Consider the following 57,671-nt stretch of genomic DNA (forward strand, 5'->3'; position numbering starts at 1 on the left):
ACCAGAATCGCGCCGTCCATCTGCGCTGCACCAGTGATCATGTTTTTAACATAGTCAGCGTGTCCGGGGCAGTCTACATGAGCATAGTGGCGAGTTGGAGTGTCATATTCAACGTGCGAAGTATTAATTGTAATACCACGTTCACGTTCTTCTGGCGCGTTGTCGATTGATGCGAAGTCTTTCGCGCTACCGCCGTAAGTTTTCGCTAATACGGTTGTGATCGCCGCGGTTAATGTAGTTTTACCGTGGTCAACGTGACCAATGGTGCCAACGTTAACGTGCGGTTTCGAACGTTCAAATTTTTCTTTAGACATGATCGTCCCTCATACAAAGAGTCAACTGGTGTTCAAGCACCAAAGGTTGTTGAAACAAGCATAGCAAAACGATCTGAGGAAATATAATTTAAAGGACTGGTGCTGATAGGCAGATTTGAACTGCCGACCTCACCCTTACCAAGGGTGCGCTCTACCAACTGAGCTATATCAGCACTGGAGCGGGCAGCGGGAATCGAACCCGCATCATCAGCTTGGAAGGCTGAGGTAATAGCCATTATACGATGCCCGCTTTTAGTCTTTAAATCAGACTACCTCAAACCGAGAATAAGTGGTGGAGGGGGACGGATTCGAACCATCGAAGCTTACGCGGCAGATTTACAGTCTGCTCCCTTTGGCCGCTCGGGAACCCCTCCACATTAACCTAGCATGGTGCCGACTGCCGGAATCGAACTGGCGACCTACTGATTACAAGTCAGTTGCTCTACCTACTGAGCTAAGTCGGCTGCGTTGCTAAGTGCTGCGCATTCTAGGGAATCCATTTTTCAAATGCAACTGCTAAAATGAAAAAAATTGGTCTTTCTCGATTAAATGCATACTTTTCATGCAAAAATGGCATTATTGAGGTCGAAGAGAGACCTCTCCAGCCGCAAAAGACTGAATAATTCCTAATTGTTCCAGTAACAGATTTCCCTGTTCATCCACACCTTTCACCGCGCCAGATTCAATATGTCCGTTACTAAAAACAAGTTTGACCATTTCACCATGAAAAATATCCAACGAGTTCCAACGTTCGATAAATCCACTTAAACCTTGCTGACAAAACTGCTGATAAGCTTGTTCCAAAGCACGATAACAGTCAACCAACAGTTGATTGCGATCCACACTATGTTCTTGAAGGTGCTCCAAATCCGTCACGGGTTGATCAATGCTATCCAGTATTTTACCCAATCGAATATTAATGCCGATACCCGCCACCAGATGTAACTGTTGATGGGGTTGACCATTCATTTCGATTAAAATCCCGGCTAATTTCCGATGTCCGGCATAGATATCATTGGGCCATTTCAGCCCAACATTGCGATATCCTTGTTGGCGCAACGTCTCGGCAATAGCGACACCAACCACCAAACTTAAGCCTTGAATCGCATCCAACCCACCTTCATAACACCAATAAATTGAAAAAGGCAGCTGTCCGGCGACAGCCGACTGAAAACCTCGACCTCTGCGTCCTCGGCCAGCACTCTGATAGTCACAACTCACGAGTTGCCCATGACTCAATTCTCCTAAATGTTCCATAACCCAGGTATTAGTTGAGGCCATTTCTGGAAAAATATAAACGGGGATCTGCAGCTTTTCTCTTAACCATTGTTCATCAAGCAGCGATATTGCAGCAGCCAAACGATAGCCTCGGCCCTTAACCGAGTAAATATCAACCCCCATATCGATAAGCTGATGAACATAGCTCGCGATAGACGTTCGAGATACATTCAGGATATCCGCCAAACGCTGACCGGAATGAAAGTGACTGTCACTCAAATAATGGAGTAATTGAAATGCCTTCGCATGGTTTAACATAATGATTTGAATACCTCTTGGGGACATAGCAGCCCCTCTGCACCAATCAGTAATACTTCTGGTTCTAATTCGACCTGATATCGTGACCAGACTTGCTGGCGAATATGATCGGCCAAGCTCACGATCTGCCGCCCACTGGCCTGCCTCTGCGGATTTGTGAGGACTAATGCTTGCTGGTCATGAACGGCGGCCTGCTCCATCTGGTAGCCTTTTAAACCACATTGATCAATCAACCAGCCAGCGGCCACTTTATAACGACCATCGACCAGCGGATAAACGGGAATTTCAGGTGCAATCTGCTGCTGCCTGTCCACCCATTGCGCTGAAACGACTGGATTTTTGAAAAAACTACCCGCATTCCCCACTTTTTTAGGATCAGGTAATTTTTGTTCACGGAGTTTACAAATTTCATCAAATAACAGTTTGGGTGTTAAGGGTGACTTTGCCAGCCGGGCTAGAGGCCCATAACTCAGCTGCGGTTGCCAGTACTTCGATACTTTTAGTCCAATGCGGGTTATAACCCAACGATCCGTTACTCGCTTAAAATAACTATCGCGATATCCAAACTGGCATTCGGTCGCCGTTAAACGTCGCAAGCAGGCTTGCTCGACATCCCACACGTCAACCCACTGACAAAACTGGCTAAACTCAACCCCATAAGCCCCGATATTCTGCACCGGTGCGGCCCCAAGGGAACTGGGAATTAAAGCCAGATTTTCTAAACCCCCGATACCATGCTCAATCAACCAACAAACCAATTGGTGCCAATTCTCACCCGCAGCCGCTTCAATATACCAACCGTCAATTTTTTCGATCAGCTGTCGGCCTAAAAGACGATTGCAAACCAGCAGCCCCTGATAATCCTCCACAAAAAGAACGTTTGAGCCTTCACCAATCACAATCCAATCAGACTGCGGCTGTTGTTGATACAAGCTTAACTGTTGTAGATCTTTCTCGGACCGAATATACAAAATATCTTTGCAATAAGATTTTACTGCAAAGGTATGCAATGCCGTCACTTCTTTCATAAATTTTGGTCTATATCAAATCGATTATAGGTGGTGAATCAATGGCGTAATAGAACTTGCTCCATGCGGTGCTCATCCCCTTTACATAGAATTAAATCAGCCCGATTGCGTGTCTGTAAAATATTCTCTTGTAAATTGACCAAATTGATCGTTTCCCAGATCCGCCGAGCCGTTGCCGTCGCCTCATCATCTGAAAGCTTGGCATAATTATGAAAATAACTATCTGGGTCGCAAAAGGCACTTTTGCGAAATTCTAAAAAACGCTGGATATACCAACTTTCCAGCCGATCCGTTTCTGCGTCCACATAAATCGAAAAATCCAAATAATCAGAGACATAACGCCGGACCCCATCGTCATCCGCCGGGTTACTCTGAAGCACATTCAGCCCCTCTAGAATCAGAATATCCGGCTGATCGATCATGGTTTCTTGATCGGATAAAATATCATAGGTCACATGGGAATAGACCGGAGCGGTCACATACCGATGACCCGCCTTCACATCGGCCACAAATTGGATCAGCTTACGGACATCATAACTTTCAGGAAATCCCTTCCTATGCATAATCCCCCGCCGCTTTAATTCTGCATTGGGAAACAAAAAACCATCCGTAGTCACTAGTGCAACTTTCGGATGTTCCGACCATCGATCTAACAGCGCCTGAAGAATACGAGCGGTGGTACTTTTCCCAACCGCAACACTTCCGGCGACCCCGATCAGAAATGGAATTTTACTGCGGTGACTTAAAAACTCACCGATCACTTTTCGGCGATCCTGGCGAGATTTTACGTATAGATTCACTAATCGGGATAATGGTAAATAAATATCCCTCACTTCTTCCAGCGAAATAGCTTCATTAATACCACGTAATCCCTGGAGATCCGTTTCGGTTAATGTCAACGGAACAGACTGACGTAGCTGGGCCCATTCATCCCGGCCGAACTCCAAATAGGGTCGCATTTTTTGTTGTTTAAACATGCTCGGATTCCTCAACAGAGCGAAAACCTTACCTGAAAAATGACGAACTTGCTACTTGTGAAATAGCTTTCATCCGGTCAATTGATTTGTCGTAAAAATTGAAAAGGAAGAATACAGGAGGGGAAAATAAAAGAGCCTCAAAAAGAGGCTCTTAGGTCTTAGGCTTTTGCGACCACATCAACCAAAGTCCAAGATTTAGTCTTAGAAATTGGACGACATTCTTTGATGTTAACGATATCGCCGATTACAGCGCTATTGTTTTCATCATGAACGTGCAATTTAGTGGTACGAGTCATGAATTTCCCATAGATAGGGTGTCTTACACGACGTTCGATCAGGACAACAATAGATTTATCCATTTTGTCACTGACAACTTTACCTTGTAATGTACGGATCGTTTCGCTCATTACGCACCTGCCTTCTGATTCAGAATGGTTTTAACACGTGCGATGTTACGGCGCACATTTTTCAGCAAATGTGTCTGAGCCAACTGACCCGTGCTTGCTTGCATGCGCAGGTTGAATTGCTCACGCAACAGGCTTAACAGCTCTGCATTCAGCTCTTCAACACTTTTGTCTTTAAGTTCGCTAGCTTTCATCACATTACCGTCCGAGTTACGAAAGTAGTACTAATTGGCAATTTTGCTGCTGCCAATTCAAATGCTTCGCGTGCCAGAGATTCTGGTACACCATCCATTTCGTACAGGACTTTACCTGGTTGGATCTGAGCGACCCAGTATTCCACACTACCTTTACCTTTACCCATACGAACTTCGAGAGGTTTTTCAGTAATAGGTTTATCTGGGAAAATACGGATCCAGATTTTACCCTGACGTTTAATATGACGAGTCATCGCACGACGAGCTGCTTCGATTTGACGAGCAGTTAGACGACCACGACCGGTCGCTTTAAGACCAAAGTCACCGAAGCTTACTTGAGTACCTTTAGCAAGACCACGGTTACGGCCTTTTTGAACCTTACGGAACTTAGTACGTTTTGGTTGCAACATTACCGTGTCTCCTATTTACCGCGACGTTCTTTACGTTTTGGCTTAGCAGGAGCTTCAGGCTGTGCCACTGGCATGCCGCCCAGTACTTCACCTTTGAAGATCCAAACTTTAACGCCAATAATGCCGTAAGTTGTCGATGCTTCAGAAGTTGCGTAATCGATATCAGCACGCAGAGTATGCAAAGGCACACGACCTTCACGATACCATTCAGTACGTGCGATTTCAGCGCCGCCTAAACGACCACTTACTTCAACTTTGATCCCTTTAGCGCCCAGACGCATTGCATTTTGCACTGCGCGTTTCATCGCACGACGGAACATAACACGACGTTCCAACTGACTTGCGATTGAATCAGCAACTAACTGACCATCAAGTTCTGGCTTACGAACTTCTGAGATATTGATCTGAGCTGGAACACCAGCCAGAGTGGCAACGCGTTTGCGCAGCTTTTCAACATCTTCACCTTTTTTACCGATCACGACACCAGGACGAGCCGTATGAATAGTCACACGGATACTTTTCGCTGGACGTTCGATCACGATGCGAGACACAGAGGCGTTTTTCAATTCAGAAACTAAGAACTGACGCACTTTGTGGTCGCTATACAGATTATCTGCATATTCACCTTTATCAGCATACCAGGTAGAGTTCCATGGTTTGACGATACCTAGGCGAATACCATTAGGATGTACTTTCTGACCCATTGCTTATCTCCTAGTTATCAGATACAACCACAGTAATGTGGCTGGTACGCTTGATAATGCGGTCTGCGCGGCCTTTTGCACGTGGACGTACACGTTTCAGAGTCGGGCCAACATCAACAAAGACTTTGGCTACTTTCAACTCGTCAATATCCGCACCTTCGTTGTGCTCGGCGTTCGCAATGGCAGATTCCAGAACTTTCTTCACTAAAGCAGATGCTTTTTTGTTGTTGAAAGTTAACTCTGCCAGAGCTTTCTCAACATTCAGACCACGAATCAGGTCAGCGACCAGACGGGCTTTCTGAGGAGAAATACGGGCAAAACGGTGTTTAGCTAATGCTTCCATCACTTTCCCCTTAACGCTTTTTCGCTTTCTTATCAGCAGCATGGCCGCGATAAGTACGAGTTGGTGCAAATTCACCCAGTTTGTGACCAACCATTTCATCGGTAACAAAAACTGGAACGTGCTGACGACCATTATGGACAGCGATGGTCAAACCGATCATATTCGGGAAGACCGTTGAACGACGGGACCAAGTTTTAATTGGTTTTTTATCCCCGCTTTCCACCGCTTTCTCTACCTTCTTCAGCAAGTGCAGGTCAATAAATGGACCTTTCTTGAGAGAACGTGGCATGGTGAATCCTCTTATTTATTAGATGTACGACGACGTACAATATATTTATCGGTACGCTTGTTGCTACGTGTTTTCTTACCTTTAGTAGGTAAGCCCCAAGGTGATACTGGATGACGACCACCAGAAGTACGGCCTTCACCACCACCATGTGGGTGATCTACAGGGTTCATAGCAACACCACGAACAGTCGGACGAACACCACGCCACCGGCTGGCACCCGCTTTACCTAACTGACGCAACATGTGTTCAGCGTTACCTACTTCGCCTAAGGTTGCACGGCAGTCTGCCAACACCCGGCGCATTTCACCGCTACGCAGACGCAGAGTGACATATTCGCCTTCACGAGCTACAACCTGAGCATATGCACCAGCACTACGTGCTAACTGCGCGCCTTTACCAGGCTGTAATTCAATTGCATGTACAGTTGAACCAACTGGGATATTACGCAATGGCAGGGCATTACCTGCTTTAATTGGAGCGTGGATCCCATTGCTGATCTGGTCGCCAGCTTGCATGCCTTTAGCAGCCAAGATGTAACGACGTTCACCGTCTGCATACAAAACTAACGCAATGTTTGCACTACGGTTTGGATCATATTCAATACGTTCAACTTTTGCCGCGATATCGTCTTTGTTACGTTTAAAATCAACGATACGATAATGCTGTTTGTGACCACCGCCGATGTGACGAACAGTGATACGGCCGTTGTTGTTACGACCACCAGATTTGCTTTTGGTGTCCAACAGCGGAGCATACGGCTTGCCTTTATGCAGGTCTTTGTTAACCACTTTAACGACGTGGCGACGACCAGCAGATGTAGGCTTAGTTGTAACAATAGCCATTTTAAGAAACTCCTCTTACTCTGCGCCGCCAACGAAATCGATGTCCGCACCTTCAGCTAAAGTCACGTAAGCTTTTTTCCAGTCGCTGCGGCGACCGATACGCATACCGTGACGTTTAGTTTTACCCTTAACATTCAGGGTACGTACGCCAGTAACTTCGACTTCAAACATTTTTTCTACAGCAGCTTTGATTTCAGCTTTAGTAGCAGTTGTGGCAACTTTAAAAACGATTGTGTTGTCATTTTCAGCAGACCCAGTACTCTTTTCAGAGACATGTGGGGCTAAAAGAACTTTTAATAGACGCTCTTCACTGATCATTTCAGCCACTCCTCAATCTGCTTAACTGCTTCTGCAGTAACCAACACTTTATCGAAAGCGATGAGGCTTACTGGGTCAAGACCCGCAACATCACGCACATCGACGCGATACAGGTTACGCGCAGCCAGGAACAGGTTTTCTTCAACCTCATGAGTGACGATTAATACGTCATTCACGTCCAGATCTTTGAGTTTAGCGACCAAAGCTTTTGTTTTAGGCGCTTCTACATCAAATTTCTCAACAACAACCAAGCGATCCTGACGAACTAATTCAGACAGGATACTGCGGATAGCCGCACGATACATTTTGGTGTTTACTTTCTGGCTGTGATCTTGAGTTTTCGCAGCAAAAGCAACCCCACCGGTACGCCAGATAGGCGAACGGATGGTTCCGGCACGGGCACGGCCAGTACCTTTCTGACGCCATGGCTTTTTACCACCGCCAGATACCTCAGAACGGGTTTTCTGAGCACGAGTTCCTTGACGGCTACCGGCTGCATAAGCAACAACCACCTGATGAACCAGTGCTTCGTTAAACTCACGTCCGAAGGTAGTTTCGGAAACTTCAAGAGCGCTTTGAGCGTCTTTCAATACCAATTCCATTACTATCTCCTCAGACGTTATGCTTTGACAGCAGGTTTAACGATCACGTCGCTGTTAGTTGCGCCAGGAATTGCACCTTTAACTAGGAGCAGATTGCGCTCAGCGTCGATACGTACAACTTCCAGAGACTGAACGGTTACACGTTCAGCACCCATATGACCTGCCATTTTTTTACCTTTGAAAACACGGCCCGGAGTCTGGTTCTGACCAATAGAACCCGGTGCACGGTGGCTCAAAGAGTTACCATGAGTCATATCTTGGGTACGGAAATTCCAGCGTTTAATACCACCCTGGAAACCTTTACCTTTAGAAGTACCTGTAACGTCTACTTTCTTAACTTCATTGAACAGATCAACTTTCAGCTCGCCGCCGACTTCGATCCCTTCACCTTCTTCGCCATCTAAGCGAAATTCCCACAGGCCTCGACCCGCTTCAACCCCAGCCTTAGCAAAATGGCCGGCTTGAGGTTTGTTGATGCGGTTCGCTTTTTTAGTGCCAGTGGTCACTTGCAGAGCACGGTAACCATCGTTTTCTTCGCTGATTACGCGAGTAACGCGGTTTGGCTCACATTCGATAACGGTAACCGGAATCGAAACACCATCTTCAGTGAAGATGCGAGTCATTCCAACTTTACGACCGATTAGACCAATCATTGTAAAAACCTCTTATCTTTCCAGCTCTGCTTAGCCCAGGCTGATTTGCACATCAACACCAGCCGCCAGGTCTAAACGCATCAAAGCGTCAACTGTTTTATCAGTTGGCTCAACGATATCGACCAAACGTTTGTGAGTGCGGATCTCATATTGATCACGCGCATCTTTATTGACGTGTGGAGAAATCAGTACGGTGAAACGCTCTTTGCGAGTTGGAAGTGGGATTGGCCCACGAACCTGAGCGCCTGTACGTTTTGCAGTTTCTACGATTTCCGCTGTCGATTGATCAATCAGGCGATGATCAAACGCTTTTAAGCGGATACGGATTCTTTGGTTCTGCATTGACCAGAGCTCCAAATAAAATAAAAAGAACCTAACACACCTCAACTCATCCTGTTCCGAAATCCGGGGATGGCGAAGTATGCGACTATTTAACATTTGCTTCCAAATCGGAAACACTGTTACCAACTTCAAATCGAAGATTGGGCGGGATTATTGTCCCGACTACTCATAAATAAGCTGCGCTATTATACGTAGTGGCAAATGAAACGCAAGTCAAAATGGGGATTTTTTCGTCAGTTTTTAGATGGGGTTTGAATAGCCACGACAAGCATGGCTATTCATAAGCTTAAGGTAAATTATGGTGAGTTAATGAATGACGCATGGCTTGGCGCCAACTAAACAGGTAGTAACAACCGAGGCCGATAAACGCAAGTAATGCAGCCACTTCCCCAATATGAGTAATCCCAACATGCTGGGCGACCTGCTGTCCAAGCAAGGCGCCGGCGCCGACCCCAACATTGTAAACAGTTGAGTACAGCGACGTTGCTAAATCGGCTGCATCATGTGCCATATCCAGGATCCGTAACTGCAAAGCTAGCGCAATCCAAGTCATCGCCATGCCCCATAACAACGACAGTCCTAGTAGCATTACTGGTGATGAGCTCAAGGGTAACAGCAAAAACGTAGCCACGGCCTGAAGCGCTATCGACCCTGCCAGAAACATAAATGGGTAACGATTTAATGAGCTAAACAAGCTACTGGCAAGTATGCCCGCGATCCCAAACACGAACAAAATGGCCGTGGTCAGGCTACTACTACCATGTGCGACACGACTAATAAACGGTTCAATATAACCATAAGCACAAAAATGCGCGGCCGTTAGCAATAACATCAGCCAATAACACATCACCAGCGCCGGTTGTTTTAACAACAGCGGGAAAGCCCCTAACACATCACTATTCTGACTGGTCAGAGCAGGAAGCTGCCGTTTCAAAATGACAAATCCAACCAAAGCCAGCAAACCAATAATGACAAAGGCCATCCGCCAGTTAAACAGCTCGTTCAAAATTCGTCCACAAGGTAAACCCAAAATAGCCGCTAAAGAAGTCCCGAGTACTAACATACTTAAGGCTTTGGTTTTTCCACCCGCAGGGGCAATCCGCATGGCGATTGAGGCCGTAATGGCCCAGAAAATAGCATGTGCGATGGCCACCCCGATCCGAGAAATCATTAGGACCGTAAAATTCCACGCCAGCGCGGATAATAAATGGCTCAAAATAAACAGAATAAAAGCCCGCAGCACCAGTTTTTTACGATCCATATGCCGAGTCAATAACATACAAGGCAATGAGGTAAGAGAAACCCCCCAAGCATAGAGCGTGATCATTACACCGACTTTAGTTGCGGGGTAATGAAAGCTCTGCCCAATATCACTGAGTAGTGCAACGGGTAAAAATTCAGAGGTTGAAAAGGTAAACGCAGCCAAAGCCAAGCTCATCACTGGAAGCCAGGCGTATCGAGGACTATTTTTCACGGGAATACTTCTTTAAGAATAAGCTATTTTTTCGGCCGCGATGATAGATCTGTTTTGACGTTCTGACGAGAAATAATCAATGAATTTTACAGTCAATTTTGTTCTAAAAAAACGCCGCTTAGAACTGTTTTATTGGTACCCCTAGAAACGACTAGAAGAAGCCTTTTTGAAGGGATTTAAAAGCTCATTTCTGCCAACTTAAAAGTCGTTTCAACTCTCGTGAAAACGCGATCAAAAAAGCCCTCACGATGAGGGCTTTCCATGGATAAAATTTAACTGACCCGCTGTTTATAAATCAATGAACGCTGGTAAGGAATTAAATACTCCAGAGCCACTTCATCACAGGCATGTTGACGGGCACAAACATCGCAATCTTTCATCACTTTTTCCGGCAACATGGCTTTCGATGTTGGGCTAAAACCCAATTTCATAAAGAATTCAGGGACACGCGTCAGCACGAAGATTTTTTCCAATGCCATATGCCGAGCTTTTTTAACCATAAAATCAACCAGCGCTTTGCCCTGACCACCCCGTTGAAACTCAGGATTAACACCCAAGGAACGGATCTCGGCTAGTCCGGTGCTGTACAGATAAAGCGACGCACAACCGGTCACCTTACCAGCTTGCTCGGTTACTGCGAACTCACCGATAGCCTGGACGATCTCTTTGCGCGGCCGAGGCAGGTTTTCACCTTCATCCGCCCAGTAATTCACCAATTTTTCAATACCTTCCAAATCGGTCATTCGGGCTGCCCGCACATACAGTCCGGGGATATCACGGCTATCTAAGCGTTTTTCCGCCTGATTCAACGCATATTCGATCTGCTCTGGAGCAACCCCACCTAAAGCAGAACGTTTGCTTAGCGTCGATTCCAGAGACAAGTTCGGGTAAACATCCTCTTCAATCTCAGGAGCCAGCGCTTTAAACTCGTCTAAGGTCAATGCTTCCAGTGGCACTCCTTTTTCAATGGCCTGAACCACCGCAATCCCAACGATATGGTGCGCTTCCCTAAATGGGATCCCTTTACTAACCAGATAATCAGCCAACTCGGTTGCATTTGAATAGCCGCCTTTGGCTGCTTCTTCCGTGGTTTTCTGATTGACTTTCATATCATGCAGGACCAATTCGGCCATAGCGAGACACTGTTCCCAAGTATCCAGCGCATCAAACAACCCTTCTTTGTCTTCCTGCATATCTTTGTTATAGGCCAATGGCAAAGCCTTAAGAGTCATCATCATGCCACTTAAAGAGCCATAAACCCGCCCCGCTTTGCCCCGGATCAGTTCCAGTGCATCCGGATTTTTCTTCTGCGGCATCAACGAGGAGCCGGAAGTCACATGATCGGAAAGTTCAAGGAATGCCGATTCGCCAGAGTTGTAAAAAATCAGGTCTTCGGACATACGCGACAAATGGAGCATGGATAATGCGGCGGTACTAATCAGCTCAACGACATGATCCCGATCGGATACACTGTCTAAACTATTGCGAGTCGCCCGGCGAAAACCTAAGTCGGTCGCTAATGCCGACCGATCCATCGGGTACGCAGTACCCGCCAAAGCACCACTGCCAAGCGGGCAAGTATCTAACCGTTTCAGGGCATCCGCTAAACGGGAATAGTCACGCTCGAACATCTCGACATAAGCTAAACACCAATGCGCAAAAGTGACCGGCTGAGCCCGTTGCAAATGGGTGTAACCCGGTAAAACCGTATGCTGATGTTCACGAGCGAGTCGCACCAGTTTTTGTTGCAGCTTATCCAGCTGCTCCATCAAAATGACCCCTTCCTTTTTACACCAGAGTTTTAGATCGGTCGCAACCTGATCGTTACGACTACGCCCTGTATGTAATTTTTTACCGAGATCACCGACCCGCTGGATCAACTGAGTTTCAACCCAGCTATGAATATCTTCTGCATCTGATCCTAAGATCTGCTGAGGATTTTCAGCTACCGTCGCCGCTAAATCTTCCAAGGCCTGTTGTAGCTGCTGTTGTTCAGCTTCGGTTAGTACGCCTACGGTGACCAGCGCTTTTGACCATGCAATAGACCCTACGATATCCTGCTCAGCCAAGCGATAATCAAAACGCAACGAGTCATTAAACTGCTTAAAACGACTATCCGCTGCCTGACTAAACCGTCCGCCCCACAATGCCATCTGTTATTCCTTTCTTGAACATACCAAAAGTGCCGGGCTCCCGGCACTTGTTCATAGCATGCCGCAATTGGATTGCGGCGACTTATTATTATTTTTTATTTAATGCTTTAATCCGGCTCGACAGCGAATACAAACGAATGAAACCTTCCGCGTGTTTCTGGTTGTAAACGTCATCTTCACCAAATGTTGCAAATGCTTCAGAGTACAGGCTATTGGGTGATTTTTTCTGGATTGCAGTCACCTGACCTTTGTACAATTTCAACACGATGTCGCCGGTTAAATCATCGGCCAGAGCGGTTGCAGCGGCTAACAATGAATCTTTTAAAGGTGTAAACCAACGGCCATCATAAACCAGATGCGCAAATTGTTGTCCTACAGTTTCACGCCATTCACGAGTTCGTTTGTCATAGACCAGTTCTTCCATCGCACGCATAGCGGCTTCCAGAATAGTGCCCCCGGGAGTTTCATAACAGCCACGGGATTTCATGCCGACCAAACGGTTTTCAACGATGTCCACGCGACCAATACCGTGTTTCGCACCAATTTCATTCAGGTGTGTAATTGTTTCGTATGGGCTGTATTTCACGCCATCGATAGCAACGACTTCACCTTTTTCCAGACTCAAAGTGATTTTTTGCGCTTCATCCGGAGCTTGTTCAGGTGAATTAGTCCAAGTCCACACTTGATCCGAAGGTTCATTCCAAGGATTTTCCAGTTCTCCGCCTTCAGTGGAAATGTGCCATACGTTAGCATCGCGGCTGTAAATTTTAGTCAGGCTTGCTGAACATGGAATATTCCGTTCTGCCAAATAAGCCAACAACTCTTCACGAGAACGCATGGTCCATTCACGCCAAGGGGCAATCACTTCCAGATCAGGGGCTAATGCAGCGAAACAGCCTTCAAAACGGATCTGGTCATTCCCTTTCCCGGTACAACCATGACACAACGCATCGGCACCGACTTTACGAGCCACGGCAACCTGTGCTTTGGCAATAACCGGACGAGCCATTGAAGTACCCAGCAGATAAGTACCTTCATAAACGGCACCGGTTTTTAGGGTTGGATAAATATATTCGGCTGCGAATTCATCTTTCAAATCGACGACGTAACATTCACTAGCACCGGATGCCAACGCTTTTTCTTCCACACCTTTAAGGTCTTCTTCGCCCTGACCCACATCAGCACAAAAAGCCACGACTTCACAGCCATAGGTTTCTTTCAGCCAAGGGATAATGGCCGAAGTATCCAGGCCGCCGGAATATGCTAAAACAACTTTCTTGAATTTTGCCATGATGATGAAAATCCTTAATCTTTACTTAATAAGTGAAACCAGCACGGCATTTTGCGCATGTAGCCGGTTTTCAGCCTGATCAAAAATGAGTGAATGAGGGCCATCCATTACCTCGGAGGTTATTTCTAACTCTCTATGAGCGGGTTGGCAATGCAAAATATGCTGAATTCCATATTTATCCAGCATTGACTGGTTAATCTGATAGGGAATAAAGCGATCTTTAACTTGTTCCAGTGGGGTATCATCCCCCATCGAAACCCACGTATCGCCATACACGACATCATAACCATCGAGTGCATCCAGCGAATCGCTTACCACGATTTTGCCACCATTTTGTGCGGCCAGTTCTCGCGCTTTTAACACCACTTGTGCATCCGGACTGGAACCTACTGGACAAATCGCAGCCACTTCCATTCCTAAAATAGCCCCACCGAGCATGAGTGAATGAGTGACGTTGTTACCATCCCCAACATAGGCCAATTTCACTTTGCTCAAATCGTCATAGTTTTCTGAAATCGTCAGAAAATCAGCCAACGCCTGACAGGGGTGATAAAGATCGCAAAGCGAATTGACAACGGGGACCGAAGCATATTGTTTCAATTCTTGGAGCGTTTTATGGCTAAATACGCGAGCCACAATGGCATGACACCACCGGCTTAAATTTTTAGCATAATCTTTAATGGATTCACGCTCACCAATCGCACCGTTTTGCTGATCCAAATAAACCGCATGCCCACCCAATCGGTTGACACCGATGTCAAAAGTTACACGCGTGCGCAGTGATGGTTTCTCAAACAAGGTAACCACACTTTTACCGGCCAGAGTCTGTGAATAGGCTTTTGGGTCTGCTTTAATTTTTTTAGCTAAATCCAAAATATCCAAAATTTGTTGCTGTGATAAATCCTGTAAGGTTAACAGGTGTTTTAATTCGCTCATGGTTATCCTCTATCTTCAGTAAGCGACGACGCGAGTCCCTAAGTGTTTTCCCTGGAGTAGCTGCGAAAGCGCAGAAGCGTCTTTCCAACCTGCTAAAATAACGGCCTGATTTAGCTCTGCCGAAGCCTCTAGTGCGGCTTTGACTTTCACGGCCATACCACCGCCAATCACACCTTCGTCCATTAACTGATGTGCCAAGTCGGCATTTAATTCCGGGATTAACTGCCCGTCACGGTTTAACACTCCCGGGACATCCGAAAGCAAAATCATCGGACCTTTAATCATTTTGCCGATAGCCAAAGCAGCCTGATCCGCATTGACGTTATAAAGCTGCCCTTCTTCACCAATACCGATAGAGCTCACCACCGGCAGATAATGTTGCTCCAGTAAACTGGTAATCAAATCAGGATCACCAGGATGACAATCCCCAACGGCTCCAAGCCGAGGGTCTAACTGGGTCACGTGACATAAACCACCGTCACCTAAGCAAAGTCCAACCGCAGCGCGCCCCTGACGTAATACTGCTGCGGTCAATTTTTTGTTGGCAGTACCGGCTAGAGCCCCTGTCATCAGGTCAATCTGATCATAGGGCGTGACCCGTAGGCCATCGAGCTTCTCGGTGGTGAGCCCTAACTTAGCCAACAATGATTCAACAATAATCCCGCCACCATGCACCAGTACCAGCGGCCGCTCCTGAACCAATGCCAAAGCTTTACACAGATTATCGAGCGCCTCGGCATCTTCAAAAATTGCGCCACCTAACTTAACAACAACCGGCTCTAACATGCATGGCTCCCAATTAACGCTTCCGTAGGCTCAAAACCGTAGCGCAGATTCAGACACTGAATGCCCTGAGAAGCCGCTCCTTTGAGTAAATTATCTTCTGCACTAAAGATAATCAGATGTTGTCCCTGCATCGACCAATTCAGATCAACAAATGGGGTATGCGCGACATTGCGAATGGCGGGCCAAACACCTTCCGGCAATAACCGAACAAACGGTTGTTCCTGATAACATTGCTGGTAAGCCGCCGCAACGTCAGCACTTGTGACACTTGGTTTTAAATCAACGTGGATCGTGGCCAAAATTCCACGCGGGAAATTCCCCAGATGTGGGGTGAAAATAACATTTCGCCCCAACTGGGCGCTAATTTCAGGCTGATGCCGATGGGTTCCAACCCCATAAGGGTTCAGACTGACTTGGCAAAAGCTACTGGTCAGCGACGCTTTACGCCCGGCACCACTCACGCCACTGGTCGCATCGATGATAGGCGTGCAATCATCAGCCAATAAGCCCGCTCCCTGTAGCGGTTTTAAGGCGCTCAACGAAACTGTTGGGAAACATCCTGGCAATGCAATTAAATCCGCTTTTTTAACGTCTTCAGCGGCCCATTCGGCTAGACCGTAGACCGCACTTTTGAGTAGTTCTGGAAACTGATGTTCAAAACCATAGAAATCGGTATACAGGCTTGGTTCATTCACCCGGAAAGCCCCGGAAAGATCAAAAACCTGACAGTTTGCTTTCAAAAACTGAGGGGCTAAATCGTGACTGACCTGATGCGCAGTGGCTAAGAAAACCGCATCGATACTCGCAAACTGTTCCCCATCGATTATCGAGGGTAATGGTTGGAGAGGCAGCTCAACAACGCCTTGCAATTGGCCATAAAGAGAAGAAATCAATTTATGAGCATCTGCACTATTTTCTGAAACATACAGGCCGCACAATTCAACCTGGGGATGGCGTTGTAACATCACGGCAAGTTCTGCGCCCGTGTAACCACTGGCACCGACGATAACCGCTTTAATTTGATGATTTTCTTTCATGAATTTACCAACTTATGTCTACATTCACCCAGATGGCATCGTGACGACGACAGTAACCGGTGATGACTCAAAAACGAATCCGCGCTAACAGCGCTCATGTCGCTTATTGTTGATGGCTGAGTGTGATTGAATCCACATTAAGAAGGCGGTGACTCTTTCCGTTTATCGGAATCGATATCGCTAGCAATACCGGGATCGACCACGCTCTTGTCTATGATAAAAACGAGAATAAATACAACACCCGCCAACAAAGATCAACTATAGGTGCTGAGAATACCACGGGCATTTATTTATGCAAATATTTTGCATTTATATTTAGCTTAATGACAAAATATTTGATAGATTATAAATCCACCATAGGCTGGGGCCTGTTAACTTTTAATCATTATTTTGTTGCAGAACGCTCCGCGTTCAAGCTCTGTTTCATCTGAACCCGATTCATCTTCAAAAACCACCCATTTCAAAGGTTGCTTATCTTGATAAGATGAATAGGAAAGTTGATCAAATCACAACATAAAATCAATTGCGAAACCTTCAGATTTCAGCAATTGATTAAAATATTATCAATTATTATTGATATCGATATGGCCCAGTTCAAACTTTTGTGTGAAAAAAAATTACCAAATTTCGTTCAGTTCAGGCTTGAACTTGGTAACTTAACATCATATAACGAATGGCTACGGAAGGATTCCGACATAATTTTGAGCAGCCTAAATCAGGCACACAACAGGAAAATCATAATGAACGACAAAACCAGTGCGTTAAGAAGCAACGTCAGTTTTCTCGGTCAGCTCTTGGGAACAACAATAAAAAATCACCTGGGCGAACCACTTCTTGAGAAAGTAGAAAAAATACGATTGCTGGCAAAAGCATCACGGCAGGGGGATCAACAAGCTCGTCATGAGTTATTGGATACACTGCGTAATTTATCCGATGAAGATTTATTACCAGTCACCCGTGCTTTTAGTCAGTTTTTAAACCTGGCCAACATTGCCGAGGATTACCATACAATTTCACGGTCCAGTAAGGCGCTGATCAACCGACAGGACCCGATGGATGCATTGCTTGAACGACTAAAAGAAGAAGACATCAGTGAACAAAAAATCAAGGAAGCGATTGAATCACTGAATCTTGAACTGGTTTTAACAGCACATCCGACTGAAATTACCCGACGGACGATGATTTCTAAATTCGTTCGTATTAATGAATGCCTCAACAGTCTGGAACTGGGGAATTTAAGTGACCGGGAACGGCGCATTATCAATCATCGACTCGAACAGCTCATCACACAGTATTGGCATACCAACGAAATTCGAAAAGTACGCCCAACCCCTGTTGAAGAAGCTCGCTGGGGTTTTGCGGTGATTGAAAGTTCGCTGTGGAAAGCGGTCCCTGATTATCTACGTAAATTTGACGAACAGTTGCAAGATCATCTGGGCATAAAACTCCCGTTGGACAGCCGTGTCATCACCCTCACCTCCTGGATGGGTGGCGACCGCGACGGGAACCCGTTCGTTACTTCAAAAGTAACGGAAGAAGTGCTTTACTCGAGCCGCTGGGTTGCAACGGACCTCTATCTGCGAGATATGGACCTATTGGTCAGTGAACTCTCGATGAGTGAATGCAGCGATGAACTACGCGCGGCTGTCGGCGATAAAACAGAAGAACCTTATCGTGCATTACTGAAGAAAGTTCGGGTCGACTTACGTGAAACTCGCGATTTTCTCACGGCCAAATTGCAGAATCACGAAAGTGAAGCTCGCGATATCATTATTCATACGGAACAATTACTGGAACCGATTGAGCTTTGTTATCGCTCGCTGGTGGAATGCGGCTTGGAATTAGTCGCAGATGGCGCTCTGCTGGATATGATCCGACGTTTGTACTGTTTCGGGATCCAACTGGTTCATCTCGATATTCGCCAAGATAGCAGCCGTCACACTCAGGTCTTCTCAGAGCTAACGCGTTATCTCGGCATTGGCGATTACGCCCACTGGAGTGAAGAAGACAAGCAAAGCTTCCTGTTAGCCGAGCTATCCAGCAAACGGCCACTCATTCCTCATCACTGGGAACCCTCACCTGAAGTTAAGGAAGTCCTGGATACCTGCCGAGTGGTTGCTAAACAGGATCGGAATTCTCTCGGGATTTATAACATCTCAATGGCTAGCGAACCTTCTGACGTACTGGCCGTACAATTGTTGATGAAAGAAACCGACTGCCCGTTTATGCTGCCGGTAGCGCCGCTGTTTGAAACACTAGATGACTTAAATAAAGCAGCCGCCACCATTAAACGGTTACTCTCACTGGATTGGTACCGAGGTATTACCAAAAACCGCCAATACGTGATGATCGGATATTCGGACTCAGCCAAAGATGCTGGGGTCTACGCATCCGCGTGGGCTCAATATCGCGCGATGGAAGAACTGGTTCAAATTTGTGATGAACAAAATGTCAAATTGACCTTATTCCATGGCCGTGGCGGTACGATCGGCCGAGGGGGTGCTCCAGCGCATGCGGCTTTATTGTCTCAACCTCCAGGCTCACTCAAAGGTGGTTTGCGCGTCACTGAACAAGGTGAAATGATCCGCTTTAAATTTGGGTTGGATAAACTGGCCGTCAACAGTTTCGGGATGTATGCCAGTGCCGTATTGGAAGCGAATCTGCTCCCTCCTATCGTTCCTAAGCAGGAATGGCGGGAGATTATGGATCAGCTTTCTGAAACATCATGCAACATTTATCGCCAGATCGTCTGTGAAGACCCAAGCTTTGTTCCCTATTTCAGAGCGGCAACACCAGAACAGGAATTAGGAAAATTACCTTTGGGTAGCCGGCCATCCAAACGGAATCCGAACGGAGGCGTCGAAAGTCTGCGTGCGATTCCGTGGATTTTTGCCTGGAGTCAAAACCGATTGTTGCTGCCATCGTGGCTGGGTACTGGTGAAGCACTGATGGAACAGCTCGAAAATGGCCATAAACAGCTCATTCAAGAAATGTGCGAATGGCCGTTTTTCATCAACCGACTAGCCATGCTAGAAATGGTGTTCATGAAAACAGATGCTTGGTTATCTGAAATTTATGAACGGGAATTGGTCCCTGAAGAACTGCAACATCTGGGTGAAACCTTACGCTCTAAAATGGCGCTGACTGAGAAAGTCGTCCGGGAACTCACCCCTCAGGCGAATTCATTGACCAACGACGAATGGGTTAGTGAATCCATTGGATTGCGCAATCCCTATATTGACCCGTTGAATGTAATGCAGGTTGAACTGCTGCGCCGTTCACGCCAAAGCAAAGAAGTGGATCCACTCGTCGATCAAGCGCTCATGGTCAGTATCGCCGGTGTGGCCGCCGGAATGCGGAATACAGGTTAGACCATTCGGTAGTCATCTCGTCAATCTATCAATCCCCTGCATTGTCAGGGGATTTTTATATGGATATCTATCTGACTTAATTTGTAATTTTTGAAAGATGATGCTCTTTTAAATAGTCATCAACGATAGCATCATAACGCCCGTCAGCATGCATCTTGGCTAACAACAGTTGCAACCGTTTTACCAAGGCCGGATCTGAATCAAGGCTCAGCGCCAGATACAAAACCGGATACCGATCCGGATGGAAATCCATCAATCGATACGGCTGCGGCAGGGACGGATCTTGCTGCAAAGATTGCTGCAGAATATACGCCATCGAATAATCGGAAATTGGCAGTAAATCAATGCGGTTGCTCATGAGCTTTTTTACATTTTGGGGATAATCGGTCACGCTGAACAAATTGATCCCTTTACGAAATCCCATATGCACCAGAACATTTTCTACATACGCCTGATGAACAGCCCCAACTCTCAGTTTTGTTTGCGGCCATAAATGAGTGACACGGTTTTTAAGCGTCGGATCGATGGCATAAACCGACATCGGATAAGGTGCAATCACGCCAATCCAGTACAGTTGATCATTTCGACTGTAAGTTCGCTTAACCGGAAAAATCCCAATATTCGGTTTATCTAATGCGGTCTTATAAGCCCGGATCCAAGGTTGTAACTCAATCGATGGCGCCATATTGGCCCGCTGCATCAGCTCTCTGACCACCCGAATCGCAATGCCATCAATCTCTTGATCTGAAACTTTGTAACTATAGGGAGGAAATTCGCTTTCGGCTAATAATGTCAATGAAGGGGAAGCATGAGCCCACAACAAGCAGCCAAAAATCCAAGCAACTAAAGCTGTGAGAATTCTTTTACCGATCATGAACATCTCTTATTAAAGTAGATCAATCGGAGTGAGGAAATCCCACACCGGGCTTTCATACAATAATGAAAAAAAGCCCGTGTGCAAGTCTTCGAAATTTAATCATCCAAATTCAGCAGATGCCCCATCCGATTTGCTTTGGTCTGTAAATAGAAATGATTATGAGGGTTATCACCCACCTGCAAGGCGACCCGTTCCACGACATCAATTCCAGCATCCTGCATCGCTTTTAGTTTATCCGGATTATTGGTCATCAACCGAACTCGTTTGATCCCTAAATGCGCAAGCATCGGCTGACACATGGAAAAATCGCGCATATCGGCCGGGAATCCCAGATGCAAATTCGCTTGAACGGTATCCATCCCCTGATCCTGTAGGGCGTACGCTTTGATTTTATTTAGTAACCCGATACCCCGACCTTCCTGTCGTAAATAAAGAATAAATCCCCGCCCCACTTTCTGGATCTGACGCATCGCGGCTTCTAACTGATACCCACAATCACAACGCTGGCTAAACAGAGCATCACCGGTCAGACATTCCGAATGAATACGCCCTAAAACCGCTTCATCCGGCTGCCATTGACCCAACGTCAATGCGATGTGCTCGTGATTTGTTTCTGGAATAACAAAACCATGCATCGTAAATTCACCCCACCGGGTTGGTAGAGATGACGATGCTACATACTCAATCGACATAACTGTTCCACTTCATCTTAACAGGGCTATAATCCGTGACCTGGATCATAGCAATCCGTCATTCTAGCATTGAAGTGGGTCGAACACCTAGTGTATGACAGATGGCATAAGTTAATTCTGAACGGTTTAATGTATAAAAGTGGAAGTCTTTCACCCCTTCCTGGCTTAATACCTTCACCTGATCAATCGCAATACTGGCTCCAACCAGATTTCGAGTTGTCGGATCCTCATCCAATCCTTCGAACTGGCGATGTAGCCACCCTGGAATTTTCACATTGGTAAAACCAGCAAATTTACATAAAGTGCGGTAATTTGAAACCGGTAAGATCCCAGGAACAATATTCTGTTCGATACCAATTGCGGCACAACGGTCCCGAAAACGCAAATAAGATTCCACATCAAAAAAGAATTGCGTAATCGCCCGGTTTGCACCCGCATCCATTTTCCGTTTCAGTGCCAATAAATCCGCCTGCGCTGATTTAGCTTCCGGATGCACTTCCGGATAAGCGGCCACCGAAATATCGAAATCAGCGACCTCTTTAAGTAAAGCGACCAGATGTTCAGCATACATCTCGGGTTTATCGATACTCTCAGGAAGATCACCCCGCAATGCCACAATATTACGGATCCCGTTTTCCCAGTAATCCTGAGCAATGGCTTTGAGCTGACTGCGATCGGCATCAACACACGTTAAATGGGGAGCAGCGACCAGCCCCGTACGTTGTTTAATCTCTTTAATGATCGAGTGAGTTCGATCCCGGGTTCCGGAATTAGCGCCATAAGTAACGGAAACAAAAGAGGGATTGAGAACTTTTAGGCGATTAACCGAATTCCATAGTGTTTCTTCCATAGCAGCGGTTGCAGGCGGGAAAAACTCAAAAGAAACATTAATATTGCCATCTAACTCACTGATCTTATGATTCAAATTTTCGAGCTGCTGAGCATTATGAAAAGCCATCAGGGACTCCATTAAAAAGGGACATATAGACGTCTACATGTCTATAGATTCCAGCAACTGAGCGACAAAGTCAACGAAGCTCCGATATTATTTAAATCTTTATGAATATTATTCATAAAGATTTAACACACCATCCCCAATAAGCTTTGTTTTATGCCACTGAATCAATCTATTACCCAACCACTTGTATGATTCAGACGATTTAACCATAGTCGGTAATGGATAAAAATCAAACAAATGCTATATTAATAGTTGAAGTATTTGATTGGCAAATTGTGTAACTTATGGCTATTACAGCAGCTGATTCGCAAGCCAGCCATCAGGCCAGCATGCAACAAATGTCTCAGCAACTCTTACGTCCTATCCAACAGGCCGCCGATGCACCTGATACTCAGGCAATGAATCAGCGCCAGCGGGTGGCTATTTCCCAAGCATTGTCGTCTATCCCCTTGGCTCGGGTTGAAGGTGCTCTCCCTGCCCCCGGTCAATCAGCTCAGGATCCCCGACGTCCAGAAACCGATCCTGCGGCACCTCGCTCGGGTCGTAGCTTTAGAATGCCGCCATCCCAACAGGAACAACTTCGAGAAAACTGGCAAGCAACCCCATCAACGCGCTCACAAAACACCAATGCTCAACGTTCGTCTCAAACCAATCGCCAGAACTCGGAGCAAATGTCACCAAGAACCACAGAAAATCAATCTCGCAATGCACAAGATGCACAACCTAATGCATCCGATAGTTACCAGATTACACATGCCGCCATTCAGGCCCAAGGAAATGCACGAGAATTGGTCATGAATGTCAATCAGGCATTATCATCGTCAACTCAGCACGTTCATCAACGGCTGTTACAACATGCTTTATTGGCTGAGGGTCACCAACCCAATTCACAAGAAACAACCAATGATTAACCTGACATCCTGTTTTTCTTTTATTTCGTTGGTGAAATAAGACAATTTTTGTACAGAGAGGAATCTGCAATGAGTGAATCAATACACGGCCATGAAGTCATGCAAATGATGCTGGAACATGATGGCCTATTTACCCGAGAATCATTAATTGATGCGATTTGTGAACGCTTTGGTGAAGACAGTCGCTTTCACAGCTGTCAAAAAAACGATATGAATATCGAGCAACTCATTGAGTTTTTGGAAGATAAAGGGAAATTTATCGTACAAGAACAAGGCTTTCAAACTTCTGAGGATAAAATTTGCCACGCGAGTGATTCATAACGCGTCAATCATTTTTATCCCTAAAAATAAGGCTGTCGAACCCGAGAGCAGGCTCTGTTACACTGAGCACCTTTGAATCAGTATCCAATTAATAAAGGTGTCGGGATTATGAGCCTAATTTCAGCCACACTGATGTTATTTCTAATCATGGATCCATTGGGAAATACGCCGGTATTTATGGCTGTCATGAAGCACATTGATCGCAAACGGCAAATTCGGATCCTGATTCGTGAGCTTTTATTTGCCTTAGCCATCATGATGGCTTTTCTATGGGCCGGAGAGCAGATCCTCGGATTTTTAAACCTACGCCAGGAAGCCGTTAGTATTGCTGGTGGAATTATTCTGTTTTTAATTGCCCTTAAAATGATTTTCCCGGGTGAAGGCGGCTTGGGTGGACTTGCGGCAGGTGAAGAGCCATTTCTAGTCCCAATGGCCGTTCCGATGATTGCCGGACCATCAATCTTAGCGACATTACTCCTCATGGCCCATCAGGATCCGAATCGAATGGGTGAATGGAGTCTGGCGCTAATCCTCGCCTGGATTGGCACATCCATCATACTGATCGCAGGTAGACTTTTTACTCGCTTCCTGGGGGAGAGAGGGTTAACCGCAATTGAACGGCTTATGGGAATGTTGCTCGTGATGCTCTCAGTACAAATGTTCCTTGATGGGGTGGCCAAATATCTCCACAACACTTAGCCCATTTTCGAATGATTCATTGATATTCAGACAATTGAACCAATCCTTGATGGCGATCTAACGTCAATAAAAAGTGACCGGAGTCATTGAGAGTTAAGCATAAATAACATTTTAAATATCATAGGAAATGATAGTATCATACAATGTCTTTAGTGAAGTTTTTTTCATCCTAACAACGTATTCGCTCCCAATATTTAACCTATAAAATCTTATAAGAAAGCATTTAATGCTTATGCCTTATTATGCAAAAGGTAGTTATGAAAGTATTTGTAATAAATTTGCCTGCATCGACAGAACGAGCTCATCGGATGTCAACGATGCTAACGAAAGCCGATATCAAATTTGAATTTATCAAAGCAATTAGTCCTGCCGATGAATATTTTCTATACTCGGATCGACGAAACGAACAAAAAACGAAAAAACAATTTGGTTACAAATTAGAGGATACTGAAATTGCCTGCTTTGCTAGCCACCATCTACTTTGGGAAAAGTGCCTGGAGCTAAACGAACCGATTCTGATTATGGAAGATAACTGTGAATTAATGGCAAATTTTAGCGATCATTTTCAAAAACTAGATCAGTTAACTCGTAAATATCAATATATCAAACTCGCCGTTCCCAGAGGAAGACAACAAGCCAAACGCAAAATCATTGAAAAAATCGATGATTCACTTTCTGTCGTTCGACTAGAACGCCGGGTCGGCAGTACAACAGCTTATGCGATATCCCCCCTCGCAGCTAAAAAGTTTATAGCTCATGCACAACAATTTATTGAGCCTGTTGATGACTATATGGCAAAACCATATAAACATGGGGTATTCACCTATTGTCTATATCCTTGGCTAGCCTGTCGGGCTCTAGTACCATCAAATATTGGGGCAAGAAAAAACAAACAAGAACTCAGATTGATCGATAAAGCCTATATCGAAACGTTTCGACTTTATGAACAATTTAAGAATAAAACATGCCGATATAACCACTAGCTCAGCCTAATCGGCCCATTCTCATCTTCTCATCAGTTTCTATAGCGCGACCAGGGGGGCTTTATATCGCCCACCTTTATTCATATTGATACTAGAGTCAAGTGCACTTCAAGCTAATCCAAGAAAACGACAACACCTGAAAGGATCAGTGACAAACAGCCATTAGGCATTATGGGCATTCAACCGTTGCCGCAATGTCATCAACGCAAACACCCCAAAAAACAACAGCTGAATACCATCCCCCGATTGCCAATGCCCGGACTGTTTCAACACCTTTTTCATCAAAAATATCTGAACAGCATGCAGTAAAATTACCATACAGCCCCCCGCGAGCATTAATGGAGCGATAGGAGCTAAGCGAGTCCACGGTGATGACACAATCATCAACCAGATGATGGCCATCAGAATTTTACCTGCCAAAATAAACATATGGATTCCTTATTCTACCTGATACAACTGATAGTGAACCTGCCCGGCCTGCTTATCCCGCAATAAAGACCAGCTCACGGACAATTTCGGAGCTTCAGATTCCAGCTCGATATAAATGAACGCCCCAGGATTCAGCCATTGCTGTTCGACTAGCAGCTGACAACAAGGCTCCAGCAACTGTTGCCGAAACGGAGGATCTAAAAAGACAATATCAAATCCGGCCATCGGCGGCTGCTGTAAAAAGTCCAATGTATCAGTACACTCAATCGCAAATTGCTCAGACGTGATCCCTAATGACTGGCGATTCAATTGTAACTGCCGAGCGACACTCGAACTTTTTTCAATACACTGCACAAACCCAACTTGCCGAGATAACGCTTCGAAACTCAAGCCCCCACTCCCAGCAAATAGATCCAAACAACGTTTCTGCTCCAGTCGCCCTTGTAACCAATTAAACAGCGTCTCTTTGACCCGATCTGTAGTCGGTCTAAGTCCCGGCGCATCCAGTACTGGCAATTTTCGCCCCCGCCACTGGCCACCGATAATTCGAATCGATCCGGTTGCTTTTACCGGTTTTTGCCGAGATTGTCGTGCCATACTAATTTAGCCTGCCGATGAATGATGTTACTATTTACGCCAAATGCGCGGCATTGTACCAGCTCTGAGTCAGCCGCAAAGAATAAATTCAGCCTATTATGAGGCTAATGTTGTAAGGGTTCAAAGATTCATGGCAAAGAAAAAAGGCCTTTTTTCCTGGTTCCGAAAAGATAAGCATGCTGACCAGACCAGTCATAATGAGCAGATCACAGAAACATCAACCACGGCGTTAGAAACAGAAGCCACAACAACGGCGCAGATTGAAACTGAAGCTCAGGCTAAAGCTGAACAAGAGGCTCGTCTGGCCGCTGAAGCCGAAGCTCAGGCTAAAGCCGAACAAGAGGCTCGTCTGGCCGCTGCAGCTGAAGCTCAGGCTAAAGCCGAACACGAAGCTCGGGCCGCGGCAGCCGAAGCTCAGGCTAAAGTCGAACACGAAGCTCGTTTGGCCGCTGAAGCCGAAGCTCAAGCTGAACAAGCAGCTCAACTGGCCGCTGAAGCCGAGGCTCAAGCTAAAACCGAACAAGAAGCTCGTTTGGCCGCTGAAGCCGAAGCTCAAGCTGAACAAGCAGCTCAACTAGCCGCTGCATCCGAACAAGCTTCATCCTCACACCCGGCTAAACGCCCTGGATTATTGGCTCGTCTCAGACAGGGGCTCAAACGAACTCGCACCCAGTTAGGGAGTGGCTTCATTTCGCTATTTCGAGGGAAAAAAATTGATGATGAGCTCTTTGAAGAGTTAGAAGAACAATTGATTATTGCCGATGTTGGGGTTGAAACCACTCAGAAAATTATTGAACATCTGACCGAATCGGCCTCTCGTCGCCAGCTCAAAGATGGCGAAGCCTTATATCAGGTTTTACAGGAACAGATGGGGGAGATGCTCTCTCAGGTTGAACAACCTCTGGATCCCGTCGCATCTGAGGGACCTTTTGTCATCTTGATGGTAGGGGTCAATGGGGTCGGGAAAACCACAACCATTGGGAAACTAGCGAAGCAGTATCAAAATGAAGGTAAATCCGTTATGTTGGCCGCAGGGGATACTTTCCGAGCGGCAGCCGTAGAACAACTGCAAGTTTGGGGAGATCGCAATCAGATCCCGGTGATTGCACAGCATACAGGAGCGGATAGTGCTTCTGTCCTATTCGATGCCTACAGTGCCGCCAAAGCGCGTCATATTGATGTTTTGATTGCCGATACCGCCGGACGCTTACAAAACAAAGCCAATCTGATGGAAGAACTGAAAAAAGTCGTCCGGGTTTTGAAAAAAATTGATGATAAAGCACCCCATGAAATCATGCTCACGATCGATGCTGGAACGGGGCAAAATGCCATCAGTCAGGCTAAATTATTCAATGAAGCGGTGGGACTCACCGGGATCACGCTGACCAAACTGGATGGAACCGCTAAAGGTGGTGTCATTTTTGCGGTCGCGGATCAATTTAAATTACCGATTCGCTATATTGGGGTGGGAGAAGGAATTGACGATCTTCGGGCATTTGAAGCGCAACCTTTTGTTGAAGCGCTCTTTGAACATGATCCCCATTAATTATTGATAGTGATTTAACCGAATACGAGAGATTCATGATCCGATTCCATCAAGTCAGCAAGGTTTATCCTGGGCGCCATCAGGCTCTGCAAAAAGTTGATTTTGAATTAAAGCATGGTGAAATGGCCTTTTTAACTGGCCATTCCGGGGCTGGGAAAAGCACCCTACTGCGATTAGCTACTGCGATGGAGCGCGCCAGTGCTGGCTCTATCGAATTTGCCGGAAAAGATATCACCCGCTTACCCAATCGTTCGATCCCATATTTTCGACGCCAGATTGGAATTGTGTTTCAGGATTATAAATTACTGATGGATCGCAGTGTCTTCGATAACGTCGCCCTCCCTCTTGTCATTGAAGGCTTCGCTTTTCGAGACATCAAGCCCAGAGTGCTGGCAGCTTTGGATAAAGTCGGACTCTTAAATCAATATCAGTGTTTACCTTCTATATTATCTGGAGGGGAGCAACAACGCGTTGGCATCGCCCGGGCCGTCGTCAACAAACCCCCTTTACTGATTGCTGACGAACCGACAGGGAATCTTGACCCGGATCTATCACTGGAAATTCTGAAATTATTTAGCGAATTTAATCATAACGGAGCCACCGTTTTAATCGCCAGCCACAATCTGGAATTGATCCATCGTCTGAATTACCGGACGCTAACCTTAAATGAAGGGCGTCTGGTACAAAGCGGAGCTTCCACCTCATGAGTGTTTCTCGCCGTAAACTATCGTTACCGAAACGATTCATAGCTTTTTGGGCCAGACACTTGCAACAGGGAACGGCTAGTCTCGGTGATATCTGGCGTAATCCAACCAGTTCATTGATGACCATTGCCGTTATTGGTGTTTGTCTGGCATTACTCATCACCTTTTATCTGGCGATAAAAAATGTCGAAGCGGTCATCCCGAGTTGGCAACAAAATGCACAAATCAGCGTCTTCGTCGAGCCTTCAGCCAGTGATGTTCAGCGAGAGCAATTAGCTGCAAAATTACGACAGCTGGATGGAGTAGCCTCGATACAGCTGATTGATAAGGTAACCGGACTTGCTGAATTTAAAAAGGACTCCGGATTTGGAGCCGCGCTTGATCTAATGGATGACAACCCGCTCCCCGATGTCTTTATCGTAACGCCCAAAGCCAGTCAACATCAGCCTCAGCAGTTACAACAACTGCAACAGCAACTCGCCAAAGAGCCCTATGTGAGCCAAGCCAGACTAGATGTCGAATGGCTCCAACGTTTAAGTGGGATTCTGGATGTTGTCAATCAGGCGCTGCTCTTACTCTTTGGACTGCTCCTTATCTCGATTATTTTAACTGTTGGGAATACCATCCGGCTCAATGTGTTAAGTCAACGCGCCGAGATCGAGGTGATGAAGTTGGTCGGGGCAACCAATGCCTTTATTCAACGCCCCTTTATCTATACCGGCTTCTGGTATGGCTTCATTGGCGGACTACTGGCATGGTTATTAAATAATATTCTGATGCTCTGGCTCAGTAGCGCCGCCGGACAGCTGGCCAGTTTATACCAGCAAAGTCTGTATTTAAGAGGATTGGATTTGGCGGAATTTACCAATCTACTGTTCGGTTCATCACTCCTTGGTATTTTATCCGCCTGGTTTTCAGTCAGCCGCTATGTCAAGAAAATCGAACCCCGTTAATCAAAGCGGAAACTGGATGATGAGATACCACCAAACAAATCATGCTGCCGATAGACATTCGTCATTTTTCCATCGCTGGCAGCTCCAAGAGCCACCCACAATGGGAGTAGATGTTCTTCCCGTGGGTGAGCAATCCGGGCGCTAGGCGCAAACTCCCAATGAGCCAGTGCCAAATGACGAGGTTTTTCTGGCAGTGCCAGAGTCTGATTTAGCCAATCATCAAACTGCCGAGAAGGTTCCCGAGCGGAAACATCAAACCGACGTAAGTTATGATAACTCAAGCCACTACCGATGATCAGAACCCCTTGTTGACGTAAAGATCGCAACGCTTTACCCACCTGATAATGAATTTCAGGATCCAAATCCGAACGCAGTGATAACTGAACGACCGGAATGTTAGCCTGAGGATACATCACCTGCAGCGGCGTAAACGTCCCGTGGTCTAATCCGCGTTTCGGATCCAGTGAGGCTTCGATTTTGGCATCGGCTAATAACTGTTGGATCTGAGCGGCTAAATCAGGAGCGCCCGGTGCCGGATACTGGATCTGATAAGTGTAATCCGGAAAGCCATAATAGTCATAGATCATCCCAGGTTGGGCCGCTGATGAAATTTTAAACATTTGACTTTCCCAATGACCAGTCACCACCAACAGCGCTTTAGGAGTTTCTTCCAACATGCCCGGAATCGCAGTTAACGATGCCGCCAGCTCATCATAAGCATGGCCAAATTCACTCATCCAAGGCCAAGGACCACCACCATGAGAGACAAAAAAAGTTGGAAACTGATACATAATGTAATTCCATTGCTGAATTAAGGATATTGTTAAAATAATCCTATTAACTGAAAATCTCATCTCGGATATTTTTAACAATGTGTTTAATAGCCCCTATGAAATCATCACACAGCTCCCATCCTTCGGGATAACACATTTCTTTTAAATCTAAAATTTTTTATAGTGAATAAGGCTGATGATATCACTCATAGGAACCTTTCATGTCTTCTCTACCCTGCTTCCTGCTTATGAACAACCCAATGCAACACTATGCTTGGGGGGGATATTCAGAACTGGAACAACTCTTTGGTATTGCTAATCCGGAACATCTCCCTCAAGCAGAAATCTGGATGGGAGCCCATCCCAACGGATGCTCTGAGGTCATTCTCAAGCAACAACACATTCCTCTGAATCAGTGGATCCAAACTGACCCATCCGCTATTTTGGGAGCCGCAACAGCGCAGCACTTTGGAGAACTGCCTTATCTCTTTAAAATTTTAAATGCGGCTCAAGCCTTATCCATCCAGGTTCATCCCAATAAAGCACAAGCGGAACAAGGGTTCCAAAAAGAAGAGCAACAACAAATCCCATTAACGGCGGCCTACCGTAATTATAAGGATCCAAATCATAAACCAGAACTGGTATACGCATTGACCCAATATCAGGCCATGAATGGCTTTCGCCCTATTCCGGAAATTCTGGAACTATTTAATCGCGTGGCTCTTTCGCCACTGGAAATTCCGCTACAAAATTTCCAGCGACACCCGGATAGCGACGGCCTACGCCAGTTTTTTGCAGCGGTTCTGTCACTCACCGACACCGCCCGTCAGCAAGCCATTCAGGAATTAGCTGATTATGCTCATACCCATCAGCAGCTTCCGCTATATCAGCTGATTTTAGATCTGGCAAACCATTATCCGGATGACGCAGGATTACTTGCCCCGTTATTACTCAACGTCGTCGAACTAGCCCCCGGCGAAGCCATGTTTTTATATGCCTGTACCCCTCACGCTTATATTAAAGGCACCGGGCTGGAGATTATGGCCAATTCAGATAACGTACTACGAGCGGGATTAACCCCTAAACATATCGATATCGATGAGCTATTAAAAAATACGACATTTGTCAGCACCCCTTCTTCTGCGATCAAAATGCAACCCACAGGCGATTGCAACATAGCCGACTATCCCATTCCCATTGAGGATTTTCGATTTACTGTTTATCAGGGTGAGCATCGTATCAATTGCCATAGCGCCGAAATTATTTTGGCGGTTGATGGCGATGTCTTATTAACGCATACCCATGGTGAACAGCTCACGCTCCATCGAGGACAATCCGCCTTTATCCCGGCGGCAACGATGCAATATCAACTCCACGCAACCCATAGAGCCGCACGCGCCTATTGCTAATTATCCCTCTTATAGCGCAACGCACCAAAACAATGCACAACAATTAGGCATTGTCGCGTTAATACAGTGCGTTACGCTATGATTTTCTCACACCAACGCTCAATATCAGGGCAAAGTAATCCCATCATTTCACAATAAAATCAATAAATTAATTTCCACACAAAAAACATGATTTAATTCTGGTATAAGTTTTGCCTGTGCACAGATGTAAAACAAATAACTGTGTCTGGATGATGGATGTGATTTTCTGTGCTCAGTTTTAGAGCTAAATTCAGTAATCTGATGAAAATTCGCCCCATGATCAATCACGCTCAACACCATGTCGCACTGGCACAGAGCATTTGCAGAGGAAAGATAGAAAACTATCTATTCGGGGCCGGATCGCTTTCCCACAGGGGATCATCAAGCCCACAAAATAAAACGGATGAATTGATAATGAAGAAACTTTTAGCCAAATCGACTGTTGCAGCGCTTGCTTTGTCGCCGATGCTAGCTATGGCAGATACTATCAGTGGGGCCGACAACGCCTTCATGATGATCTGTACCGCCCTGGTACTGTTCATGACCATCCCGGGAATCGCACTTTTCTACGGTGGTCTACTGCGCTCTAAAAACGTACTTTCAATGCTAGCTCAGGTTATCGTGACCTTTGCTCTAATCTGTGTGCTCTGGTTTATCTATGGTTATAGCTTGGCCTTTACCGAGGGGGGATCATTCTTCGGAAGTTTTGACGCCTTCTTACTCAAAGGGATCACTCCGGATAAAGCTTCAGGTTCTATCTATGAATTCATCTTCATCGCTTTCCAGTGTTCTTTTGCTACGATTACTGTCGCTTTGATCCTCGGTGCTTTTGCTGAACGGATTCGCTTCGCGGCTGTTCTGATCTTCGCCGTCATCTGGTTCACATTCTCTTATCTTCCAATTGCCCATATGGTTTGGGGCGGTGGTTATCTAGCCAACGACGGTGCGCTTGATTTCGCCGGGGGTACCGTCGTTCATATTAATGCTGCAATCGCCGGATTAATTGGGGCTTATGTGGTTGGCAAACGTTCCGGCTTTGGTAAAGAATCGCTGAAACCACATAACCTACCCATGGTTTTCATCGGCGCTAGTATTTTATACGTGGGCTGGTTTGGATTTAATGCAGGCAGCGCCTTATCGGCGAATGCAACTGCTGGTCTGGCATTTTTAAATACCGTTATCGCTACAGCAGGGGCAATCTTATCCTGGGTCTTCACCGAATGGTTACTGCGACAGAAACCTTCGCTGTTAGGTTCATCTTCTGGTTGTATCGCCGGTCTGGTTGCCGTTACACCGGCGGCGGGAACGGTGGGTGTCGGTGGTGCATTAATCATTGGCTTAGTCGCAGGGGTTGCCGGATTCTGGGGCGTTACTACCCTTAAAAAATGGCTGAAAGCTGATGATGCTTGTGATGTCTTCGGTTGTCATGGCGTCTGTGGGATCGTCGGTTGTATCCTGACCGGGGTATTTACTTCCAGCTCATTAGGCGGTGTAGGTTACGCAGAAGGTGTCACCATGGGTCACCAGGTGTGGGTTCAGATCTTCAGCGTTCTCGTCACCTTAATCTGGTCTGGTGTCGTCAGTTTCATTGCCTTGAAAATCGCAGATAAATTGGTCGGTTTACGCGTTTCTCACGATGAAGAACGTGAAGGGGTCGATCTGAACAGTCACGGTGAAAATGCTTACAACTAAGCGAACTGCCAAACGATATCGATTGATGTTAAAAAAGCGCCGTAAGGCGCTTTTTTATCGAAATGAACAACGCCATCCCATTAACTGTCGGGTGTAATATAAGCTTTAAATTCATCAATAAACTGCCGAGCCCGAGCCGACAATTGCTGTCGGTTTGGGTAAACCGCACTGATAGGGATCTTCCCAAACTGATACTCCGGGAGTAATTCGACTAATTCCCCACTATCCAACCCTGACTGTACCGCAAACGCTGGACACAACGCTAAACCGATACCGGAACGAGCCAACAATCCACTGGCTTTTGCACTATTGACATAAGCGACAATATGTAAATCCAGAGGGAAAGACTCATCATCTCGATGACACACCCAACGCGTCCGTTCACCTCTAATATTAGTATCAAAAATCATGGGTAATCCCGCAATATCATCGGGATCTTGAGTCGGCTTATCCGCAACAAGCTTCGGAGCCGCCACCAGAACCTGATAACTAACGCCTATGGGGCGAGCCACCATGGCGGAATCCTGCAACTGTCCTAACCGTATTGCCAAATCAAAACCACTATTGATCAAATCCACATAGCGATCATTGAGTTCGACTTCAATATTCATCGCCGGATAACGCTGCATAAAATCAGCAATAAACGGCATCATCACTTCTTCACCAAAGGTATTCGGAACCGACAGCCGCAATCGGCCGGCCATTTGCTGCTCGCCTTCCCGTAGCCCAATTTCCATCGCGGCCACTTCATCCAGGATCTGCCGAGCTTGATGATAATAACGCTGACCAGCCTCCGTTAGAGTAAATCCACGGGTTGAGCGTGAAATTAACCGCACATCCAAGGCTTCTTCCAACTGCCGGACATGCGTACTCATCAGTGCTTTTGTTTTATTCAGCTTTGAAGCGGCTGCCGTATACGATTGCAGTTCGGCAACATGCACAAAGCTATTCATCAAATTTAATTTATCCATATAGGTTAAAAATTCCTAAACATTCATTTAACCAAAGCCGGGATTGTTCAATTTTATCACGCATATTAAGCTTACTCCCAGTTGTTAATTAAATCATTTTTATCCAGAGGGAATTGCGATATGAACACTAAACTTCAGCCCGAATATGCCGCCACCATACTTCGAATCACACTAGGGGTCATGTATTTAGCACATGGTTTAACGAAGCTGCTGGTCTTTACCCCTCAAGGAACCGCACAATTTTTTGCTTCGTTAGGTGTCCCTGGTTTTCTCGGCCCAATCGTGATGACAGCAGAACTGCTCGCTGCATTAGGGTTAATTTTAGGAGTTAAAGCTCGCTGGGCAGCGTTGCTTCTTATTCCAACACTGATGGGCACCATCATACTGGTTCATGGCCACAATGGCTTTAGCTTTGCGAACCAAGGGGGTGGCTGGGAATATCCGATGTTCTTAATCACAGTATCACTGGCCTCTTTCTTCGCAGGCAATGGTGCTTTAGCTCTGGAAAACGTTTTATTCCGAAGTAAAGCATACTCACAAACCAAAGCGAACGCTTAGGCCACTCATTCAATCAATTATAACTTGGGGTGCACCAAGCATCCCGACTGACTAACGGAGGTCACTATGCTGGTCAATGGTCAATGGCAACGTCACTGGGATCCAGTCCAAAAACAAGATAAAGACGGCCGTTTTATCCGTCAAACAAGTAGTTTTCGTGAACATTTCACAGCCGATGAAATCCAAGCCATCGGCAAAGGTCAACGCGATCTGAGCCTTTATGTGGCACTTATCTGCCCTTGGGCTACCCGAGCTCTGATTGCCCGAAGCCTGTTGGGTCTGCAAGATTACTTCGATGTGAAAGTCGTCGCTCCGAAAATGACGGACTACGGCTGGGCCTTTGATCACTTTCCCGGTGCATCCGATCCAGATCGTGTACCGTTTGATTTTATGCATGAACTCTACACCCTTAGCGATCCAGATTTTACAGGACGCGCAACCGTGCCGGTACTGTGGGATAACCAAGCGCGACGCATCCTGAACAACGAGTCTGCCGACATTCTGCAGATCTTAAATGATGAGTTCAGACCTTTGCATCAGTCGGATTATCAGCTCCGCCCCCAAGATCAATTGGACGCGATTGAACAGCTCAATCAGCGGATTTACACCCAGTTGAATAATGGCGTCTATCAGGCGGGTTTTGCCCAGAGTCAAAAAGCCTACGAAGAAGCGTATCAGAACGTCTTCACCATGCTAGATGAGTTGGAACAACGCTTAAATGACCGTCGTTATTTGTTTGGGGATGCGATTGTCGAAACCGATATTCGACTGTTTGTGACCTTAACTCGCTTTGATGTAGCCTATCACGGCCTATTCAAAACCAATAAAAAACGGATCAGCGATTATCCTAATCTCAGTCGCTATCTGGTTGATCTGCTACAGATCCCAGCGTTTGCCGAAAATACCAATGTCACCCATATCAAACAAGGGTATTACTCGATTAAAGCGCTCAATCCACCGCAGATCGTTCCTAAAGGACCTGCGCTGGACTGGTTGCAATATCTCCCGGCTCAGGCTCGCGGTGAATAATCGGCGGCCTTCAAAGCGCTTATGTGAGCGATCGAAGTCTGGCCGCTAATCCAGAGCGACGCCGAGTCCGATTTTGACAAGCCCGTCGCAGACTCGTTTCATCGGCAATCAACGAGAAATGAGTCTTCGCTCGGGTGATCCCGGTATAAAGGAGTTCGCGGGTTGGGTTACCACCGCCCTGATGCGGGAGTAACAGTAACACCTCATTAAATTCGCTGCCCTGACTCTTATGTACCGTCATGGCAAACACACTTTCGTGTTCCGGTAATCGGCTCGGTAATAGCCAACGGATCCCAGCATCGGCGGTCGCACTTTCAAACGCTACCATCAGTGTACCGTGGCTATCCTGCACAAAAATACCGATATCGCCATTATACAATTGCTGCGCATGATCATTGCTTTGCACCATCACCGGCAACCCAACACACCAACCTTTAGCCGCCGTTAACGCGCCGCGCTGATACAGTTGTTGCTGGATCCGGGCATTGAGTCCTTCGACACCAAAATCGCCCTGACGTAACGCCACTAGCAGCTGAAACTGTGTAAACGCCTGAAAAACCTCTTTTAAAGGTTGTCCCTGCTGCAAGGCCGTTAAGTAATGCTGGCAAGCACTGACGGTTTTCTCCAACACATAACGATAACTGGCTTCGCTCAGATCCCGCCAGTCGATATCAGAAAAAGATTTATCATCAAAGCACTGTAAGGCCCGGGGACTATCCCCCCGATTCACCGCTCGAGCCAACTGGCCGATCCCGGAGCGTTCGTCAAACCGATAACTATGTCGGAGCATCACTAAATTGTCAGCGACAGCAGGGACGGGCTCCAAAGCCGGCTCTAAATCGGCGGCCCCACACCGATGGAGATAATCACACACTTTGCCACTGGGCCCGGCTTCAATAAACTCACAGATATCCGCCAAGACCGATCCGGCTTCGACTGAAGCCAACTGATCCCGATCCCCCAGTAATATGACGCGCGTGGAAGAGGATATCGCTGCAAACAGATGGGTCATCAACGATAAATCGATCATCGACGCTTCATCCACCACCAGCAGATCCACTAACAACGGATTTTGGGCGTGATGGATAAAATGATGCCGACCGGGGATCACGCCTAACAACCGGTGAATAGTACTGGCCTGTCTGGGGATCGATTCAACGACAGCCTCTGGACTATCCGTCAACGAATAACACGCATTGACCATCGATTCACTTAACCGGGCCGCCGCTTTCCCGGTTGGAGCCACCAGCGCGATCTGTAAACACGCCCCTTGCTCTTTTAGGGCAAGCTCCTGCAACAGCGCCAACAATCGAGCCACCGTGGTCGTTTTACCGGTGCCAGGACCGCCACTAATCACCAGTAATTGCCGTTGACACGCGAGTGCTGCAGCGGCGCGTTGCCAGTCGGTTTGCGCTTTAACAGCGCCAAACAACCGATTTAAAATCGGTTTCACTTTTGAAGGTGCCGGAGGTTTTAACTGTGGGCCACAACTCAAACGAGAAGCCAGCTGCCTTTCAAACTGCCAGTAACGATTCAGATACAGTCGTTCCCCATCGAACACCAGCGGCTTGTCTTCACCGATCACGGCACTTTCCCGCAATACTTTGGCCCACGCATCCAAACTCAGCTCCCAGCCCAGAGAAGCTAACTGCTCCTGAAGCACGGCTATCGGCAGGCAGCTATCGCCTCGGCTCAGCGCCCGGCTGGCCAGTGCTGCCGCGATTTTCACCGACTCACTCGCCCCGAGTTCACTTAAAAATCGGGCAAAATGCCAATCCAGCGGCCGCAGCTTATCTCGCTCCTGAAGCAACTGCTGGAGCGACGCAACATCAATCATTTGCATCTCCTGCCAATAAACGATCCAACTGCATTAAGAACGCCGCATCCGGACGCGAAAAATAGATCCCGGTTGGCTGCGTGCCTTCACTGGAAACACCTCGTAAAAACAGATAATACACCCCGCCAAAATGCTGCTGATAGTCATAGTCGGGCAAACGAGTCGTCAGCATTCGGTGAAGCGCCAGTGCATAGATCTGATACTGAAAATCATAGCGATGCTCAATCATCGCTTGCTCCATCGCCGGCCTTTGATAGTCGTCGGCGGAATCGCCTAAATAATTCGATTTATAATCCAGCACGTAATAGCGGCCTTCAACACAAAAGACCAAATCGATAAAGCCTTTGAGCATCCCCTGAACCCGTTCAAACGTGAGCCGCTCCGCCCGGGCGCTTAACGGATCATGCTCGCGTAGTAGCCGGTTCAAAACCGAAGCATCCAGCGTCGACAACGGCATCACAAATTCCATTTCCGCCAGCCGCTGTGAAGGCGTTAATTCCCCCAGCGAAAACGGGCTGCCCCGCCCACCATCGTCCATGGCCACACCTAACACCTCTTGTCTCAGCTGCGCGATCACTGGCAACCATTGCAGGTCATAGCCGCTTTGGGTCATCAGCACCTGCAGCTGAGTTTCAACCTCCGTGGCGGATGCCTGAAAATCAATCAGTTCAAAAACACTATGCAAAAAGGTTCCGGCCTGAGGCCCTTTGGCAAAATGAAAAATATCCAGCTGCTCCGATTCACTCGCCTCTTCATCGATCACCGTTCGATCCAACCAGGCCAGCTCCATCGAGGCATCTTTTTGTCGTCCCTGATGACTCGACAATGCCGAGTAGCTGGTGATCCACCAATCCCGAGCCAGTGTGCGTTGCAAAGGCCGACAGGCAAGCGCCACTTCGCTCTGAATATCCGCGGCTAAAGGTTCCGGCCAGTGGTCGATCACCGGTGAAAAATCGATATCCGGATGCACCGCCAACTGTGATAAAGCCTCCAGCAACGTTGCTTTGGTGCCTTTTTCTCCGTGTTGCAGCAAAAAACCCAGTGCGCTTTTCTCAACCGCCGTCGTACCGTTTTTATTGGCACGGGCCGCGAGCGCACCGACACCGACCAGACAGTGATATTTGGCGCGGGTTAGCGCCACATACAGTAACCGCAAATCTTCGGCTAATCGCTCTTCATCAGCCTGTTCGCTAGCCTGTGGATCCGCCTGCAGTGCCAACGTCAACTGGCCATCGCGATGATAAATGGCTTCACTTGCAGATCGATAGTTGAGCATGAATGGCAACGCCACTAGCGGATATTCCAGCCCTTTACTCTTATGGATCGTCACAATTTGTACCCGACGGGCATCACTTTCCAGTCGGATCTGCGTATCGTCGCTATCGCTGGCACCATCGAGCAGCTGCTGAGCAAACCAGCGCAATAGCGCGCTGGGGCTATCCAGTTGCTGACTCTGAAGCTGCAATAATTCTCCCAGATGTAACAGATTCGTCAGTTGCCGCTCTCCGGAACGCTGCTGCAAAATGCGCCCGGCCATATCGCTTTGTTCCAACCAGCGATAAAGCATCGGCAAGATCCCCCGCCGTAGCCAAATCCGCTGATACTGAAAATACGTATCCACCTGCTGTTGCCAACGTTGCTCATCATCATTCAGCGCTTCCAACTCCGTTAAATTCAGCCCTAATAACGGCATCGCCAGAGCTGCTCTGAGCATCCGCTCATCGTTGGGATTAAGAGCCGCCGCCATTTGTAGATAAAGTTGGTACCCTTCTTCACTTTCAAAAACACTATCCCGACTTGCCCGCAGCACATAAGGGATCGCCAACTGATCGAGCGCCTGAGCCATCAACTGACCTTCCCGATTGGTCCGCACCAGCACCGCAATATCCCCGGCGACAATCGGCCGGGAGGATTCATCGCCCAGATCCAGTTGCCCCGCTTGCAACCAGCGCGCGATCTGCGAGGCACAATCTCGGGCCTGTAACTGCTGATACTCCTGCTTATTCAAGGTGGCCGAGCCCTGATCCGCAACCCGAAACAAGAGCGCGGCCTGAGGCGCACCTTCACAGATGACGCCTTGAGTCGGCAGCTGAGAACGGCTCTGAACCGGCGTAAATTCAATAGCTTCCCGATAAATAAACGGGTTATCGTGAAAACTGAATACGGCATTGACCGCAGCCACCATTGCACGGCTGGAGCGGTAATTGGTCGGCAGCGTGTAGTGCGCTTGAACCTGAGCACGCGCCTGCATATAGGTAAAAATATCGGCGCCCCGGAAACCGTAAATAGCCTGCTTCGGATCGCCGATCAAAAATAAGCCGGTATCCGCATCATCTCGGGTCGAATAGATGGTACTGAAAATGCGATACTGCTGTGGGTCGGTATCCTGAAATTCATCGATCATCGCCACCGGGTAGCGCTGTCGAATACTGGAAGCCAACGGTCCCTGATGTTGACCGTCCAGAGCATTGGCCAGAATCGACAGCAGATCATCAAATCCCAGCTGTTGCTGCTGCGTTTTGAGCACCACAAAACGCTCCCGAATGGCCGCGATCAGCTGGGCCAGAATCAGCGCCCGTAGATCCGTGTTATCTGCAAAGAGTTCATCAATCGCCTCAATCAGCGGATGTATCGGTGGCGCTCCGGTTTTAGTTTTTTCGCGTAAAAGCTCCGAGCCAAAACGATGTAGATTCTTAGGGAGTTGTTCATCGCTGCTGGCCGCTGCGGCAAACTGGTGGATCTCATCCAGCCAGTTCGGTAGATTCTTTCTGCTATAGCTGCGCTTATCCAGATCGGCGGCTTGCAGCGCTTCTACTAGCCCATCACATTCGCGGCGCCAACGCGTTTTAAAGGCTTCGATACGCGCCAGACGCTGCTCAAACCATTGCTGCACATTGAGCGTTGGATCGCCGCCTTCCAGTTGCAATTGAGGTTGAGCCAGCACGCCTTGTAATGAGCTGAGTAAACTCGCCGGATCACTCCAGAAACTCATGACTCGTTCGATCATCGCTTTGGGCAGAGGATAAAAAAACTGCCGCCAACAATCCTCAACGGCTCTGAGCCGTAACGTATGTTCAGCGGTTAAAAATTCACTCTCGAATGAGATCCCGCTTTCAAAGGCATGTTCTTTAAGCATCCGCTGACAAAAGCCATGAATGGTAAAAATAGCCGCCTGATCCATTCCCTGTTCAGCCACCAGCAAGCGCTCGGCATCTTCACGGATATCCGCACTTTCCTGAATCAACGACGCGGTGAGTGCATCGTTGGAATGTCCCCGCAAGAAATCAAGCCGCGCCTGATGGATCTTAGCGCGGATCCGTCCTCGCAGTTCAGCCGTCGCCGCTTCCGTGAACGTGACTACCAAAATCGACTCAATCGGCAACGCGGCTTGGTGCTCATCCGCTCCGAGCAGCAACCGAAGCACCAGTGCACTAATGGTAAATGTTTTCCCGGTACCGGCACTGGCCTCAATCAGCCGCGCGCCCTGTAACGGGAAGGTTTTCAGATCCAGCGCTTCACTCATCCCCGAACTCCATCTGATGCATTTTTACCGGAACGAGCAAGGATTCCACCCAAGGACGAAGCTGCTCCCAGAACGATGTAAAATCATCTCCAAGCTGCTGGGAAATATAGCGATTCTTCGCTTCACCAAAATCCCCTTGATAATGTGTGAGCGCCTGTTCGAGCGCTTTTTGTTGCACCGCCCCCTCCTCACTCAACTGCCCTTGCGGGTCATCCCAAGCCTGTTCTAGATAGATCCACAACGCCTCACAGGGCAATGTAAACGGCTGCTGCCAAGCCACCTGTAGTGCCCGCAGCCACGCTTGTAAATAGTGCTCGGCCTGCGCCGGTTGAATTGCCGAAAAGGTAATCGCTTCGTCAATACCCAGCAAATAACTCTGCTGCGGTGCAGCCTCCACCAAATGGGCCACCAGATAATCCAACCAAGCCAGCAACCGATCCCGAGCCCGCAATTTGCCCGGTCGAAAGGCCACCAGAGCTTCGGCGCAGGGGCTACTCAGCCACCCCTGAAGCGGCGGCAGATCGTCAGCCAAAGCTGCCACCCGCACTGGCCAGCGGCTCGGTTCCAGAGCCGGTAACTGGGAGAGTCGCCCCACCAGCGGGTCCAGTGACTGCCAACGCTTTTCAATGCTGATCTGACCAAAAAAGCCGTGCGGTAACTGCCCACTCGCCTGCAACCGCAGGCTCACTTGATCAAGCGATTGCTCCTGCAATCGGGCCCGGAGCAATTGCTCATCGAGTTGATATCGCGCCAGTCCCCGGACACTAAAACTCTCTGATTCCACCAGTTCTTCTTCCAACACCGGATAATCAATATGAAGCCGCCGTCGATACAGCCATTCACTCGGAGCCCGCACAAATCGCTGCAAGTCCTGATAATCCAAAGGCGATTCCGCCGGTAGCGGCTCTTTAAGCCGCAACGCATCCGTTGCGATCTGGGGGGAGGCTGGTGCCTGCAACGCCTGCGCGGCAGTGAGCCAGCGAGGGTGATAGCTAAAATATGGGGTGTCGGATGTAAAATAATCCGGACTAAACGGCTGCAACGGATGCTCCAGTGTCAGCTGTTCCAGCAATCGCTCGGCACTGTGATCACTTTCTAAGGCTTCATCACCGTCAAGACAAAAGCTCTGCCCCAGATATTCCCGCAGCTCGGCCACCAGCACCGAAGGCTCCAACGGGCTATTATCATTGATACTGCGCCCGACATAACTCACATATAACCGCTGCTGAGCGGCCAGTAAAGCTTCTAAAAATAGGTAACGATCATCTTCCCGGCGACTTCGATCCCCGCGTTGCATCGGGTTTTGCGCCATTAAATCAAACCCAACCTGCGACACCGTCCGCGGGTAGTCGGCATCATTCATTCCCAGCAGGCAAACCACTTTAAACGGGATCGCTCGCATCGGCAGCAACGTACAAAAATTAACCGGACCTGCCAGAAACCGCTGGCTACCAGACTCGCTGGCCAAACGGCTACGGGCATAATCGTGGATAATCATCGCCTCAATCGGCTCATGATAGTCACAACTGTCGGCCATCTGATAAAATTGCTCAATGAGATCCAGCAGTTGCTGCTGTGGGATTAAATCATCCTCATCAAATTGATAGAACTGTTCTAAAATCCACCGCAGCCGTTGCTGCCAAACGGCATAATCAGCAGGCTGCAACAGGGCATCGCGCAATGCAATCAATGCGTCGATAAATTCAGCCAATCGCCCGATCAGCTCCGCAGCTAACCCCTGGCTCTCCGGATAAGGCAACCATGCATCCACCAGCGTAAAATCATCCATCGCATAGCCCAGCAACATCCGTTTCAACCCGAATAGCCAGGAATTTTGCTCTCCTTCATCCGGATTGGACCAGCGCATCATATCGCTCTGATCCAGCCCCCAGCGAACGCCTGATTCGATCACCCACTGGCGCAGCACCGCCAGTTCATGACTGGGGATTTCAAAGCGACGGCTGATCGCCGGGACTTCCAGCCAGGTCAGCAAGCCGCTGGCACTGGAGCGGGAGGTCGGCAGCGCCAACAATTCGATAAAGCTTTGCAATAATGGACTTTCATCGCGAATACTACGATCTGAGATGGCATAAGGAATAGCGCGGGAGGTTTCGGCAGAGCCAAAAACCGCCTGAATCGCCGGACTATACCGATTGACATCTGGAACCATGACAATCACGTCCCGAGGCATAAGCTCGGGATCAGCTTCAAACATCGCCAGCAATTGATCATGCAGTACTTCCAGCTCCCGGCGGGCATTATGGCAAACCTGAAAACAGATGGAGTGATCGCCCGTGGCCACTCTACGCTTATGACGACTCTCTTCCCAAAGCGTGGGTTCAACCGGATTATGCAGATTGAGAATATCGCGCTGTAATGTCGGTAACAGTTGCGTCCCTTGCGGCTCAATAAATAAATTCAGGTCCAGTTCCTGTTTATTGGTCTCCGCCAGCAGTTCCAGATAATCACGACCTAATTTCCCCATTGATGCCAGCAGCGGGTTTCCGGCTAAGGCGTGTTCATCCCGCACATCGCCCCAGTATTCCCGGCAGGGATTGCCCAGAAAAAGATGAATATCGATGTGCAAAGCCAAGGCTTCCAGCGCTTTGAGATAAGCCGGAGGCAGTGCCGAGATCCCAAAGATAAAGACTCGTTCCGGCAGGCCGGAAACTGGCGTAGCAATCGTCAGTCGCTCGATAAAATCCTGAAACAGATTCCCCCGATGGTAAGGACTCTCCATCCGGCTCACCGTATCGTCCACCAACAATCGCCAGAGTTTGGGCTGCCACGGCTCTGTCTGACTCACCTCGGGCAGATCATCACCCTGCTCCCAGGCACTGGTCCAGTTGGAACGATAGACCAAATATTGATCGAATAAGTCGGCAATTTTCTGGCACAACTGCCAGAGCTTGCGATCCTGAGAGTCATCATGATCCGCCAGATAGGCAAATAGCGGTGCAAAATCAACATCATCTTGCTGCTTGGGTAACAGCCGCATCAGCCGCCAAGCCATCGCTTCTTTATTAAACGGGCTTTGATCCGGCACATCACTGAGAACCAGATGGAACATCTGCCAAATAAAACTGGCCGGTAACGGAAACTCGATATTCGCCGCAACCCCCAGTTGCCGGGCTAATTCCAGCTTCAACCACTGAGCCATCCCCGGACTTTGCACCAGAACCTGTTCCGAAGATAACGGCTGACGCCGTGGTGACTGTTGCATCAACGGGCCAATCAGACCCGCTAACACATCCAGCTGATTACTCTGATAGAAAAATAACATGACAGTGCAGCTACGGAATAAATGTTTACTACTAAGAGTAACGTGCAGCGCTTGTCGAGAAAAGAAAAACCCGGAGCACCAAGACCTCAGAAGCAGGTAAGCGGCTATGATTGGGCATAAAAAAACCGCCGTGTAATCGGCGGTTTCTTATCGTTCCACGCAGCGAATGGCTGATGGAATCACAGCTATCTATGCTTAAGCAGCCCAAAACATTGTGGGAATAAACACAAATGCAGAAGTTGCAATAAACATTGCAGATAACGATGCAACATCTTTTAAAGTTCGTTTAGTTTCGCGGCTCATATCATTGCCTCCATATCTTGATCTACGTCAGTAATTATACTCAAAAACTAATCAGAAATACAATTTTTTGTGATGAATTTCACATAAAAAAATAATAATGACGAATGACATCTAGACATGCTTGAAAAACATAGTAATTCACCAAAAAGATTGGCGAATAACGCTGAACCGCTATACTTCAATGAAACGACAGACGCTAAATAGAAGGGAAGTATCATGACTACATCACCTCTTGTTCCATTAGAGCTGACTATGCGTATTGAACCCGGCTGTCTAGGCCCCGATGGCATCAACAAAGCCCTTCCATTTTGCCAATTTGCCGAAGAGCCTTTCCATCGTTTGGGCGGCCAGGCGCTGCATTGGCAGATCGAACCCCGGTTTGACAAAACCTTACCGGAAATCGAATATCGGCTTCAGGATAAAAAGCTCACTCAGGAACAAGCAGAACGCTATTTAAGTTTACTTGAACTCAAATTAGCGGAACAGGAAGAGCAAGCCAGTGCCTTGCTCAGTGAGCTTGTTGAAACATTTCTGGCTGAACAATGCTAAACATGATCTCACCTATCTCATCATGGTCGATAACGTTCTCAAAAGGAGCCGCTCTAAGCGGTGGATTCAGGGGTATTGAATGGCAGCGCCTGATAAAAATGTGACTCCTCTCCACACATCGCTTCAGCTCGTTGCTGTATGGTAGAAACCACGTTTCATTTAGCAACCTTTGACTATGAAAATCACCCATGTAGATGTCTTCGTTACTTGTCCCGGTCGTAATTTTGTCACGGTAAAAATTACCACCGATGCGGGCCTGACCGGGCTCGGCGATGCCACGCTCAATGGTCGGGAACTGGCAGTCGCCAGCTACCTTAGCGATCATATTGGCCCTCAACTGATAGGTCGGGATGCTCATGCCATTGAGGATATCTGGCAATTCTTCTATAAAGGCGCTTACTGGCGGCGGGGACCGGTCACCATGTCGGCGATTTCAGCCATCGATATGGCCCTTTGGGATATCAAAGCCAAAGCTGCAAACATGCCGCTTTACCAATTACTGGGTGGAGCCTCCCGCTCGGGTGTCATGGTTTACTGTCACTGTACTGGCCAAACCTTAGACGAAGCGATTGAAGATTACGCCCGACATCAGGCAATGGGCTTTAAAGCACTACGCGTTCAATGTGGCATTCCGGGAATGAAAACCACCTATGGGATGTCCAAAGGTAAAGGGCTCGCCTATGAACCCGCGACCAAAGGTCACTGGCCGCAAGAGCAGATCTGGTCTTCCGAGCGCTATCTCGACTATGCTCCCAAACTCTTTGAAGCTATCCGGGACACCTTCGGTTTCAATGAACATCTCCTCCATGATATGCATCATCGATTAACACCCATCGAAGCGGCGCGATTCGGTCAATCCGTCGAACCTTACCGACTGTTTTGGATGGAAGATCCCACACCCGCCGAGAATCAGGCTTGCTTTCGGCTAATCCGCCAACACACCGTCACGCCTATCGCGACCGGCGAGGTTTTCAATAGCATCTGGGATTGCAAACAATTGATTGAAGAGCAATTAATTGACTACATCCGCACCACACTCACCCACGCGGGAGGCATTACCGGAATGAAGCGTATTGCTGATTTTGCCGCGTTGTATCAGGTGCGAACCGGCTCACACGGTCCATCAGATCTCTCACCTATCTGTATGGGAGCCGCCTTACATTTTGATCTGTGGGTCCCTAATTTCGGTGTTCAGGAATATATGGGCTACAGCGAGCAAATGTTGGAAGTCTTCCCGCATCATTGGCGCTTTGAAAATGGCTATATGCATCCGGGAGATGCGCCCGGGATCGGGGTCGATTTCGATGAAAAATTAGCGAAAAAATACCCTTATGATCCAGCGTATTTGCCGGTCGCGCGACTGGAAGACGGAACACTTTGGAATTGGTAATGATCTCAATCAGATAATCGATAGTGAATTTCAGATCGGAACTGACAGCGATTTCAGAACGCGTTACTATTGATTCATAACTCAATTAAAATATTTAGTTATGGATACACTTGCGGTTATCACATCTCGCGCCAGTCTCGGTCTGGAAGCCCCTCTGGTTACGATTGAAGTTCATTTGGGAGGCGGGCTTCCCGCATTTACACTCGTCGGGCTACCGGAAGCATCGGTACGAGAATCCCGGGAGCGAGTGCGAAGTGCCTTGCTCACCTGTGGTTTTGAATTCCCCGCCGCCCGGATTACGGTGAACTTAGCACCGGCCGATCTGCCTAAAGAAGGTGGTCGATTCGATCTCGCGATTGCGGTGGGGATCTTGCTGGCCTCCGAGCAGATTATTGCGCCTGAAATAAAGTCATTAGAACTGTTGGGCGAACTGGCACTATCCGGTGAAATTCGCCACATTCCAGGGGCGATTAGTGCCGTTAAAACCGCTACAACCGCCCATCATACTGTAGTTCTTCCCCCAGAGGATGCACCGCTCGCAGCTCGAGTTGAACACTCCAACGTGATTGCCCCCCACAGCTTAGGCGAACTAGTCGCTTGGCTGGCTGGTCAACAATCGCTGGCCCCCGTAACCGCGACACCGCTGCCTGCGGCATCCCTCTGGCAAGGTGGCGATTTCTCCGAAGTGATTGGCCAATCCGGGGCCAAACGAGCCATGTTGCTGGCCGCCGCCGGAGGACATAACTTGCTGATGTTAGGTCCGCCGGGAACTGGAAAAACCATGTTGGCTAGTCGCCTGCCCGGGATTCTGCCTCCGCTGACGCCGGAACAGGCCATCGATGTGGCATCTATCTACTCGCTCAGCGAACAACATCGCAGTGCAGAGCAATGGCAGGTCGCCCCTTTTCGCTGTCCCCATCACAGTGCCTCCTCGGTTGCATTAGTGGGTGGAGGAAGCAAACCTCGCCCCGGCGAGATCTCACTGGCGCATCACGGTGTTCTATTTTTAGATGAACTGGCTGAATTTCCAAGGCAGGTACTAGATGCCCTGCGTCAACCACTGGAATCGGGCGAAGTGCATATTGCCCGAGCCAGTCAACAGGTTTGTTTTCCGGCTAAATTTCAACTCATCGGCGCATTAAACCCTAGCCCAACCGGCTATTATCAAGGCCATCAGGCCCGCAGTAACGTCGATCAGATCTTGCACTATTTAAATCGATTATCCGGTCCCTTCTTAGACCGCTTCGACATTAGCATCGAAGTCACCACGCTCCCCCCAGGCACGTTAAGTCATCCCCCAGCCGAACAAACCAGTGAGCAACTTCATCAGCAGGTCATGGCAGCCCGAACCCGGCAATTAGAGCGTCAGGGATGTACCAACAGTGATCTCACTGGGCAACAGTTACGGCAGTTTACCCCGCTCTCAATTACGGATCAGGATTTCTTAGAGCAAGCGATTACCCGGCTCGGGCTTTCGATCCGGGCCTATCATCGCATCTGGAAAGTTGCCGCCACCATTGCTGATCTGGCCCAGCAACCCTTGGCCCATCCCCATCTGATCGAAGCTCTCGGTTATCGAGCCATGGATCGCCTGTTGAGTCAACTCACTCAGGCCGTTTATTGACACATTTTTACATCAACGCCACACTCCTTTGCGCAAAAAAAGGTATGCTAGGGACTGTTGACCTTTCGTGATTAAATATTGTTCAGGTTAAATGCATCCAAACCGAAGATGTAGGAGTGAGGCCATGTTCATCCAATTTTTGAGAAATATAATTCATTCACCTAAACAGGCGGCCATGCTCGGAGCAGCCCTGTTTATTTTCCCTTTGGAAGCCTATTCCACCAGCTTTTATGCCGCTCCCGATCATCCTGAGCCCCATCATCAAGAGTTTCACCATTATCATCCAGGACCAGTTTATTCCAATCATCAGCGCTGGTTTTGGGCCTCTCGACATCATGCTAACGGCCCTTCCTTACCCGAAGCAGCTACATTTGCCATTATTTCTGGAATTACCTATGCCGTCATTAATGGTGCTTACTACCGACACGAGGGGGAACGCTACATTTGGGTGAGTAATCAACCTCCAGCCCAAAATACGACCATTATTGTAAATGATCCCAATCGGCCTCAAGTCACCGAGAGCGACGATGAGCCAAATGGTAGCAGCGGAGATTATACGTTGGGATCAATAGTCGAGGAACTTCCTGATTCGGCCAAAGAAGTCTCCATTAATGATCGCCAGTATTTTGTCAGCCATCATCATTGGTTTATCGCTCTGGAAGATCAGGGGTATGTCGTCGTTAAATCGCCTTTATAAGGCATCATGACCGTATAAGCCCTTGGGAGCATCGATATTTTACCGATGCTCCCGAACACTCTCGAAATGGAATCGTGCCCCTTGATTCCATTTTTGAGGTGACCCCATCCTATTCACAAACACGCTAAAATGTCCCCCGTAAATCCAGATGCTAGGGCACGACGGCACTTCCCATATCACCGAGACAACGCGTACACAGTATGTGTCAAACCGATTGTTTCAACGCCGATCCATAAAAATTTTTATTTATATGGAAATTCATGATTGCACAATTTTTCAGTATTTTGTTAAACCATTCCAAGCTCTAATGGTGAATAATGCCAATAAAATTTTTATTATTGATTAAATTCACCTATTTTGACCTATTCATGGCAATGCCGTATCCAGATAAAGTTAAAATTTGGACTTGCGCATCAACAGAAAGCTGTGATATTTGTAGATCCATTCAATGCAGATACAGCTCGCTTAAGAAAAATGAAAATCGTTGCAATTCTAGTCAAAGTCGTCGTCCTGGTGGTGATTATTCACTCGCCTCGGGGGCGTTTGTCGTTGCAACGAGCATAAGACAGACGAGACAAAAACCCCCGCACCGAAAGGTTCGGGGGTTTTTTTTTATATTCGAGGACAGGGTAACAGAACATGAATGGTGCACAGTTAATTGTAAACACCTTAAAAGCTCATCAGGTTACGCAGATTTTTGGCTATCCCGGTGGTGCAATCATGCCTCTCTACGATGCGTTATATGATGGGGGGATTCCGCATCAGCTTACGCGGCATGAACAAGGAGCAGCGATGGCTGCATTAGGCTACGCCAGAGCCAGCGGTAAAGTCGGCGTATGTATGGCAACTTCAGGCCCGGGGGCCACCAACCTCATCACCGGTTTAGCCGATGCCCTGCTTGATTCGATACCTGTCGTAGCGTTCACCGGACAAGTTTCTCGCGCCGTTATCGGAACAGATGCCTTTCAGGAAATTGATGTTTTAGGATTATCACTGGCCTGTACCAAACATAGTTTTTTAATTACCGATCCAGACCAGCTACAAAGCACCATTGAAGAAGCATTCACCATTGCCCAAAGCGGTCGCCCCGGTCCAGTTCTCATTGATATCCCGAAAGATATTCAGGTGGCTGAAATTAATATTCAGCCTACGCAACTGACGCATTACCCTAAGCCGGCTGCCCCAGCAATAGCTACGGTTGAAAGTGCACGACAAATGCTCGCCGAAGCTAAACAACCGATCTTATATCTCGGAGGAGGCGTCGGAATGGCAGAGGCCGTCGATGCGGCTCGTCACTTCATTCATACCACGCACATTCCTTGTGTCACAACCTTGAAAGGGATTGGAACGATCGAACCGGAAACTCCTGAATTTTTAGGAATGCTCGGCATGCATGGTACTAAAGCCGCCAATCTGGCCGTTCAGCAATGCGATCTGTTGATCGTGGCCGGAGCTCGCTTTGATGACCGCGTCACCGGCAAATTAGATACTTTTGCCCCAAATGCAAAAGTGATTCATATTGATATTGATGCCGCCGAAATCGGTAAACTACGCGCACCGGAACTAGCTATCAGTGATGACTTAGGGCAAACCCTAAAAGCACTGGAAATGCCGTTAGATATTGCCCACTGGCGCGACACCGTTTGCTCCATGAAAGCACAGTATGCTTGGGATTATGCCCATCCCGGAAGCGCTATCTACGCACCGGCTCTATTACGAGAACTTAGCCAGCGATTACCTAAACGGCATGTGGTGGCTTGTGATGTGGGCCAGCATCAAATGTGGGTCGCGCAGCACATGCAGTTTAATCATCCCAGTGATCATATCTCCAGCTCAGGTCTCGGAACGATGGGATTCGGTCTCCCGGCAGCGATTGGTGCTCAATTTGCTCGCCCTGATGAAACCGTATTAGCCGTCTGTGGCGATGGCTCCTTTATGATGAATGTTCAGGAACTGGCCACAATCAAACGCGCCCAGCTCCCCATTAAAATAGTTCTGCTCGACAACCAACGCTTGGGGATGGTTCGTCAGTGGCAGGATCTGTTCTTTGATGGCCGTTTAAGCCAAACCATTTTAGATGACAACCCGGACTTCGTGACCTTAGCCAGTGCCTTCAATATTCCGGGAGAAACGATCGCAACGAAAGCGGAAATTAACGATGCATTAGATCGTTTATTAACCGCGCAAGGCCCTTATTTATTACATGTTGCAATTGACGATAAAGAAAACGTCTGGCCGTTGGTTCCACCGGGCGCAGCCAATGATAAAATGCTGGAGGATCAGGCATGAATCAGTACACCTTAGAAATTCAGACCCGGCCACAGGTCGATGTTCTTGAACGAGTTTTACGCATTACCCGGCATCGGGGATTCCGAGTGATGTCGATGCAGATGGATGAAGCTGATAATCATCAGCATTTGAACATCAAATTAACAGTCTGTAGTGAACGCGCAATATCACTACTTTTTAATCAACTCACAAAGCTTATAGATGTTGCCCGAGTCAGCGAATTATGTGGCGATCAACAACAAAAATGGGCGTAAAGGAAATATCACATGTCAAAAAGTAATTCTTCCCAAATCTGGTTTAATGGCGAACATATTCCTGAAGAAGAAGCCAAAGTCAGCGTTATGAGCCACGCCTTACACTATGGGACATCTGTGTTTGAAGGGATCCGCGCTTACAACACTCCCAAAGGGACCGCGGTATTCCGTCTGCAGGATCACATCCAACGTCTGCTGGATTCAGCCAAAATCTATCGCTTGCAACAACCTTACAGCAAAGCAGAAATTGAAGAAGCAATTCGGGAAAACTTGCGCGTGAATCATCTGGATAGTGCTTATATCCGCCCATTAATTTTTGCTGGAAACGTTGGTCTGGGTGTAGGTTCAGCACAGGGCAAAACATGTGAGGTGATGATTGCATCGATGACATGGGGCGCTTATTTAGGTGACGAAGCACTCGAACAAGGGATCGATGTCTGTGTCAGTTCCTGGAATCGCGTGGCACCGAATACCCTGCCTACCGGTGCCAAAGCCGGTGGGAATTATCTGTCATCACAGCTCATTCATGAAGAAGCGATTCGTCACGGTTATACCGAAGGTCTGGCTCTGGATGTCAACGGGCTGCTGAGTGAAGGTTCCGGTGAAAACGTCTTCTTGGTGAAAAAAGGTAAACTCTATACTCCCCCACTAAGTGCTTGTGTTTTACCTGGGATCACTCGTGATACCATCGTTAACCTAGCACAACGTCTGGGCATTGAAGTCGTTGAACAGAATATCGCTCGTGAAGCCTTATATCTGGCTGATGAAGTCTTTATGTGCGGAACAGCAGCAGAACTGACCCCAGTACGCAGTGTCGATGGTCAGCAGGTCGGCGAAGGCCGCTGCGGCCCGGTCACCAAACAGCTGCAACAAGCCTTCTTCGGATTATTTAATGGTGAAACCGAAGATAGCGAAGGTTGGCTGGACTACGTGAATCCATAAACTGAAAGCCGGACGCATCCCGTCCGGTTTTTTATTTCATAGAACAATCATTTTAATACGATAGTAAAAGGATACGTTATGCCTAAATTGCGCAGCGCAACCACGACTGAAGGCCGCAATATGGCAGGAGCAAGAGCCCTGTGGCGTGCCACCGGCACCAAAGAAGAAGACTTTGGTAAACCCATTATCGCCGTGGTGAATTCATACACACAGTTTGTTCCGGGCCATGTACATCTCAAAGATTTAGGAACGCTTGTTAGCGATGCCATCTATGAAGCCGGCGGGATTGCCAAAGAATTTGATACCATCGCCATCGATGATGGGATCGCGATGGGTCATAGTGGGATGCTCTATTCATTACCCTCTCGGGATCTCATTGCCGATTCCGTTGAATACATGGTCAATGCGCATTGTGCCGATGCGATGGTCTGTATCTCCAACTGTGACAAAATCACTCCCGGAATGTTAATGGCCTCCATGCGTTTAAATATTCCGGTCATCTTTGTTTCCGGTGGCCCCATGGAAGCCGGGAAAACTAAACTATCTGACCAAATCATTAAATTAGATTTAGTCGATGCCATGGTGATGGCCGCCAATGACAAAGTCACTGACGAAGAAACCGAGCAAGTTGAACGCAGTGCCTGCCCAACCTGTGGGAGCTGTTCCGGCATGTTCACCGCAAACTCGATGAACTGTCTGACAGAAGCCTTGGGTCTATCCCAGCCGGGTAACGGTTCACTCCTTGCCACGCATGCGGATCGTCGCGATCTGTTTATCAATGCCGGGAAACGAATTGTTGAACTGGCCAAACGTTATTATGAACAGGACGACGCATCCGTCCTGCCACGCAATATCGCCAATCGTGCCGCTTTCGCAAACGCGATGTCTCTGGATATTGCCATGGGAGGATCAACCAATACCGTACTGCACCTGCTCGCAGTTGCGCAGGAAGCCGAGGTTGATTTCACAATGGCCGATATGGACGCACTGTCACGCAAAGTCCCCCATCTGTGTAAAGTAGCCCCATCCATCCAGCTTTATCATATGGAAGACGTCCATCGTGCTGGTGGGATCATGGGTCTGTTAGGCGAACTGGATCGGGCCGGATTATTAGATACATCCGTCACTAACGTTCTGGGTGAAACACTGGCCGATACACTGGCCAAATGGGATGTGCTGCGCACTGATAATGAAGCGGTCAAAACCTTCTACAAAGCGGGTCCTGCCGGCATTCGGAGCATCGAAGCATTCAGTCAGGATTGCCGCTGGCCAGAACTGGATCTGGACCGTGAGAAAGGCTGTATCCGCGACATTAACCATGCCTATAGTCAAGAAGGCGGTCTTGCCGTATTAAGTGGAAACTTAGCCGCTGATGGCTGCGTGGTCAAAACCGCCGGAGTCGATGCTTCGATTCTAAAATTCTCAGGTCCTGCGGTTGTTTATGAAAGCCAGGAAGATGCCGTCGATGGTATTTTACACGGACAAGTCAAAGCAGGCGATGTGGTCGTCATTCGCTATGAAGGTCCTAAAGGCGGTCCGGGTATGCAAGAAATGCTCTACCCAACCAGCTATCTGAAATCAGTTGGTTTAGGCAAAGCCTGTGCTCTGATTACCGATGGCCGATTCTCCGGCGGTACCTCCGGACTCTCAATCGGTCACGTCTCTCCAGAAGCGGCAAGCGGTGGCACCATTGGCCTGGTCGAAGCCGGTGATATGATCCACATTGATATTCCAAATCGTAGCATCGAACTGGATGTCGACACGGCTACGCTCGAAGCTCGCCGTCAGGCGCAAAGCCAAAAAGGCTGGAAACCTGCATCTCGAATTCGTCCAGTATCAACCGCTCTAAAAATGTATGCTCACTTCGCAACCAGTGCCGATAAAGGGGCTGTCCGCGATAAAAGCAAATTAGATTAATTTAGAAACTGGCCAGATACCCTGGCCAGCATTGACTGTATTAACGAGTTGTTTTATGCAAGAAGCTACACGAGTTTCGGCAAATGACTATTTGCGCCGGATCCTGCTTTCCCCCGTCTATGAAGTGGCTGAATTTACACCGCTTCAATCCATGAGTCGCTTAAGTCAGCGTTTACATAACGCCATCTTCATTAAACGCGAAGATCTGCAGCCGGTTCATTCTTTTAAGTTACGTGGGGCTTATAATCGTATCGCCCAGCTTTCTGATGAACAGAAGGCCCGAGGTGTGATTGCGGCTTCGGCAGGGAATCACGCGCAGGGCGTTGCCCTGTCAGCCGCTAAATTGGGGATCCAGGCAACCATTGTCATGCCGGTCACCACACCGGATATTAAAGTCAGCTCCGTCAGAGCCCGAGGCGCTCAAGTTGTACTTCGTGGAGAAAACTTTGATGAAGCCAACCAATATTGCCAAGAGTTAATGACCCAGCACGGCTATACCATGATCCCGCCTTTTGATGATCCAGATGTTATTGCCGGCCAGGGGACAATCGGCAAAGAATTGCTGGATCAGGACAACCATCTGGACGCTATTTTCGTACCCGTGGGTGGAGGCGGACTTGCGGCCGGAATCGCTGTTTACATCAAGCAGTTACTCCCTAATATAAAAGTAATTGCCGTTGAACCCCATGAGAGTGCCTGTTTAAAAGCAGCCTTACAAGCAGGCGAACCTACCACGCTGGATCGCGTTGGTCTGTTTGCCGATGGCGTAGCCGTCAAACGAATTGGGCAAGAAACCTTCCGTCTCTGCCAGCAATATATTGATGAAGTCGTCACCGTCAGCAGTGATGAAATCTGTGCCGCAATGCAGGATATCTTTGATGATACCCGAGCCATTTCTGAACCTTCCGGTGCGTTAGCACTCGCAGGATTAAAGCGATATATCAGTGACCATCAGCTCACCAATCAACGCCTGGCATGTATTCTTTCCGGGGCCAACATGAACTTTCATAATCTACGCTATGTCAGTGAACGCAGTGAACTGGGCGAGAAAAAAGAGATCATCTTGGCAGTCACCATTCCGGAACGCGTCGGTGCTTATTTAGAATTCGTCGAATATTTGGGGGGACGCTCGATCACTGAATTCAACTATCGCTATGGTGATAACCGTCTCGCCAATATCTATGTCGGGATCAAAGTGGCTGACCGAGAACAGGAGCTGCCAGAAATTATCGAAACGTTACGTCAGGCTGATTATCAAGTCGTTGATTTAACTGATGATGAAATCGCTAAACTACATGTCCGGCATATGGTGGGAGGCAAAGCCCCGCGCCCGCTCAAAGAACATATTTTTAGTTTTGAATTTGCTGAACAGCCTCGGGCCTTACTCCGTTTTCTACAAACCTTGGGGCCTAAATGGAATATTACATTATTCCACTATCGCAATCATGGGGCTGCCTATGGGCAAGTTCTGGTTGGATTTGAAGATAATGGCGAGGATTTACTGACATTGACTCAGTATTTTGACCAAATAGGCTTTACATACCATTGTGAAACTAACAATCCAGCTTGCCAATTCTTTCTCTAACTGCTTTATCCTGCCTTTAAAAAGGCAGGATACTTCTGCTTTTCAACTAGATAGCCATTTTTCTTAATCATTCAGACCATTCCCATCAAAGAATACATAAAGCCATAAAGAGCATATTGCTCTAAATTATTTACCCGATTGGTAAATAAAAGTATTAACCACATTTTGCTAGTTCAATTTTAATTTTAACGATAGTTTAAAAATCTACTTTTACTTTCATTTTAGTTGAATATAATCTAACTGTATGGATGAAAACGGATTGAATATGCTAAAAGGATTGTTGCGGTATGGACTGGTAGGGATTATGAATACGTTGGTTCATTGGTCCATCTTTTTAGTGATTGTTATATACATCTCTCCAAATCAGTCTATTGCCAATCTTATTGCATTTTTAATCGCTGTATCAGGTAGTTTTATCATAAATAGTAAATTCACTTTTGATACGCAACCCAACCATAAACAATATATCTACTATGTATTAGGTATGGGAACTTTATCATTATTAGTTGGCCGGCTATCTGATACTCATCATTTATATCCTCTTCTTACCTTAGTTATTTATTCAGGGTTAAGTTTTCTCATTGGTTTTTTATATTCCAAATTCATTGTATTTAAGGAAGCTACATGAAATTTGCTATTATTGTTCCTGTTTTCAATGAAGAATTAGCAATTCCTCGCTTCTATCAAACATTAAAAGATAACTCTGAATTATCGCATTATGATATCGAAGTAACCTTTATTAATGATGGGAGTAGTGATCGAACAGAATCAATTATTGATGAGTTATCCATTCAAGATCATTCCATCAAAAAAATAAGTTTTACTCGACACTTTGGTAAAGAGATCGCCCTATTTGCAGGGTTAAAACATGTTGAGGCTGATGCAATTATTCCAATTGATGTCGATTTGCAAGATCCAATTGAGGTAATTCCTCAATTGATTCAAAAATGGCTTGAAACAAAAGCAGAATCCGTTTTAGCTAAACGAGCAGATCGGGAGAGTGATAGTTTCTTTAAACGAAACTCAGCTAAATTATATTATAAAATATACAATGCTATTGCCGAAACTGAAATTGAAGAAAATGTCGGCGATTTTAGGATTATATCTAAAACAGCGGCTGAGCGAATCACATCCCTAACGGAACACGATTTATTTATGAAGGGGGTTTATAGTTTTGCAGGAGGAAAGACTGAGTTAATCGAATATACTCGAGACAATCGTGTAGCAGGGAAATCGAAGTTTAATTTTATTAAACTATTTCATTTAGGATTTAATGGGATTCTATCATCCTCGTCATTACCTTTAAAAATATGGATGTATATTGGTCTGATAGTTATGATTCCTTCATTTA

At 47.4% G+C, this 57,671-nt stretch carries 54 protein-coding genes and 4 tRNA genes (1 of these 58 running past the window's edge); 23 read left to right on the plus strand and 35 right to left on the minus strand.

Annotation, left to right across the window (positions count from 1 at the left end):
• The 25 genes from ABUE20_RS03860 to argC all read right to left on the minus strand — a co-directional run.
• Window positions 1-314 (minus strand): GTP-binding protein (locus ABUE20_RS03860; RefSeq protein WP_408618527.1); only part of this gene is annotated, 314 nt, incomplete at its 3' end.
• Between the two features lie 97 nt (window positions 315-411).
• Window positions 412-487, minus strand: a tRNA-Thr gene (locus ABUE20_RS03865).
• A 2-nt stretch (window positions 488-489) separates the two neighbouring features.
• Window positions 490-564: transfer RNA gene (locus tag ABUE20_RS03870), tRNA-Gly, on the minus strand.
• Between the two features lie 40 nt (window positions 565-604).
• Window positions 605-688, minus strand: a tRNA-Tyr gene (locus tag ABUE20_RS03875).
• Window positions 689-702: 14 nt separating this feature from the next.
• Window positions 703-778: transfer RNA gene (locus tag ABUE20_RS03880), tRNA-Thr, on the minus strand.
• Window positions 779-890: 112 nt separating this feature from the next.
• Entirely contained in the window at window positions 891-1,850 is a 960-nt protein-coding gene (gene birA / locus ABUE20_RS03885) for a bifunctional biotin--[acetyl-CoA-carboxylase] ligase/biotin operon repressor BirA (protein ID WP_408618528.1), read from the minus strand.
• The gene (gene murB, locus ABUE20_RS03890; RefSeq protein WP_408618529.1) at window positions 1,844-2,878 is read right to left on the minus strand and encodes a UDP-N-acetylmuramate dehydrogenase; all 1,035 of its coding nucleotides are present in this window, start codon (window positions 2,876-2,878) and stop codon (window positions 1,844-1,846) included. Before murB ends, birA begins: the two co-directional genes overlap by 7 nt.
• A gap of 38 nt (window positions 2,879-2,916) precedes the next feature.
• Entirely contained in the window at window positions 2,917-3,855 is a 939-nt protein-coding gene (gene coaA, locus ABUE20_RS03895; protein WP_408618530.1) for a type I pantothenate kinase, read from the minus strand.
• Window positions 3,856-4,013: 158 nt separating this feature from the next.
• A complete protein-coding gene (gene rpsQ, locus ABUE20_RS03900) occupies window positions 4,014-4,262 on the minus strand; it encodes a 30S ribosomal protein S17 (RefSeq protein ID WP_408618531.1) in 249 nt (82 codons plus the stop codon).
• The gene (gene rpmC / locus ABUE20_RS03905; RefSeq protein WP_408613904.1) at window positions 4,262-4,453 is read right to left on the minus strand and encodes a 50S ribosomal protein L29; all 192 of its coding nucleotides are present in this window, start codon (window positions 4,451-4,453) and stop codon (window positions 4,262-4,264) included. Before rpmC ends, rpsQ begins: the two co-directional genes overlap by 1 nt.
• On the minus strand, window positions 4,453-4,863 hold the full coding sequence (gene rplP, locus ABUE20_RS03910) for a 50S ribosomal protein L16 (protein WP_408618532.1): 411 nt from the start codon (window positions 4,861-4,863) through the stop codon (window positions 4,453-4,455). The genes rpmC and rplP overlap by 1 nt, the downstream gene beginning before the upstream one ends.
• Window positions 4,864-4,874: 11 nt before the next feature.
• Window positions 4,875-5,567: a 30S ribosomal protein S3 gene (gene rpsC, locus ABUE20_RS03915; RefSeq protein WP_408618533.1), complete on the minus strand. Its 693-nt coding sequence runs from the start codon at window positions 5,565-5,567 to the stop codon at window positions 4,875-4,877.
• 10 nt (window positions 5,568-5,577) lie between these two features.
• Window positions 5,578-5,910, minus strand: a complete 333-nt coding sequence (rplV, locus tag ABUE20_RS03920) for a 50S ribosomal protein L22 (RefSeq protein ID WP_408618534.1) — start codon at window positions 5,908-5,910, stop codon at window positions 5,578-5,580.
• Window positions 5,911-5,920: 10 nt separating this feature from the next.
• Entirely contained in the window at window positions 5,921-6,199 is a 279-nt protein-coding gene (gene rpsS, locus ABUE20_RS03925; protein ID WP_408618535.1) for a 30S ribosomal protein S19, read from the minus strand.
• An 11-nt stretch (window positions 6,200-6,210) separates the two neighbouring features.
• Complete coding sequence (gene rplB, locus ABUE20_RS03930) at window positions 6,211-7,041, minus strand: 50S ribosomal protein L2 (protein WP_408618536.1); 831 nt, start codon at window positions 7,039-7,041, stop codon at window positions 6,211-6,213.
• Between the two features lie 15 nt (window positions 7,042-7,056).
• The gene (gene rplW, locus ABUE20_RS03935; protein ID WP_408618537.1) at window positions 7,057-7,359 is read right to left on the minus strand and encodes a 50S ribosomal protein L23; all 303 of its coding nucleotides are present in this window, start codon (window positions 7,357-7,359) and stop codon (window positions 7,057-7,059) included.
• Window positions 7,356-7,961: a 50S ribosomal protein L4 gene (gene rplD, locus ABUE20_RS03940; RefSeq protein ID WP_408618538.1), complete on the minus strand. Its 606-nt coding sequence runs from the start codon at window positions 7,959-7,961 to the stop codon at window positions 7,356-7,358. The genes rplW and rplD overlap by 4 nt, the downstream gene beginning before the upstream one ends.
• A gap of 17 nt (window positions 7,962-7,978) precedes the next feature.
• Window positions 7,979-8,614 (minus strand): 50S ribosomal protein L3, encoded by a 636-nt coding sequence (gene rplC, locus ABUE20_RS03945; protein WP_408618539.1) that lies wholly within the window; start codon window positions 8,612-8,614, stop codon window positions 7,979-7,981.
• Between the two features lie 30 nt (window positions 8,615-8,644).
• The gene (gene rpsJ, locus ABUE20_RS03950) at window positions 8,645-8,956 is read right to left on the minus strand and encodes a 30S ribosomal protein S10 (protein WP_005307944.1); all 312 of its coding nucleotides are present in this window, start codon (window positions 8,954-8,956) and stop codon (window positions 8,645-8,647) included.
• A 286-nt stretch (window positions 8,957-9,242) separates the two neighbouring features.
• Window positions 9,243-10,430: a sugar transporter gene (locus ABUE20_RS03955; RefSeq protein WP_408618540.1), complete on the minus strand. Its 1,188-nt coding sequence runs from the start codon at window positions 10,428-10,430 to the stop codon at window positions 9,243-9,245.
• 272 nt (window positions 10,431-10,702) lie between these two features.
• On the minus strand, window positions 10,703-12,583 hold the full coding sequence (gene argH, locus ABUE20_RS03960) for an argininosuccinate lyase (RefSeq protein ID WP_408618541.1): 1,881 nt from the start codon (window positions 12,581-12,583) through the stop codon (window positions 10,703-10,705).
• An 88-nt stretch (window positions 12,584-12,671) separates the two neighbouring features.
• On the minus strand, window positions 12,672-13,874 hold the full coding sequence (locus ABUE20_RS03965) for an argininosuccinate synthase (RefSeq protein WP_408618542.1): 1,203 nt from the start codon (window positions 13,872-13,874) through the stop codon (window positions 12,672-12,674).
• A gap of 21 nt (window positions 13,875-13,895) precedes the next feature.
• A complete protein-coding gene (locus ABUE20_RS03970; RefSeq protein WP_408618543.1) occupies window positions 13,896-14,810 on the minus strand; it encodes an ornithine carbamoyltransferase in 915 nt (304 codons plus the stop codon).
• Between the two features lie 15 nt (window positions 14,811-14,825).
• Window positions 14,826-15,596, minus strand: coding sequence for an acetylglutamate kinase (argB, locus tag ABUE20_RS03975; RefSeq protein ID WP_408618544.1), 771 nt, complete (start codon window positions 15,594-15,596; stop codon window positions 14,826-14,828).
• A complete protein-coding gene (gene argC / locus ABUE20_RS03980; protein ID WP_408618545.1) occupies window positions 15,590-16,633 on the minus strand; it encodes an N-acetyl-gamma-glutamyl-phosphate reductase in 1,044 nt (347 codons plus the stop codon). The genes argB and argC overlap by 7 nt, the downstream gene beginning before the upstream one ends.
• 740 nt (window positions 16,634-17,373) lie before the next feature.
• On the opposite strand from argC, the gene ppc reads away from it, so the two are divergent.
• On the plus strand, window positions 17,374-20,004 hold the full coding sequence (ppc, locus tag ABUE20_RS03985; RefSeq protein WP_408618546.1) for a phosphoenolpyruvate carboxylase: 2,631 nt from the start codon (window positions 17,374-17,376) through the stop codon (window positions 20,002-20,004).
• A 76-nt stretch (window positions 20,005-20,080) separates the two neighbouring features.
• On the opposite strand, the gene ABUE20_RS03990 is transcribed toward ppc, so the two are convergent.
• The 3 genes from ABUE20_RS03990 to metF all read right to left on the minus strand — a co-directional run bounded on the left by ABUE20_RS03990 (window position 20,081) and on the right by metF (window position 22,531).
• Window positions 20,081-20,878 (minus strand): substrate-binding periplasmic protein, encoded by a 798-nt coding sequence (locus ABUE20_RS03990; RefSeq protein WP_408618547.1) that lies wholly within the window; start codon window positions 20,876-20,878, stop codon window positions 20,081-20,083.
• Between the two features lie 98 nt (window positions 20,879-20,976).
• The gene (gene ribA / locus ABUE20_RS03995; protein WP_408618548.1) at window positions 20,977-21,573 is read right to left on the minus strand and encodes a GTP cyclohydrolase II; all 597 of its coding nucleotides are present in this window, start codon (window positions 21,571-21,573) and stop codon (window positions 20,977-20,979) included.
• Between the two features lie 58 nt (window positions 21,574-21,631).
• Window positions 21,632-22,531, minus strand: a complete 900-nt coding sequence (gene metF / locus ABUE20_RS04000) for a methylenetetrahydrofolate reductase (protein WP_408618549.1) — start codon at window positions 22,529-22,531, stop codon at window positions 21,632-21,634.
• Window positions 22,532-22,815: 284 nt separating this feature from the next.
• Between metF and ABUE20_RS04005 the strand changes: the two genes are divergently transcribed.
• The 4 genes from ABUE20_RS04005 (at window position 22,816) to ABUE20_RS04020 (ending at window position 25,445) form a co-directional block, all read left to right on the plus strand.
• Complete coding sequence (locus tag ABUE20_RS04005; protein WP_408618550.1) at window positions 22,816-23,442, plus strand: hypothetical protein; 627 nt, start codon at window positions 22,816-22,818, stop codon at window positions 23,440-23,442.
• A gap of 69 nt (window positions 23,443-23,511) precedes the next feature.
• Window positions 23,512-23,763: a YecH family metal-binding protein gene (locus ABUE20_RS04010; protein ID WP_408618551.1), complete on the plus strand. Its 252-nt coding sequence runs from the start codon at window positions 23,512-23,514 to the stop codon at window positions 23,761-23,763.
• Between the two features lie 108 nt (window positions 23,764-23,871).
• A complete protein-coding gene (locus ABUE20_RS04015; RefSeq protein ID WP_408618552.1) occupies window positions 23,872-24,462 on the plus strand; it encodes a YhgN family NAAT transporter in 591 nt (196 codons plus the stop codon).
• 257 nt (window positions 24,463-24,719) lie between these two features.
• Window positions 24,720-25,445 (plus strand): glycosyltransferase family 25 protein, encoded by a 726-nt coding sequence (locus ABUE20_RS04020; RefSeq protein WP_408618553.1) that lies wholly within the window; start codon window positions 24,720-24,722, stop codon window positions 25,443-25,445.
• 162 nt (window positions 25,446-25,607) lie between these two features.
• Here ABUE20_RS04020 and ABUE20_RS04025 read toward each other — a convergent pair whose 3' ends face one another.
• Both ABUE20_RS04025 and rsmD read right to left on the minus strand, forming a co-directional pair.
• Window positions 25,608-25,874: a DUF1145 domain-containing protein gene (locus ABUE20_RS04025; protein ID WP_408618554.1), complete on the minus strand. Its 267-nt coding sequence runs from the start codon at window positions 25,872-25,874 to the stop codon at window positions 25,608-25,610.
• A 9-nt stretch (window positions 25,875-25,883) separates the two neighbouring features.
• A complete protein-coding gene (gene rsmD, locus ABUE20_RS04030; protein WP_408618555.1) occupies window positions 25,884-26,471 on the minus strand; it encodes a 16S rRNA (guanine(966)-N(2))-methyltransferase RsmD in 588 nt (195 codons plus the stop codon).
• A 130-nt stretch (window positions 26,472-26,601) separates the two neighbouring features.
• On the opposite strand from rsmD, the gene ftsY reads away from it, so the two are divergent.
• From ftsY to ftsX, 3 genes are read left to right on the plus strand one after another with little or no spacing between them, the layout of a single operon-like run.
• Window positions 26,602-28,017: a signal recognition particle-docking protein FtsY gene (gene ftsY, locus ABUE20_RS04035; RefSeq protein WP_408618556.1), complete on the plus strand. Its 1,416-nt coding sequence runs from the start codon at window positions 26,602-26,604 to the stop codon at window positions 28,015-28,017.
• A 35-nt stretch (window positions 28,018-28,052) separates the two neighbouring features.
• Complete coding sequence (gene ftsE / locus ABUE20_RS04040; protein WP_408618557.1) at window positions 28,053-28,724, plus strand: cell division ATP-binding protein FtsE; 672 nt, start codon at window positions 28,053-28,055, stop codon at window positions 28,722-28,724.
• Window positions 28,721-29,674 carry a permease-like cell division protein FtsX gene (gene ftsX, locus ABUE20_RS04045; RefSeq protein WP_408618558.1) on the plus strand — a complete coding sequence of 318 codons (954 nt, stop codon included), beginning with the start codon at window positions 28,721-28,723 and terminating at the stop codon, window positions 29,672-29,674. The genes ftsE and ftsX overlap by 4 nt, the downstream gene beginning before the upstream one ends.
• Here ftsX and ABUE20_RS04050 read toward each other — a convergent pair.
• Entirely contained in the window at window positions 29,671-30,465 is a 795-nt protein-coding gene (locus ABUE20_RS04050; RefSeq protein ID WP_408618559.1) for a DODA-type extradiol aromatic ring-opening family dioxygenase, read from the minus strand. The two genes, ftsX and ABUE20_RS04050, sit on opposite strands and share 4 nt — an antisense overlap.
• A gap of 203 nt (window positions 30,466-30,668) precedes the next feature.
• On the opposite strand from ABUE20_RS04050, the gene manA reads away from it, so the two are divergent.
• Together manA and amtB are read left to right on the plus strand one after the other, a co-directional pair.
• Window positions 30,669-31,856, plus strand: coding sequence for a mannose-6-phosphate isomerase, class I (manA, locus tag ABUE20_RS04055; protein ID WP_408618560.1), 1,188 nt, complete (start codon window positions 30,669-30,671; stop codon window positions 31,854-31,856).
• A gap of 435 nt (window positions 31,857-32,291) precedes the next feature.
• Window positions 32,292-33,569 (plus strand): ammonium transporter AmtB, encoded by a 1,278-nt coding sequence (gene amtB / locus ABUE20_RS04060; RefSeq protein WP_408618561.1) that lies wholly within the window; start codon window positions 32,292-32,294, stop codon window positions 33,567-33,569.
• A gap of 80 nt (window positions 33,570-33,649) precedes the next feature.
• On the opposite strand, the gene ABUE20_RS04065 is transcribed toward amtB, so the two are convergent.
• Window positions 33,650-34,540, minus strand: coding sequence for a LysR family transcriptional regulator (locus ABUE20_RS04065; protein WP_408618562.1), 891 nt, complete (start codon window positions 34,538-34,540; stop codon window positions 33,650-33,652).
• A 120-nt stretch (window positions 34,541-34,660) separates the two neighbouring features.
• Here ABUE20_RS04065 and ABUE20_RS04070 point away from each other — a divergent pair, with 120 nt between their 5' ends.
• Both ABUE20_RS04070 and ABUE20_RS04075 read left to right on the plus strand, forming a co-directional pair.
• On the plus strand, window positions 34,661-35,098 hold the full coding sequence (locus ABUE20_RS04070; protein ID WP_408618563.1) for a DoxX family protein: 438 nt from the start codon (window positions 34,661-34,663) through the stop codon (window positions 35,096-35,098).
• Window positions 35,099-35,164: 66 nt separating this feature from the next.
• Entirely contained in the window at window positions 35,165-36,127 is a 963-nt protein-coding gene (locus tag ABUE20_RS04075) for a glutathione S-transferase family protein (RefSeq protein ID WP_408618564.1), read from the plus strand.
• 19 nt (window positions 36,128-36,146) lie between these two features.
• On the opposite strand, the gene recD is transcribed toward ABUE20_RS04075, so the two are convergent.
• The 3 genes from recD to recC are packed head-to-tail and all read right to left on the minus strand — an operon-like array spanning window position 36,147 to window position 44,770.
• Window positions 36,147-37,964 carry an exodeoxyribonuclease V subunit alpha gene (recD, locus tag ABUE20_RS04080; RefSeq protein WP_408618565.1) on the minus strand — a complete coding sequence of 606 codons (1,818 nt, stop codon included), beginning with the start codon at window positions 37,962-37,964 and terminating at the stop codon, window positions 36,147-36,149.
• Window positions 37,957-41,487 (minus strand): exodeoxyribonuclease V subunit beta, encoded by a 3,531-nt coding sequence (gene recB, locus ABUE20_RS04085; RefSeq protein ID WP_408618566.1) that lies wholly within the window; start codon window positions 41,485-41,487, stop codon window positions 37,957-37,959. The genes recD and recB overlap by 8 nt, the downstream gene beginning before the upstream one ends.
• On the minus strand, window positions 41,480-44,770 hold the full coding sequence (gene recC, locus ABUE20_RS04090) for an exodeoxyribonuclease V subunit gamma (RefSeq protein WP_408618567.1): 3,291 nt from the start codon (window positions 44,768-44,770) through the stop codon (window positions 41,480-41,482). Before recC ends, recB begins: the two co-directional genes overlap by 8 nt.
• Window positions 44,771-45,289: 519 nt before the next feature.
• On the opposite strand from recC, the gene ABUE20_RS04095 reads away from it, so the two are divergent.
• From ABUE20_RS04095 to ABUE20_RS04145, 11 genes are all read left to right on the plus strand, one after another.
• Window positions 45,290-45,622 carry a hypothetical protein gene (locus ABUE20_RS04095; RefSeq protein ID WP_408618568.1) on the plus strand — a complete coding sequence of 111 codons (333 nt, stop codon included), beginning with the start codon at window positions 45,290-45,292 and terminating at the stop codon, window positions 45,620-45,622.
• 175 nt (window positions 45,623-45,797) lie between these two features.
• Window positions 45,798-47,012, plus strand: a complete 1,215-nt coding sequence (manD, locus tag ABUE20_RS04100) for a D-mannonate dehydratase ManD (protein WP_408618569.1) — start codon at window positions 45,798-45,800, stop codon at window positions 47,010-47,012.
• 100 nt (window positions 47,013-47,112) lie between these two features.
• A complete protein-coding gene (locus ABUE20_RS04105; RefSeq protein WP_408618570.1) occupies window positions 47,113-48,636 on the plus strand; it encodes a YifB family Mg chelatase-like AAA ATPase in 1,524 nt (507 codons plus the stop codon).
• A gap of 124 nt (window positions 48,637-48,760) precedes the next feature.
• A complete protein-coding gene (locus ABUE20_RS04110; RefSeq protein WP_408618571.1) occupies window positions 48,761-49,333 on the plus strand; it encodes a DUF6515 family protein in 573 nt (190 codons plus the stop codon).
• Window positions 49,334-49,972: 639 nt separating this feature from the next.
• On the plus strand, window positions 49,973-51,622 hold the full coding sequence (ilvG, locus tag ABUE20_RS04115) for an acetolactate synthase 2 catalytic subunit (protein ID WP_408618572.1): 1,650 nt from the start codon (window positions 49,973-49,975) through the stop codon (window positions 51,620-51,622).
• Window positions 51,619-51,876, plus strand: a complete 258-nt coding sequence (gene ilvM / locus ABUE20_RS04120) for an acetolactate synthase 2 small subunit (RefSeq protein ID WP_408618573.1) — start codon at window positions 51,619-51,621, stop codon at window positions 51,874-51,876. Before ilvG ends, ilvM begins: the two co-directional genes overlap by 4 nt.
• A 12-nt stretch (window positions 51,877-51,888) precedes the next feature.
• The gene (locus tag ABUE20_RS04125; protein WP_408618574.1) at window positions 51,889-52,818 is read left to right on the plus strand and encodes a branched-chain amino acid transaminase; all 930 of its coding nucleotides are present in this window, start codon (window positions 51,889-51,891) and stop codon (window positions 52,816-52,818) included.
• Window positions 52,819-52,896: 78 nt separating this feature from the next.
• Window positions 52,897-54,735, plus strand: coding sequence for a dihydroxy-acid dehydratase (gene ilvD, locus ABUE20_RS04130; protein ID WP_408618575.1), 1,839 nt, complete (start codon window positions 52,897-52,899; stop codon window positions 54,733-54,735).
• A gap of 55 nt (window positions 54,736-54,790) precedes the next feature.
• Window positions 54,791-56,320, plus strand: coding sequence for a threonine ammonia-lyase, biosynthetic (ilvA, locus tag ABUE20_RS04135; protein ID WP_408618576.1), 1,530 nt, complete (start codon window positions 54,791-54,793; stop codon window positions 56,318-56,320).
• A gap of 265 nt (window positions 56,321-56,585) precedes the next feature.
• Window positions 56,586-56,948, plus strand: coding sequence for a GtrA family protein (locus ABUE20_RS04140; protein WP_408618577.1), 363 nt, complete (start codon window positions 56,586-56,588; stop codon window positions 56,946-56,948).
• Window positions 56,945-57,671 carry the 5' portion of a glycosyltransferase family 2 protein gene (locus tag ABUE20_RS04145; RefSeq protein ID WP_408618578.1) on the plus strand. Its footprint extends 194 nt past the window's final position, so only the first 727 of its 921 coding nucleotides appear in the window; its start codon is at window positions 56,945-56,947; its stop codon lies beyond the right edge, outside the window. Before ABUE20_RS04140 ends, ABUE20_RS04145 begins: the two co-directional genes overlap by 4 nt.

This window comes from Celerinatantimonas marina, assembly GCF_046054165.1.
Taxonomy (GTDB): Bacteria; Pseudomonadota; Gammaproteobacteria; order Enterobacterales; family Celerinatantimonadaceae; genus Celerinatantimonas.

Excerpts from the sequence above, each read along its gene's own strand:
- birA (WP_408618528.1), bottom strand. The coding sequence starts at position 1,850 with ATGTTAAACCATGCGAAGGCATTTCAATTACTCCATTATTTGAGTGAC.
- murB (WP_408618529.1), bottom strand. The coding sequence starts at position 2,878 with ATGAAAGAAGTGACGGCATTGCATACCTTTGCAGTAAAATCTTATTGC.
- coaA (WP_408618530.1), bottom strand. The coding sequence starts at position 3,855 with ATGTTTAAACAACAAAAAATGCGACCCTATTTGGAGTTCGGCCGGGAT.
- rpsQ (WP_408618531.1), bottom strand. The coding sequence starts at position 4,262 with ATGAGCGAAACGATCCGTACATTACAAGGTAAAGTTGTCAGTGACAAA.
- rpmC (WP_408613904.1), bottom strand. The coding sequence starts at position 4,453 with ATGAAAGCTAGCGAACTTAAAGACAAAAGTGTTGAAGAGCTGAATGCA.
- rplP (WP_408618532.1), bottom strand. The coding sequence starts at position 4,863 with ATGTTGCAACCAAAACGTACTAAGTTCCGTAAGGTTCAAAAAGGCCGT.
- rpsC (WP_408618533.1), bottom strand. The coding sequence starts at position 5,567 with ATGGGTCAGAAAGTACATCCTAATGGTATTCGCCTAGGTATCGTCAAA.
- rplV (WP_408618534.1), bottom strand. The coding sequence starts at position 5,910 with ATGGAAGCATTAGCTAAACACCGTTTTGCCCGTATTTCTCCTCAGAAA.
- rpsS (WP_408618535.1), bottom strand. The coding sequence starts at position 6,199 with ATGCCACGTTCTCTCAAGAAAGGTCCATTTATTGACCTGCACTTGCTG.
- rplB (WP_408618536.1), bottom strand. The coding sequence starts at position 7,041 with ATGGCTATTGTTACAACTAAGCCTACATCTGCTGGTCGTCGCCACGTC.
- rplW (WP_408618537.1), bottom strand. The coding sequence starts at position 7,359 with ATGATCAGTGAAGAGCGTCTATTAAAAGTTCTTTTAGCCCCACATGTC.
- rplD (WP_408618538.1), bottom strand. The coding sequence starts at position 7,961 with ATGGAATTGGTATTGAAAGACGCTCAAAGCGCTCTTGAAGTTTCCGAA.
- rplC (WP_408618539.1), bottom strand. The coding sequence starts at position 8,614 with ATGATTGGTCTAATCGGTCGTAAAGTTGGAATGACTCGCATCTTCACT.
- rpsJ (WP_005307944.1), bottom strand. The coding sequence starts at position 8,956 with ATGCAGAACCAAAGAATCCGTATCCGCTTAAAAGCGTTTGATCATCGC.
- argH (WP_408618541.1), bottom strand. The coding sequence starts at position 12,583 with ATGGCATTGTGGGGCGGACGGTTTAGTCAGGCAGCGGATAGTCGTTTT.
- ABUE20_RS03965 (WP_408618542.1), bottom strand. The coding sequence starts at position 13,874 with ATGGCAAAATTCAAGAAAGTTGTTTTAGCATATTCCGGCGGCCTGGAT.
- ABUE20_RS03970 (WP_408618543.1), bottom strand. The coding sequence starts at position 14,810 with ATGAGCGAATTAAAACACCTGTTAACCTTACAGGATTTATCACAGCAA.
- argB (WP_408618544.1), bottom strand. The coding sequence starts at position 15,596 with ATGTTAGAGCCGGTTGTTGTTAAGTTAGGTGGCGCAATTTTTGAAGAT.
- argC (WP_408618545.1), bottom strand. The coding sequence starts at position 16,633 with ATGAAAGAAAATCATCAAATTAAAGCGGTTATCGTCGGTGCCAGTGGT.
- ppc (WP_408618546.1), top strand. The coding sequence starts at position 17,374 with ATGAACGACAAAACCAGTGCGTTAAGAAGCAACGTCAGTTTTCTCGGT.
- ABUE20_RS03990 (WP_408618547.1), bottom strand. The coding sequence starts at position 20,878 with ATGATCGGTAAAAGAATTCTCACAGCTTTAGTTGCTTGGATTTTTGGC.
- ribA (WP_408618548.1), bottom strand. The coding sequence starts at position 21,573 with ATGTCGATTGAGTATGTAGCATCGTCATCTCTACCAACCCGGTGGGGT.
- metF (WP_408618549.1), bottom strand. The coding sequence starts at position 22,531 with ATGGCTTTTCATAATGCTCAGCAGCTCGAAAATTTGAATCATAAGATC.
- ABUE20_RS04005 (WP_408618550.1), top strand. The coding sequence starts at position 22,816 with ATGGCTATTACAGCAGCTGATTCGCAAGCCAGCCATCAGGCCAGCATG.
- ABUE20_RS04010 (WP_408618551.1), top strand. The coding sequence starts at position 23,512 with ATGAGTGAATCAATACACGGCCATGAAGTCATGCAAATGATGCTGGAA.
- ABUE20_RS04015 (WP_408618552.1), top strand. The coding sequence starts at position 23,872 with ATGAGCCTAATTTCAGCCACACTGATGTTATTTCTAATCATGGATCCA.
- ABUE20_RS04020 (WP_408618553.1), top strand. The coding sequence starts at position 24,720 with ATGAAAGTATTTGTAATAAATTTGCCTGCATCGACAGAACGAGCTCAT.
- ABUE20_RS04025 (WP_408618554.1), bottom strand. The coding sequence starts at position 25,874 with ATGTTTATTTTGGCAGGTAAAATTCTGATGGCCATCATCTGGTTGATG.
- rsmD (WP_408618555.1), bottom strand. The coding sequence starts at position 26,471 with ATGGCACGACAATCTCGGCAAAAACCGGTAAAAGCAACCGGATCGATT.
- ftsY (WP_408618556.1), top strand. The coding sequence starts at position 26,602 with ATGGCAAAGAAAAAAGGCCTTTTTTCCTGGTTCCGAAAAGATAAGCAT.
- ftsE (WP_408618557.1), top strand. The coding sequence starts at position 28,053 with ATGATCCGATTCCATCAAGTCAGCAAGGTTTATCCTGGGCGCCATCAG.
- ftsX (WP_408618558.1), top strand. The coding sequence starts at position 28,721 with ATGAGTGTTTCTCGCCGTAAACTATCGTTACCGAAACGATTCATAGCT.
- ABUE20_RS04050 (WP_408618559.1), bottom strand. The coding sequence starts at position 30,465 with ATGTATCAGTTTCCAACTTTTTTTGTCTCTCATGGTGGTGGTCCTTGG.
- manA (WP_408618560.1), top strand. The coding sequence starts at position 30,669 with ATGTCTTCTCTACCCTGCTTCCTGCTTATGAACAACCCAATGCAACAC.
- amtB (WP_408618561.1), top strand. The coding sequence starts at position 32,292 with ATGAAGAAACTTTTAGCCAAATCGACTGTTGCAGCGCTTGCTTTGTCG.
- ABUE20_RS04065 (WP_408618562.1), bottom strand. The coding sequence starts at position 34,540 with ATGGATAAATTAAATTTGATGAATAGCTTTGTGCATGTTGCCGAACTG.
- ABUE20_RS04070 (WP_408618563.1), top strand. The coding sequence starts at position 34,661 with ATGAACACTAAACTTCAGCCCGAATATGCCGCCACCATACTTCGAATC.
- ABUE20_RS04075 (WP_408618564.1), top strand. The coding sequence starts at position 35,165 with ATGCTGGTCAATGGTCAATGGCAACGTCACTGGGATCCAGTCCAAAAA.
- recD (WP_408618565.1), bottom strand. The coding sequence starts at position 37,964 with ATGATTGATGTTGCGTCGCTCCAGCAGTTGCTTCAGGAGCGAGATAAG.
- recB (WP_408618566.1), bottom strand. The coding sequence starts at position 41,487 with ATGAGTGAAGCGCTGGATCTGAAAACCTTCCCGTTACAGGGCGCGCGG.
- recC (WP_408618567.1), bottom strand. The coding sequence starts at position 44,770 with ATGTTATTTTTCTATCAGAGTAATCAGCTGGATGTGTTAGCGGGTCTG.
- ABUE20_RS04095 (WP_408618568.1), top strand. The coding sequence starts at position 45,290 with ATGACTACATCACCTCTTGTTCCATTAGAGCTGACTATGCGTATTGAA.
- manD (WP_408618569.1), top strand. The coding sequence starts at position 45,798 with ATGAAAATCACCCATGTAGATGTCTTCGTTACTTGTCCCGGTCGTAAT.
- ABUE20_RS04105 (WP_408618570.1), top strand. The coding sequence starts at position 47,113 with ATGGATACACTTGCGGTTATCACATCTCGCGCCAGTCTCGGTCTGGAA.
- ABUE20_RS04110 (WP_408618571.1), top strand. The coding sequence starts at position 48,761 with ATGTTCATCCAATTTTTGAGAAATATAATTCATTCACCTAAACAGGCG.
- ilvG (WP_408618572.1), top strand. The coding sequence starts at position 49,973 with ATGAATGGTGCACAGTTAATTGTAAACACCTTAAAAGCTCATCAGGTT.
- ilvM (WP_408618573.1), top strand. The coding sequence starts at position 51,619 with ATGAATCAGTACACCTTAGAAATTCAGACCCGGCCACAGGTCGATGTT.
- ABUE20_RS04125 (WP_408618574.1), top strand. The coding sequence starts at position 51,889 with ATGTCAAAAAGTAATTCTTCCCAAATCTGGTTTAATGGCGAACATATT.
- ilvD (WP_408618575.1), top strand. The coding sequence starts at position 52,897 with ATGCCTAAATTGCGCAGCGCAACCACGACTGAAGGCCGCAATATGGCA.
- ilvA (WP_408618576.1), top strand. The coding sequence starts at position 54,791 with ATGCAAGAAGCTACACGAGTTTCGGCAAATGACTATTTGCGCCGGATC.
- ABUE20_RS04140 (WP_408618577.1), top strand. The coding sequence starts at position 56,586 with ATGCTAAAAGGATTGTTGCGGTATGGACTGGTAGGGATTATGAATACG.